This is a genomic window from Brevundimonas sp. (assembly GCF_051858995.1).
GTDB lineage: Bacteria > Pseudomonadota > Alphaproteobacteria > Caulobacterales > Caulobacteraceae > Brevundimonas.
The window spans coordinates 166437-221082 of the sequence record NZ_JBHYGN010000011.1 but is presented as its reverse complement, the minus strand read 5'-3'; the positions used below and the strand labels follow the sequence as shown (position 1 = coordinate 221082).

At 69.6% G+C, this 54646-nt stretch carries 58 protein-coding genes and 1 pseudogene (2 of these 59 only partly in view); 15 read left to right on the top strand and 44 right to left on the bottom strand.

The genetic code is table 11. From position 1 onward, the window contains the following. The 5 genes from ACTIEF_RS13400 to ACTIEF_RS13380 form a co-directional block, all read left to right on the top strand. Window positions 1-161: the 3' end of a vWA domain-containing protein gene (locus tag ACTIEF_RS13400; protein WP_439472639.1), read on the top strand. Its footprint begins 1726 nt before the window's first position; only the last 161 of its 1887 coding nucleotides appear in the window; its start codon lies off the left edge, out of view; the stop codon is at window positions 159-161. Window positions 162-217: 56 nt separating this feature from the next. After that, window positions 218-1408, top strand: coding sequence for a winged helix-turn-helix domain-containing protein (locus ACTIEF_RS13395; protein ID WP_439472638.1), 1191 nt, complete (start codon window positions 218-220; stop codon window positions 1406-1408). Between the two features lie 226 nt (window positions 1409-1634). Continuing rightward, window positions 1635-2198 (top strand): TetR/AcrR family transcriptional regulator, encoded by a 564-nt coding sequence (locus ACTIEF_RS13390; RefSeq protein WP_439472637.1) that lies wholly within the window; start codon window positions 1635-1637, stop codon window positions 2196-2198. Continuing rightward, window positions 2195-3889 (top strand): MFS transporter, encoded by a 1695-nt coding sequence (locus ACTIEF_RS13385; RefSeq protein ID WP_439472636.1) that lies wholly within the window; start codon window positions 2195-2197, stop codon window positions 3887-3889. Before ACTIEF_RS13390 ends, ACTIEF_RS13385 begins: the two co-directional genes overlap by 4 nt. 27 nt (window positions 3890-3916) lie before the next feature. Continuing rightward, window positions 3917-5077 carry an HlyD family secretion protein gene (locus tag ACTIEF_RS13380; protein ID WP_439472635.1) on the top strand — a complete coding sequence of 387 codons (1161 nt, stop codon included), beginning with the start codon at window positions 3917-3919 and terminating at the stop codon, window positions 5075-5077. A gap of 24 nt (window positions 5078-5101) precedes the next feature. Here the strand turns inward: ACTIEF_RS13380 and amaB are convergent, their stop codons facing one another. Beyond that, window positions 5102-6595: an L-piperidine-6-carboxylate dehydrogenase gene (amaB, locus tag ACTIEF_RS13375; RefSeq protein ID WP_439472634.1), complete on the bottom strand. Its 1494-nt coding sequence runs from the start codon at window positions 6593-6595 to the stop codon at window positions 5102-5104. 112 nt (window positions 6596-6707) lie between these two features. Here amaB and ACTIEF_RS13370 point away from each other — a divergent pair, with 112 nt between their 5' ends. The 3 genes from ACTIEF_RS13370 (at window position 6708) to ACTIEF_RS13360 (ending at window position 9781) form a co-directional block, all read left to right on the top strand. Further along, window positions 6708-7118 carry a CBS domain-containing protein gene (locus tag ACTIEF_RS13370; protein WP_439472633.1) on the top strand — a complete coding sequence of 137 codons (411 nt, stop codon included), beginning with the start codon at window positions 6708-6710 and terminating at the stop codon, window positions 7116-7118. A 96-nt stretch (window positions 7119-7214) separates the two neighbouring features. Further along, a complete protein-coding gene (locus ACTIEF_RS13365; RefSeq protein ID WP_439472632.1) occupies window positions 7215-7787 on the top strand; it encodes a hypothetical protein in 573 nt (190 codons plus the stop codon). A 224-nt stretch (window positions 7788-8011) separates the two neighbouring features. Further along, window positions 8012-9781: a PAS domain-containing sensor histidine kinase gene (locus ACTIEF_RS13360; RefSeq protein ID WP_439472631.1), complete on the top strand. Its 1770-nt coding sequence runs from the start codon at window positions 8012-8014 to the stop codon at window positions 9779-9781. Window position 9782: 1 nt separating this feature from the next. On the opposite strand, the gene ACTIEF_RS13355 is transcribed toward ACTIEF_RS13360, so the two are convergent. From ACTIEF_RS13355 to ACTIEF_RS13275, 17 genes are all read right to left on the bottom strand, one after another. Further along, the gene (locus ACTIEF_RS13355) at window positions 9783-10280 is read right to left on the bottom strand and encodes a periplasmic heavy metal sensor (protein ID WP_439472630.1); all 498 of its coding nucleotides are present in this window, start codon (window positions 10278-10280) and stop codon (window positions 9783-9785) included. Further along, window positions 10277-10714, bottom strand: coding sequence for a hypothetical protein (locus ACTIEF_RS13350; protein WP_439472629.1), 438 nt, complete (start codon window positions 10712-10714; stop codon window positions 10277-10279). Before ACTIEF_RS13350 ends, ACTIEF_RS13355 begins: the two co-directional genes overlap by 4 nt. Beyond that, on the bottom strand, window positions 10711-11274 hold the full coding sequence (locus ACTIEF_RS13345; protein ID WP_439472628.1) for an RNA polymerase sigma factor: 564 nt from the start codon (window positions 11272-11274) through the stop codon (window positions 10711-10713). Before ACTIEF_RS13345 ends, ACTIEF_RS13350 begins: the two co-directional genes overlap by 4 nt. A 65-nt stretch (window positions 11275-11339) precedes the next feature. Continuing rightward, the gene (locus ACTIEF_RS13340) at window positions 11340-11909 is read right to left on the bottom strand and encodes an EF-hand domain-containing protein (protein ID WP_439472627.1); all 570 of its coding nucleotides are present in this window, start codon (window positions 11907-11909) and stop codon (window positions 11340-11342) included. Between the two features lie 63 nt (window positions 11910-11972). Beyond that, a complete protein-coding gene (locus ACTIEF_RS13335; RefSeq protein ID WP_439472626.1) occupies window positions 11973-14846 on the bottom strand; it encodes a bifunctional [glutamine synthetase] adenylyltransferase/[glutamine synthetase]-adenylyl-L-tyrosine phosphorylase in 2874 nt (957 codons plus the stop codon). Further along, the gene (locus ACTIEF_RS13330) at window positions 14843-15274 is read right to left on the bottom strand and encodes an acetyltransferase (RefSeq protein WP_439472625.1); all 432 of its coding nucleotides are present in this window, start codon (window positions 15272-15274) and stop codon (window positions 14843-14845) included. The genes ACTIEF_RS13335 and ACTIEF_RS13330 overlap by 4 nt, the downstream gene beginning before the upstream one ends. Then, entirely contained in the window at window positions 15271-16707 is a 1437-nt protein-coding gene (locus tag ACTIEF_RS13325; RefSeq protein ID WP_439472624.1) for a sensor histidine kinase, read from the bottom strand. The genes ACTIEF_RS13330 and ACTIEF_RS13325 overlap by 4 nt, the downstream gene beginning before the upstream one ends. Before the next feature lie 136 nt (window positions 16708-16843). Beyond that, window positions 16844-17515, bottom strand: a complete 672-nt coding sequence (locus tag ACTIEF_RS13320; protein WP_439472623.1) for a response regulator transcription factor — start codon at window positions 17513-17515, stop codon at window positions 16844-16846. Window positions 17516-17584: 69 nt separating this feature from the next. Beyond that, window positions 17585-19138 carry a Do family serine endopeptidase gene (locus tag ACTIEF_RS13315; protein WP_439472622.1) on the bottom strand — a complete coding sequence of 518 codons (1554 nt, stop codon included), beginning with the start codon at window positions 19136-19138 and terminating at the stop codon, window positions 17585-17587. Between the two features lie 112 nt (window positions 19139-19250). After that, on the bottom strand, window positions 19251-19742 hold the full coding sequence (locus ACTIEF_RS13310) for a cytochrome c-type biogenesis protein (RefSeq protein WP_439472621.1): 492 nt from the start codon (window positions 19740-19742) through the stop codon (window positions 19251-19253). Beyond that, window positions 19739-21721: a heme lyase CcmF/NrfE family subunit gene (locus ACTIEF_RS13305; protein WP_439472620.1), complete on the bottom strand. Its 1983-nt coding sequence runs from the start codon at window positions 21719-21721 to the stop codon at window positions 19739-19741. The genes ACTIEF_RS13310 and ACTIEF_RS13305 overlap by 4 nt, the downstream gene beginning before the upstream one ends. Continuing rightward, window positions 21718-22188, bottom strand: coding sequence for a cytochrome c maturation protein CcmE (ccmE, locus tag ACTIEF_RS13300; protein ID WP_439472619.1), 471 nt, complete (start codon window positions 22186-22188; stop codon window positions 21718-21720). Before ccmE ends, ACTIEF_RS13305 begins: the two co-directional genes overlap by 4 nt. Then, the gene (gene ccmI / locus ACTIEF_RS13295; protein ID WP_439472618.1) at window positions 22185-22988 is read right to left on the bottom strand and encodes a c-type cytochrome biogenesis protein CcmI; all 804 of its coding nucleotides are present in this window, start codon (window positions 22986-22988) and stop codon (window positions 22185-22187) included. Before ccmI ends, ccmE begins: the two co-directional genes overlap by 4 nt. Before the next feature lie 37 nt (window positions 22989-23025). Next, window positions 23026-24387 (bottom strand): hypothetical protein, encoded by a 1362-nt coding sequence (locus ACTIEF_RS13290; protein WP_439472617.1) that lies wholly within the window; start codon window positions 24385-24387, stop codon window positions 23026-23028. A gap of 85 nt (window positions 24388-24472) precedes the next feature. Further along, complete coding sequence (locus ACTIEF_RS13285; protein ID WP_439472616.1) at window positions 24473-25909, bottom strand: sensor histidine kinase; 1437 nt, start codon at window positions 25907-25909, stop codon at window positions 24473-24475. Further along, window positions 25906-26586, bottom strand: coding sequence for a response regulator transcription factor (locus ACTIEF_RS13280; RefSeq protein ID WP_439472615.1), 681 nt, complete (start codon window positions 26584-26586; stop codon window positions 25906-25908). The genes ACTIEF_RS13285 and ACTIEF_RS13280 overlap by 4 nt, the downstream gene beginning before the upstream one ends. A gap of 12 nt (window positions 26587-26598) precedes the next feature. Next, complete coding sequence (locus ACTIEF_RS13275; protein ID WP_439472614.1) at window positions 26599-26871, bottom strand: hypothetical protein; 273 nt, start codon at window positions 26869-26871, stop codon at window positions 26599-26601. Between the two features lie 313 nt (window positions 26872-27184). Between ACTIEF_RS13275 and ACTIEF_RS13270 the strand changes: the two genes are divergently transcribed. Further along, window positions 27185-27559 (top strand): hypothetical protein, encoded by a 375-nt coding sequence (locus ACTIEF_RS13270; RefSeq protein ID WP_439472613.1) that lies wholly within the window; start codon window positions 27185-27187, stop codon window positions 27557-27559. Window positions 27560-27629: 70 nt separating this feature from the next. Here the strand turns inward: ACTIEF_RS13270 and ACTIEF_RS13265 are convergent, their stop codons facing one another. The 8 genes from ACTIEF_RS13265 to ACTIEF_RS13230 form a co-directional block, all read right to left on the bottom strand. Next, entirely contained in the window at window positions 27630-28439 is an 810-nt protein-coding gene (locus ACTIEF_RS13265; RefSeq protein ID WP_439472612.1) for a PhzF family phenazine biosynthesis protein, read from the bottom strand. Beyond that, window positions 28436-28753 (bottom strand): nucleotidyltransferase family protein, encoded by a 318-nt coding sequence (locus ACTIEF_RS13260; protein ID WP_439472611.1) that lies wholly within the window; start codon window positions 28751-28753, stop codon window positions 28436-28438. The genes ACTIEF_RS13265 and ACTIEF_RS13260 overlap by 4 nt, the downstream gene beginning before the upstream one ends. Window positions 28754-29179: 426 nt before the next feature. Further along, entirely contained in the window at window positions 29180-29752 is a 573-nt protein-coding gene (locus ACTIEF_RS13255) for a nucleotidyltransferase family protein (protein WP_439472610.1), read from the bottom strand. After that, window positions 29749-30546, bottom strand: coding sequence for a bifunctional hydroxymethylpyrimidine kinase/phosphomethylpyrimidine kinase (gene thiD, locus ACTIEF_RS13250; protein WP_439472609.1), 798 nt, complete (start codon window positions 30544-30546; stop codon window positions 29749-29751). Before thiD ends, ACTIEF_RS13255 begins: the two co-directional genes overlap by 4 nt. A 46-nt stretch (window positions 30547-30592) precedes the next feature. Next, window positions 30593-31411: a dihydropteroate synthase gene (gene folP, locus ACTIEF_RS13245; RefSeq protein WP_439472608.1), complete on the bottom strand. Its 819-nt coding sequence runs from the start codon at window positions 31409-31411 to the stop codon at window positions 30593-30595. Next, window positions 31411-31713, bottom strand: coding sequence for a winged helix-turn-helix domain-containing protein (locus ACTIEF_RS13240; protein ID WP_439472607.1), 303 nt, complete (start codon window positions 31711-31713; stop codon window positions 31411-31413). Before ACTIEF_RS13240 ends, folP begins: the two co-directional genes overlap by 1 nt. 2 nt (window positions 31714-31715) lie before the next feature. After that, a complete protein-coding gene (locus ACTIEF_RS13235; protein WP_439472606.1) occupies window positions 31716-32366 on the bottom strand; it encodes a hypothetical protein in 651 nt (216 codons plus the stop codon). A 60-nt stretch (window positions 32367-32426) separates the two neighbouring features. Continuing rightward, window positions 32427-33638 carry an acyltransferase family protein gene (locus ACTIEF_RS13230; RefSeq protein WP_439472605.1) on the bottom strand — a complete coding sequence of 404 codons (1212 nt, stop codon included), beginning with the start codon at window positions 33636-33638 and terminating at the stop codon, window positions 32427-32429. Window positions 33639-34121: 483 nt separating this feature from the next. Between ACTIEF_RS13230 and ACTIEF_RS13225 the strand changes: the two genes are divergently transcribed. Beyond that, window positions 34122-34538 carry a GreA/GreB family elongation factor gene (locus tag ACTIEF_RS13225; RefSeq protein ID WP_439472604.1) on the top strand — a complete coding sequence of 139 codons (417 nt, stop codon included), beginning with the start codon at window positions 34122-34124 and terminating at the stop codon, window positions 34536-34538. 59 nt (window positions 34539-34597) lie between these two features. Here the strand turns inward: ACTIEF_RS13225 and ftsH are convergent, their stop codons facing one another. From ftsH to ACTIEF_RS13165, 12 genes are all read right to left on the bottom strand, one after another. After that, window positions 34598-36526, bottom strand: a complete 1929-nt coding sequence (ftsH, locus tag ACTIEF_RS13220; RefSeq protein WP_439472603.1) for an ATP-dependent zinc metalloprotease FtsH — start codon at window positions 36524-36526, stop codon at window positions 34598-34600. Beyond that, window positions 36523-37848, bottom strand: a complete 1326-nt coding sequence (gene tilS / locus ACTIEF_RS13215) for a tRNA lysidine(34) synthetase TilS (protein WP_439472678.1) — start codon at window positions 37846-37848, stop codon at window positions 36523-36525. The genes ftsH and tilS overlap by 4 nt, the downstream gene beginning before the upstream one ends. Continuing rightward, window positions 37845-38750, bottom strand: coding sequence for a tetratricopeptide repeat protein (locus ACTIEF_RS13210; RefSeq protein ID WP_439472602.1), 906 nt, complete (start codon window positions 38748-38750; stop codon window positions 37845-37847). Before ACTIEF_RS13210 ends, tilS begins: the two co-directional genes overlap by 4 nt. 39 nt (window positions 38751-38789) lie before the next feature. Next, complete coding sequence (locus ACTIEF_RS13205) at window positions 38790-39869, bottom strand: DUF3667 domain-containing protein (RefSeq protein ID WP_439472601.1); 1080 nt, start codon at window positions 39867-39869, stop codon at window positions 38790-38792. 107 nt (window positions 39870-39976) lie between these two features. Beyond that, entirely contained in the window at window positions 39977-40525 is a 549-nt protein-coding gene (gene pal / locus ACTIEF_RS13200) for a peptidoglycan-associated lipoprotein Pal (RefSeq protein ID WP_439472677.1), read from the bottom strand. A gap of 132 nt (window positions 40526-40657) precedes the next feature. Then, on the bottom strand, window positions 40658-42028 hold the full coding sequence (gene tolB / locus ACTIEF_RS13195) for a Tol-Pal system beta propeller repeat protein TolB (RefSeq protein WP_439472600.1): 1371 nt from the start codon (window positions 42026-42028) through the stop codon (window positions 40658-40660). A 98-nt stretch (window positions 42029-42126) separates the two neighbouring features. Beyond that, window positions 42127-42498, bottom strand: a complete 372-nt coding sequence (locus tag ACTIEF_RS13190) for a hypothetical protein (protein WP_439472599.1) — start codon at window positions 42496-42498, stop codon at window positions 42127-42129. A gap of 9 nt (window positions 42499-42507) precedes the next feature. Beyond that, the gene (locus ACTIEF_RS13185; protein WP_439472598.1) at window positions 42508-43308 is read right to left on the bottom strand and encodes a hypothetical protein; all 801 of its coding nucleotides are present in this window, start codon (window positions 43306-43308) and stop codon (window positions 42508-42510) included. A 4-nt stretch (window positions 43309-43312) separates the two neighbouring features. Beyond that, window positions 43313-43768 carry a protein TolR gene (gene tolR / locus ACTIEF_RS13180; RefSeq protein ID WP_439472597.1) on the bottom strand — a complete coding sequence of 152 codons (456 nt, stop codon included), beginning with the start codon at window positions 43766-43768 and terminating at the stop codon, window positions 43313-43315. Window positions 43769-43771: 3 nt separating this feature from the next. Further along, entirely contained in the window at window positions 43772-44494 is a 723-nt protein-coding gene (tolQ, locus tag ACTIEF_RS13175; protein WP_439472596.1) for a protein TolQ, read from the bottom strand. Window positions 44495-44621: 127 nt separating this feature from the next. After that, complete coding sequence (gene ybgC / locus ACTIEF_RS13170; protein WP_439472595.1) at window positions 44622-45095, bottom strand: tol-pal system-associated acyl-CoA thioesterase; 474 nt, start codon at window positions 45093-45095, stop codon at window positions 44622-44624. Continuing rightward, window positions 45092-45460 carry a hypothetical protein gene (locus ACTIEF_RS13165; RefSeq protein ID WP_439472594.1) on the bottom strand — a complete coding sequence of 123 codons (369 nt, stop codon included), beginning with the start codon at window positions 45458-45460 and terminating at the stop codon, window positions 45092-45094. The genes ybgC and ACTIEF_RS13165 overlap by 4 nt, the downstream gene beginning before the upstream one ends. Window positions 45461-45539: 79 nt before the next feature. On the opposite strand from ACTIEF_RS13165, the gene ACTIEF_RS13160 reads away from it, so the two are divergent. Next, window positions 45540-45902, top strand: coding sequence for a hypothetical protein (locus ACTIEF_RS13160; RefSeq protein ID WP_439472593.1), 363 nt, complete (start codon window positions 45540-45542; stop codon window positions 45900-45902). Between the two features lie 3 nt (window positions 45903-45905). On the opposite strand, the gene ruvB is transcribed toward ACTIEF_RS13160, so the two are convergent. The 3 genes and pseudogenes from ruvB to ruvC all read right to left on the bottom strand — a co-directional run. Further along, window positions 45906-46940 (bottom strand): Holliday junction branch migration DNA helicase RuvB, encoded by a 1035-nt coding sequence (ruvB, locus tag ACTIEF_RS13155; RefSeq protein WP_439472592.1) that lies wholly within the window; start codon window positions 46938-46940, stop codon window positions 45906-45908. A 145-nt stretch (window positions 46941-47085) separates the two neighbouring features. Continuing rightward, on the bottom strand, window positions 47086-47709 hold the full coding sequence (ruvA, locus tag ACTIEF_RS13150; RefSeq protein WP_439472591.1) for a Holliday junction branch migration protein RuvA: 624 nt from the start codon (window positions 47707-47709) through the stop codon (window positions 47086-47088). Between the two features lie 137 nt (window positions 47710-47846). Beyond that, a pseudogene (gene ruvC, locus ACTIEF_RS13145) lies at window positions 47847-48335 on the bottom strand (crossover junction endodeoxyribonuclease RuvC); the annotation flags it as partial. Between the two features lie 94 nt (window positions 48336-48429). Between ruvC and ACTIEF_RS13140 the strand changes: the two are divergent. Both ACTIEF_RS13140 and ACTIEF_RS13135 read left to right on the top strand, forming a co-directional pair. Beyond that, window positions 48430-48843 carry a MarR family winged helix-turn-helix transcriptional regulator gene (locus tag ACTIEF_RS13140; RefSeq protein WP_439472590.1) on the top strand — a complete coding sequence of 138 codons (414 nt, stop codon included), beginning with the start codon at window positions 48430-48432 and terminating at the stop codon, window positions 48841-48843. Continuing rightward, window positions 48836-50062 (top strand): MFS transporter, encoded by a 1227-nt coding sequence (locus tag ACTIEF_RS13135; protein ID WP_439472589.1) that lies wholly within the window; start codon window positions 48836-48838, stop codon window positions 50060-50062. The genes ACTIEF_RS13140 and ACTIEF_RS13135 overlap by 8 nt, the downstream gene beginning before the upstream one ends. A 117-nt stretch (window positions 50063-50179) precedes the next feature. Here the strand turns inward: ACTIEF_RS13135 and ACTIEF_RS13130 are convergent, their stop codons facing one another. The 3 genes from ACTIEF_RS13130 to ACTIEF_RS13120 all read right to left on the bottom strand — a co-directional run bounded on the left by ACTIEF_RS13130 (window position 50180) and on the right by ACTIEF_RS13120 (window position 52491). Further along, window positions 50180-50866, bottom strand: a complete 687-nt coding sequence (locus tag ACTIEF_RS13130) for an MgtC/SapB family protein (protein WP_439472588.1) — start codon at window positions 50864-50866, stop codon at window positions 50180-50182. Between the two features lie 71 nt (window positions 50867-50937). Beyond that, the gene (locus ACTIEF_RS13125; protein ID WP_439472587.1) at window positions 50938-51636 is read right to left on the bottom strand and encodes an MgtC/SapB family protein; all 699 of its coding nucleotides are present in this window, start codon (window positions 51634-51636) and stop codon (window positions 50938-50940) included. A gap of 36 nt (window positions 51637-51672) precedes the next feature. Further along, entirely contained in the window at window positions 51673-52491 is an 819-nt protein-coding gene (locus ACTIEF_RS13120) for a hypothetical protein (RefSeq protein ID WP_439472586.1), read from the bottom strand. Window positions 52492-52846: 355 nt separating this feature from the next. Between ACTIEF_RS13120 and ACTIEF_RS13115 the strand changes: the two genes are divergently transcribed. Both ACTIEF_RS13115 and ACTIEF_RS13110 read left to right on the top strand, forming a co-directional pair. Next, window positions 52847-54268: a M20/M25/M40 family metallo-hydrolase gene (locus ACTIEF_RS13115; RefSeq protein WP_439472676.1), complete on the top strand. Its 1422-nt coding sequence runs from the start codon at window positions 52847-52849 to the stop codon at window positions 54266-54268. A 222-nt stretch (window positions 54269-54490) separates the two neighbouring features. After that, on the top strand, window positions 54491-54646 hold the 5' portion of the coding sequence (locus ACTIEF_RS13110) for a hypothetical protein (RefSeq protein WP_439472585.1). Its footprint extends 720 nt past the window's final position; the window shows 156 of its 876 coding nt (coding positions 1-156); the start codon lies at window positions 54491-54493; its stop codon lies beyond the right edge, outside the window.

Genomic DNA, 54646 nt, shown 5'->3' with positions numbered 1-54646 from the left:
AGCGCCTGCGCGGCGATCCCTGGATGCCCGCCGACTACGGCTGGGACGAGATCGTCGAACAGGCCCAGGGCGCGCGCGGCGAGGACGTCTACGGCGAACGGGCGGAGTTCGTGCAGATGGTCCGGGCGGCGGCCACGGTCCGGGTTCGGACGACGCCGTAGCCGTTTCCCGCCACCACTGACATGGCGCGGCGGGAGAGTTGGTCTAGGCTGCCCTCGTGACCGAAACGATCAGCCTCAGGACCGCCCGCCGCATCGCCCTCGCCGCGCAGGGGTTCGGCCGTCTCCGCCCCGCCGCGCCCGACCGCAAACACCTCCGCGACCTCGTGCGGAAGCTCGGCGTGGTGCAGATCGACAGCGTCAATGTGGTGACGCGCACCCACTACCTGCCGGGCTTCTCGCGCCTGGGCCACTATCCGCGCGAGGCGCTGGAGGCCGAGGCCTGGGGGCCGAAACGCAGCCTGTTCGAATACTGGGGCCACGAGGCGTCGCTGATGCCGATGGAGCTTCAGCCCCTGTTCCGCTGGCGCATGCAACGAGCGCAGGAGGGCGCCATGTGGACCGGCATCGCCCGCTTCGGTCGCGAGAAGCGCGACTACATTGATGGCGTTCTGGCCGAGATCGAACGGCGCGGCCCCGTCACCGGCGGCGACTTTGCTGAGGGGCCACGCGGCCAACCCGGCTGGTGGTCATGGTCCGACGGCAAGCGCGCGCTGGAATGGCTGTTCTGGGCCGGAATGATCACGACCAAGACCCGCAACGGCTTCGAGCGGGTCTATGACCTGACCGAGCGCGCCCTGCCCGCCCGCATCATCGACCTGCCGACGCCGGACGAGGCGGACGCCCAGCGCGAACTGGTCCGCATCGCCGCCCGGGCTCTGGGCGTGGCGACCGAGGCTGACCTGCGCGACTGGTTCCGCATGCCGGTGGCCGAGACGAAGGCCCGGATCGCCGAACTGGTCGAAGCGGGCGAACTCACCCCGGTGCAGGTGAAGGGCTGGCGGCAGATGGCCTATCTGGCGCCCGGCGCGCGGACGCCGCGCAAGGTGACGGGACCGGCCCTGCTGTCGCCCTTTGACAACCTGATCTGGGCGCGCGAACGGACCGAGCGGCTGTTCGACGTCCGGATCCGGCTGGAGATCTACACCCCCGAGCACAAGCGCACCCACGGCTACTACGTCCTGCCTTTCCTCGAGGATGAGGCGATCACGGCGCGGGTCGATCTGAAGTCGGATCGCAAGGCCGGAACCCTGTTGGTGCAGGCAGCGTGGCGCGAGCCGGACGCCACGCCGGACACCGCCGCGCGACTGGCGGCCGAGCTGAAATTGATGGCGGGATGGCTGGGGCTTGAGCGCGTGAAGGTCGTCGGCAAGGGCGATCTGGCGCAGGCGCTGGAGGCAGCGATCTAACCTCTCCCTCACTGCTATCGTCATCCCCGGGGGCGCGAAGCGAACCCCGGGACCCAGCGGCGCGCGTGAGCGCGAAGGTGTCGAGAGAGCCGGTGTTTCGGCTTCGATCTTCAGTGTTTCGCCGCCGTCGCGGCGCCGCTGGGTCCCGGCGTTCGCAGGGATGACGATAGCGATTTGAGGCATACCTCTTGATTAAGTGGACACCAGTGTCCACTTAGCCGCAACCATGGAACGCCCTCTCCGAAAAGACGCCGCTGATCGACGCGCCGCGCTGCTGGACGCCGCCCGCGCGGTGTTCGCCGAGGAGGGCATCGACGCGCCGCTGGATCGCATCGCCGAACGGGCGGGCGTGGGGCGGGCGACCCTCTACCGGAACTTCCCCGGCCGGACCGAGATCGCGCTGGCCGTGCTGCTGGATGACGTGGCCGAACTGGGCGAGGTCTTCGCCGAACCGACGGCGCCCGACGCCTTCCTGAAGTTCCTGATCGACCTGTCGGCCCGGCTGGTGCGCAACACGGCGCTGGGCGGGGTGGTGCGGGCTTCGCCCTCGCCGGACATCCTGACCCCGCTGCGTCAGGCCATGGTCAAGGCGGCCATGCCGTCGCTGAAGGTTTCACAGGACGCGGGGGTCGTCAGGGCCGATCTGAAAGCCTCCGACATCCGGGTTCTGGCCGCCATGCTGGGCGGCGGCATCCATAACGCCAAACCCGCCGAGCGGAACGCCATCGCGCGTCGAACGCTGGAGCTTGTGCTGGACGCGGTGAGGGCCGCGGCAGGAGACGGGGCATGAGCCGCCGGAACTTCAGTCTTCCGTGGGCGGAGTACGTCCAGACGCTGAAGCCGCACGAGCGGCCGATGTTCCCCGGCTCGCCCGCCACGCCGGATCACACCCTGCCCTACCGCTTGGCCTATTTCGCCGTCGGCATGCTGGTGACCGCCACCGGCGGGATCGGCGCGGCCATGGTCACCGCCAACACCCAGCAGCTGGCCGGGGCGCTGGGCGTCTCCCTGACCGAGGCGGCGTGGCTGCCGGTCGTCTTCGTCATGACCAACGCCTGCATGAACCTGCTGCTGGTCAAGTTCCGCATGCAATACGGCCTGCGCCTGTTCGCCCAGATCTTCCTGATCGCCTACGCCCTGATCGGCGCGGGCGCCCTGTTCTTCGAGGACTATCAGTCGACCCTGATCGTGCGGGCCTTCGCCGGCATGGCCTCGGCGGCCCTGACCACGCTCGGCGTCCTCTACACCATCCAGGCCTTCCCGGCGGCGCACCGGCTGAAGGGGCTGGTGCTGGCCATCGGCGCCTCCAGCCTTGCGATCCCGGCGGTCCGCATCTTCTCCAACCATCTGGTCGACCTGTCCGAATGGCGCGGCTTCCACGTCTTCGAACTGGGCCTGTCCCTGCTGTCGCTGGCCGCCGTCTTCGCGCTGAAGGCGCCGCCGTCCGAGCGCTTCAAGGCCTTCAGCCCGATGGACTTCGTCACCTTCGCCCTGTTCGCCCCGGGGATCGCCCTGCTGTGCGCCGTGCTCGGTCTGGGCCGGATCGTCTGGTGGACCGAGGCGGCGTGGATCGGCTGGGCGCTGATCGGCTCCATCGTTCTCCTGACCGCCGCCCTGGTGATCGAGTACAATCGCGAGACCCCGCTGATAAACCTGAAATGGATGGCGGGCCCGGACATCATCCGGCTGGCGCTGATCATCGTCGGCATCCGCGTCGTGCTGTCGGAGCAGACCTACGGCGCGGTCGGCCTGATGACCCAGATGGGTCTCGGCCCGGACCAGATGCACGGTCTGTTCTGGCTCATCCTGATCGCGACTGTCGCCGGATCGGTGACCAGCGCCCTGACCATGAACCCGGCCAAGCTCTACAAGCCCATCGCCATCGCCCTGGCCCTGATCGCGGTGGGCGCATACCTCGACTCCCATTCCACCGTCCTGACCCGACCCGGCCAGCTGTATTTCAGTCAGGCCCTGCTGGCCTTCGCCGCCGCCTTCTTCATCGGCCCGGCGATGATGAGCGGCGTGGTGCAGGTGCTGCAGAAGGGCGCCCAGAATTTCGTCAGCTTCATCGTCATCTTCGGCATCGGCCAGAACGTCGGCGGCCTGCTCGGCTCAGCGGTGGTCGGCACGATCCAGACGGTGCGCGAGAAATTCCACTCCAACCAGCTGTCGCAGCAGATCAACCTCGGCGATCCCGACGTGGTCCAGCGCCTGCAACAGCTTTCCGGCGCCTATGCCCGCGTCATCGGCGATCCCGCCCTGCGCACCGCCGAGGGGCAGGTCCTGCTCCAGCAGCAGATCAGCCAGCAGGCCCATGTGCTGGCCTACAACGACGTCTTCCTCCTGATCGCCGTCTTCGCCGCCATCGGCTGCGTCTGGGTGACCTTCCACCACTTCCGCCCGCGCATCGCCGCCCGCCGCGCCGCGCGACAGGCCGCCAATGCCGAGGCGACCGCCGCCGCGGCCGCCGCCATCGACTGACCCCCTTCACGATCCGACCAACACCCCATGACCGACACCACCGCCCCCGCTTCCCCCGCCCCTCAACCCGCGCCCCAGCCCGCGCCGCCGCCTCCGGCCGCCGTCCCGGCGGAGCCGCCGCGGAAGCGCGTGCTGATCAGCGTCCTGCTGGTCGCCGTCGCCATCGTCGGCGTGCTGCTGGTGCTCTGGGCCTGGCGGTTGCCGCCCTTCACCTCGGGCGTCCAGCACACGGACAACGCCTATGTGCGCGGACAGGTGACGGTGATCGCGCCGCAGGTGAACGGCTATGTCACCTCGGTCGAGGTGCAGGACTTCCAGACCGTGAAGCAGGGGCAGTTGCTGGCCACGGTGGATGACCGCATCTATCGCCAGCGGCTGGAGCAGGCGCAGGCGCAACTGCATGCCGCCGAGGCCGCCCTGGCCAACTCGACCCAGAGCCAGAATTCGGCACGCGGCTCGGTGGCGCAGAGCGCCGCCAGCATCGCCGCCGCCCGCGCCAACGTCGCCAAGGCGCAGGCTGACCACAACCGCGCCCGCACCCTGTTCGAGGGTGGCTGGGTGGCGCAGGCGCAGGTGGACGTGACCCGCACCGCGCTGGAGGCCGCCCAGGCCCAACTGGCCGCCGCCCGCGCCGCCACCGGCATCGCCGAGACTGGCGTGACCTCGGCCATCGTCAGCAAGGGCTCGCTGGAGGCCGCCGTCGAGAGCGCCCGCGCCGCCGTGCATCTGGCCGAGATCGACCTGTCCAACACCCGCATCGTCGCCCCGCGTGACGGCCGTCTGGGTGAGATCACCGTGCGGCAGGGCCAGCAGGTCGCCGTCGGCACCCAGCTGATGGCGCTGGTCCCCGACCGCATCTGGGTGACGGCGAACTACAAGGAGAACCAGCTGCGCGACATCCGCGTCGGCCAGCCGGTCGAGCTGTCGGTCGATGCCCTGGGCGGTCGCACCCTGACCGGCAGGGTCGAGCAGATCGCCCCGGCGACGGGCTCTGAGTTCAGCGTCATCCGTCCGGACAACGCCACCGGCAACTTCACCAAGGTGGCCCAGCGGGTGCCGGTGCGCATCGCGCTGGATCCAGGACAGGAGGGGCTGGATCGCCTCCGCCCCGGCCTGTCGGTGGTGGCGCGGGTGGATACGCGTGGGAGGAATCAGGGCGTGGGGCTTAGGAGTGCGACTACGCCCTAACTCCTAAGCCCTAATTCCTGCTCCTTAGACGTCGAACTTCACCCCCTGCGCCAGCGGCAGGGCGGAGGAGAAATTCACCGTCTGGGTCTGGCGGCGCATATAGGCCTTCCACGCATCAGAGCCGGACTCACGACCGCCGCCGGTGTCCTTCTCGCCGCCGAAGGCCCCGCCGATCTCGGCGCCGGACGGGCCGATGTTGACGTTGGCGATGCCGCAGTCCGAGCCCCACGCCGAGAGGAATTGCTCGGCTTCGCGCACGCTGTCGGTGAAGACGCAGGACGACAGCCCCTGCGGCACGGCGTTCTGCAGTTCGACCGCCTGATCGAAGTCCGACCAGGTCAGGACATAGAGGATCGGGGCGAAGGTTTCGTGTTCGACCACCGCCGTCTGGGCGGGCATGCGGACGATGGCGGGTTTGACGTAGCCGCCCTCCGCCTCGACCCGACCGCCGCCGGTGATGATCTCGCCGCCCTGCTGCACGGCCTGTTCCAGCGCGGCCTCGAAGGCCTCGACGGCGGGCGTGTCGATCAGCGGGCCGACCAGCGTCCCCGCCTCGCGCGGATCGCCGATGGGCAGGGTCTCATAGGCGGCCTTCAGCCGGGTGATCAGGGTGTCGGCCACGCCCTCATGCACCAGCAGGCGGCGCAGGGTGGTGCAGCGCTGGCCCGCCGTGCCGACCGCCGAGAAGGCGACCGCGCGCACGGCCATGTCCAGATCGGCGCTGGGCGTCACGACCATGGCGTTGTTGCCGCCCAGTTCCAGCAGCGATCGGCCCAGGCGCGCCGCGACCGTCTGCGCCACAGCCTTGCCCATGCGGGTCGAGCCGGTGGCCGAGACCAGCGGGATGCGGGCGTCGGCGGCCAGGGTCTCGCCCGCCTCGCGCCCGCCGATGACCAGTTGCGACAGGCCTTCCGGCGCATCGCCAAATCGGGCTAGCGCCCGCTCGAACACCGCCTGCGTGCCCAGCGCCGTCAGCGGCGTCTTCTCCGACGGCTTCCAGATCACCGGATCGCCGCAGACCAGCGCCAGACAGGCGTTCCATGCCCACACCGCCACCGGGAAGTTGAAGGCCGAAATCACCAGCACCGGCCCTAGCGGCTGGTACGTCTCGCGCATGTGGTGCCCGGGCCGTTCGCTGGCCAGGGTCAGGCCGTACAGCTGACGCGACAGGCCGACGGCGAAGTCGCAGATGTCGATCATCTCCTGTACCTCGCCGAGGCCTTCGGAAACGATCTTGCCGGCTTCCAGCGTGACCAGCCGGGCGAGGTCTTCCTTGGAGGCGCGCAGTTCCTCGCCGAACAGGCGGACCAGTTCGCCGCGACGCGGTGCCGGCACGCGCTTCCAGGCGTGGAAGGCCTCGACCGAGCGGGCGACGACAGCGTCCAGATCGGGCGTCTCTGCCACCGACCCGGCGCTCGATCCGTCGATCGGCGAACGGGTGGGCAGATGGCCGTTCCAGACCGCGCCGTGGACGCCCAGTCGTTCAAGAATGGCCTTTGCCTCGTTCGCCGCCGTCATCATCGCTCTCCGTGATCCGGTGCGGCTGTAGCCCGCCGACGCGCCCGGCGGAAGCGGAACCGCCGCGCCGAACGAGGGTTCTGTGGGGCGTCCCATTCAAGGAGAGACCCCGATGAAGGTACGCGATCTGATGAGCAAGGATGTGCAGGTGGCCCGTCCCGGCGATACCCTGCAGGAGGTCGCGCGGCGGATGCAGGCGGGCGGCTTCGGCTTCATGCCCGTGGCCGACGGCGACACCCTGATCGGCGCCATCACCGACCGCGACATCGTCGTGCGCGCGGTGGCCGGCGGCGCCGCCACCACCTCGCCGGTGGTCGAGTTCATCACCCGTGATCCCTACACCGCCCGCGCCGATGACGACCTGAAGACCGTGCTGGACGCCATGGGCAGCCGCCAGATCCGCCGCCTGCCGGTGCTGGACAAGGACAACCGTCTGGTCGGCGTCGTCTCGCTGGGCGACCTGTCCACGCGGGTGAAGGAAAAGTACGCGGGCGAAGCGCTGGAGGACATCTCGCGCAACTGAGGGGAAAGCGGGCGTTAACGCCCGCTTCACCCTTTCGCCAAACGCGCTGTTCATCCGCCGGTCGCATGCTGCGCTGTCGCAGTACGGGAGCGGATAATGGCGCGCGCGCAATTCCAGAAGGGCCAGAAGGTCTGGGTCGAGTGCGTCGGCGCTTGGGCCCAGATCGAGAAGGTTCAGCCCGTATGGGCCAAGGGCTTCGAGGAGCCGGTGCGTGTCACCTATGACGTCGGGCTGGGACGCGAGTTCCTGGGTCACGAACTGCTGCTGCCGGTCGAGGATCCTGTCGCCGATCTCGGCCAGAACTGGCGGCTGATGCGCGCCCGGAACAAGTGGCAGGCAGCGGAGGACACGCCGCATCACCCCTTCCCCGGCACCTATCCCGTCGTCGTCACCGACAAGGCGGACTGGGGCGGCTGGCGCGTGCCGGGCGCCGAATATGACCGCGACCCCGAGCAGATCGAGTTCCAGGCCCGGCTGATCGCCGCCGCGCCCAGGCTGATGGCGCTGGCGACCCAACTGCTGGCCTCGGTGGACGAAGCCCCCGACGATGCGCCGCCCGAGATGCGCGCCCTCGCCCGCGAGGCCCGGACCGTGCTGAAGACCATCACCGACGTCCTGGCCGCGCCCACCGTCGAGACCGCCGCGCCATCCACGATTCGAGCCGCCTGAGGCCCACGCGAATCGGCGTTCGGCGCCGGAGTGCGACTCTCGCGACTCACTCGGTTCAAGAATGTTGAGTGAGGGTTAACCCTGCTCGACACGAATCCGCGACGCAGCCTAGATTCGGGGCTCGTTGTCGAATCGTCCGGGAGAGCGCCTTGCGGGGTGAGGAACGCCGCATATCACCACAGGGACGGCGCGCCTCCGACCGCGAGCGCGGCGCCCCTGCGTGGTTGCGCATCTCCATCCTTGCGCTGGCGCTGGCGATCACCGCCCATGTGCTGCTGGTCGCGCGCGATGTCGCGACGCCCCAGAACGCCTCGTCCGGCTTCTCGCTGGGCGACCTGTGGGTCTTGGGGCCGCCGATCGCCATCGGCCTGTTCACCCTCGTCCTCGTCATCATCATGCAGCGGCGCCAGATGGGCATCAGCCGTGAGTGGGCGGCGTCCGAGCGGCGCTTCCGCGGCGCGGTCGAGGCGGCCCAGTGCGGCGTCTGGGACTGGGACGTCGATGCCGGTCAGGTGATGATCTCCGACTATATGGCCAGCCTGCTGGGGCTGGAGCGCAGCGGCTCCCTGCCCGACAGCGTGATCATGGAGCGCATCCATCCCAGCTATCGCGACGCGGTCCAGCACGCCCTGCGTCAGGCCCAGACCTACGGCGCCTTCGAGGTCAGCTTCCCGGTGCCGGACGAGAACGGCCGCGCCCGCTGGATCGACGCCCGGGGCCAGGCGCGCGGCGAGCGCGGTCAGGACGGCTTCACCTCCATTCTCGGCATCGCGCTGGACACGACCGAGGCCCGCCGCGCCAAGTCCCAGGCCCAGGCCGCCGAAGGTCGCCTGCGTGACGGCATCGAAAGCGTGTCGGACGCCTTTGTCCTGTTCGACAAGAACGGACGGATGATCCTGTCCAATCAGGCCTTCCAGGACGCCTTCGGCTTCGAGGAGGGCGTGGTGCGCAAGGGCGCCTACAAGCAGGACCTGAACCGCATCGCCGCCCTGGCCATCAAGTCGGACCAGCCCGCCGCGGGCGGCCGCGCCGGCGCGCGCGAGGTCGAGCTGGTCGATGGCCGCTGGCTCCAACTGGTCGAGCGCTTCACCTCGGACGGCGGCTCGGTGGTCACGGCCGCCGACATCACCGCCATCAAGCAGAAGGAAGCCGAGCGCCAGCGCGCGGTCGAGCGTCTGCACATGACCATCGCCGAGCTGGAGGACCGCGAGGAGAAGCTGTCCCTGCTGGCGCGCAAATACGAGGTCGCCATGACCCGGGCCGAGGCCGCCAACCAGGCCAAGTCCGAGTTCCTGGCCAATATGAGCCACGAGCTGCGAACCCCGCTGAACGCCATCAATGGCTTCTCCGAGATCATGGCTGGCGAGCTGTTCGGTCCACTGGGGCACGACAAGTACAAGGGCTATGCGGGCGATATCCTGAAGTCCGGCCAGCACCTGCTGAGCCTGATCAACGACATCCTCGACATGGCCAAGATCGAGGCTGGCAAGTTGACGCTGCACTATGAGCAGGTATCGCTGAAGGAGGTGGTCGAGGACGCCACCCGCCTGATGCGCGGCAAGATCCAGGAGGCCGGGCTGACGCTGCGGGTCGAGGCGCCGGAACTGCCGGACATCGAGGCCGACCATCGCGGCCTGAAGCAGGTGGTCCTGAACCTGATCTCCAACGCGGTGAAGTTCACGCCCGAGGGCGGCGACATCGTCGTGGCCCTGAGCCAACTCGACGCCGGGCGGGTTCAGGTGGCGGTGACCGACACCGGCATCGGCATCGCGCCGGAAGACCTGGCCCGTCTGGCCCGCCCGTTCGAACAGGTCGAGGGCCAGCACTCCAAGACGACGCAAGGCACCGGCCTGGGCCTCGCCCTGACCAAGTCGCTGATCGAACTGCATGGCGGCGAACTGCTGATGCAGAGCCAGCCCGGCGAGGGCACCACGGTCAGCTTCGACCTGCCGATCCGCCGTCCGGGCAGCGCCCAGCAGGCCAAGGCGGCCTGACCTAGTCGGCCTTCTTCTCAGGCTCGTCCGACCGATCCCGGACCACGATGCGGCCCCGGCGGGTCAGGATTTCGGACAGGGCCTGACGATCCGCCGGCTCAAGGGTGCCCAGCAGTTGGACGGCATCGGCCTCCAGACGCGCGCGACCGCGGATTTCGGCCGCGCGGGATTCCTCCAGCAGGGTGCGGGCGCGGACCGGGTCGAAGTCCGGTTGGTCCGCCAGATCGATGGCGGCGCGACGCTTCTGGCGCGCCTCCTCGAAGTCCGGCTTGGCGGCCAGGGCCGAGGCCTTCAGGGTTTCACGCACCCGCTGCCGGACCTGGGGGTCCAGCTTGCGGGCCACAGCCATCAGCGAGCTTTCCCGGGCCGGACGCTGCTGGGCCTCGATGCGGTCCTCGACCTTGGCCCGGGCGACCAGCACCGTCGCCCCCGCCGCGATCGCGAACAGGTTCAGCGCCACCGAGGCGGCGAGCGCGATCTTGAGGACCTTGGGGCTCAACGGAGCACCTCCGTATCGTCAGCGCCCTGCAGCGAGGCCTGATAGAGGATCGCATCGGCCTGGGCGTCGGCGGTCAGGTGGGAGGTCATGATCACCCCGGCGGCGACGCCCGCGCAGGCGGCGGCAGCCCAGCCGGCGCCCAGCGCCAGAGCCAGACGATCCAGCCACCGGCGGCCATGCTTGCGGGCCTTCAGCCCGGCTTCGGCGGCGGAGGCGATGACCCGGTCGCGCAGGACCATGGACACCTGCGGCGTCGGCGCGGCGTGCAGCAGGGCGTCGAGGGCGTCGGCCTCGGCCAGAGCCGCATGCGCAACCTCGGGCTCAGCCGCCATAAAGGCCTGAGCCACCGCCCGCTCGCTCTCGGGCCACCGCCGCGCGTCGGCGCCGTAGGCCGCGATCAGGGCGTTGAACCGTTCCGGGGTCATCACACTCATGCTCCTTCAGCGTCCGGCCGCATGTCGGCCAGAGCCAGTCTCAACGCCCGCCGTCCGCGTGACAGCAGGCTTTCCAACGCCTCGACGCTGACCTCCATCAGGGCCGCGGCCTCGATGTTGGTCAACTCCTGATAGTGACACAGGACAATGGCCTCTCTCTGACGATCCGGTAAACGCGTCAGGGCCGTCTCGACCCGCGCGCCCACATCGGCCGCCAGCAGACCGCGATCCGGCGCGGCGCCCTCGTCCGGCCGATCCGGCGGGGAGTCCGTGGCGATCTCGCGTCGACGCCGCAGCCGATCGTAGCAGAGGTTCAGCGCCACGCGGTGCAGCCAGGTGTCGAACCGCGCCTTGCCCGGCGTCCAGCGCGGCGCCTGACGCCAGGCGCGCAGCATGGCCTCCTGAGCCACATCCTCGGCCTCGACCGGATCGCCCAGCATGCGACGCGCAAGCGCCAGCATCCGCGGCAGCTTGCGCGCGACCATGGCCTGGATCGCCGCGGGATCGCCCTGACCCACGCGGCGCACCAGATCCTCGTCGGGGTCGGCGATCAGCGCCAATCGGCCCTCGTTCGAACGTCATCGAGAGGGTCTTTCGGCGCAGAACCGTCGTCCCCGACACCTCCTTACTCCGAAGCAGGCGTCTGACGCGACGCCTGACGTGCGGCGCGACGTTCCTCGCGCATCTGCTGGCGTCCGGCGCGGACCTCGGCGGCGGTGACATAGCCATCGCGGTCGGTGTCCAGACGGGCGAAGGCCTGTTCGGATTTGGCTTGGGCCTCGGCGATGACGACGGAGCCGCGCGCGACCGCAGGACGGGCCATCCGGGCCCGGTGACCACGGCGATCCTCGCGGGCGCGGGCGGGACGCGGAGCGGTGAACTCCTCGCGACTGATCGCGCCGTCTCCGTTCGTATCGAGGCGGGTGAAGCGGGTCTCGGCCCGCTGGGCGCGATGGGCCACGGCGCGGGCGCGAAGCTCTTCGCGGGTGACGGTTCCGTCGCCATTGGCGTCGGCGGCGGTCAGGCGGGCGACCCGGCGCGCGACGAACTCGGCCTGACTGATGCGACCGTCGCCGTCGGTGTCGGCGCGCTGGGCGTGAGCGGCCGCGCGGGCCGGTTGCTGGGCGGTCGCGGCGCCGGCGAAGGTCGCCAGCGCGACGGCGGCGACGCCGCCGATCAGAAGGGTCCTGCTCATTCGATGATCTCCATGGCCTTTACGGCCCTGTCGTCCCTGTCAGGAGATCAAACGGCGAAACCCTCAATCTCCGTCGCGGACGGGCGGAAGGGCCTTTTCAAAGGCTGCGCGGGCCGCCGTGCGAACCTCGGCCAGACGGGCGGTCAGGGCCTCGAAATCGGGTGAGCCCGCAGCCTCGGCGAGACGACGGCGGAAGCCTTCGGGCTCCTGCGACGGGTCGCCCGGATCATCGAAGGCGGCGGCCAGAACCTGCCCCAGCGCCTGCTGCAGACGCCACGCCTCGGCCAGTTCCGGATCGTGGATCAAGGCCTCCAGAGTGGAGACCGTCAGCGGCTCGCCGATGGCGGCGGCATGCAGTTGGCCGACCTGGGCGACGAACTCGGCGTCCACCTGGCCGCCCGGCGCCAGCTTCAGGTCCCAGGCGCCCTTGCCGGGCCGCTCGCGGGCCATCAGGTCACGCATCCGGCGGGCGTCGGCGGCGACATTCACGCCCGGACGCGGCCGCCGCAGGATGGCTTCCAGCGCCGTCGTGACGGTCTCGCCGAAGGCGGCGTCATCGGCCCACACTACCCGGGCGCGGGTCAGGGCCATGAACTCCCAGGTGTCGGCCTCGGCGGCGTAATAGTCCTCAAGGGCGGACAGGCGCAGGGACACCGGCCCCTTGGCCGCGCCGGGGCGCAGCCGCATGTCCACCTCATACAGCCCGCCCTCCGCCGTATGGGCCGACAGGGCGGCGATCAGGCGCTGGGTGAAGCGCGAGTAGAAGACCCCCGCCGCCCAGCCCTTGCCCGAGGACACCGCCTCGGCCGGCGCCTCATAGAGGGTTATCAGGTCGAGGTCGGAACTGACCCGCATCTCGCGCGACCCGGCCTTGCCCAGCGCGACCACGGCGACGCGCCCGCCGGACAGCTCACCGCCCTGACGCGCGGCCTCGGCCAGAGCCACGGGCGCCAGCGCCGCCATCACGGCGTCGGCCAGGGTGGTCAGGGCGCGCCCGGCGGCTTCGGGTCCTGCCCGGCCCGTCAGGATCTGCAGGCCGACGCGGAACATCTGGTCCCGGTGGATGCGGCGGACGGCGTTCATCGCGCCTTCGAAATCCGGCGCGGCTTCGGCGTCAGCCACCATCTGCTCGGCGATGCCGGAATCCTCTTCCAGATCGCGGGCGAAGCGGGCGTCCAGCATGCTGTCCAGCGCCGCCGGATAGCGACCGAGCGTGCGGGCCAGCCGGGGGGCGAAGGCCATGACCCCGACCACCAGCTCGAACAGCTTGGGCTGGGCCAGGAACAGGGCCTGCACCTGCACCCCCGCGCTCAGGCCCGAGAAGAAGACGGCGAAGCGGCGGAAGGCGTCGTCCGCCGCCTGTGTATCGGCCAGCGCCGTCAGCAGACGCGGCGCCAGACGGGTGAACAACTCGCGCCCGCGCTCGGTCCGCGTGGCAGGGATGCGCCCGTGGTGCCAGCTGCGGATGGTGTCGGCCACCGTCGCGGGCTCGGAAAAGCCCATGCGCGCCAGCGTCTCCAGCGTCTCCGGATCGTTCTCGACCCCGGTGAAGACCAGCGAACCATAGGGGGAGGACAGCTCCTCTCCCCCCTCGAACAGTTCGCCGTAACGGCCGTTGACCCCGACCAGCAGGATCTCGACCCCGGCGTCGAAGGCGGCCAGATCCGCCTGCCCCGCCAGCGCCCCGACGGCCGCCCGGCGTTCCGGATCGGTCGGCAGGCTGTGGGTCTGTTCGTCGTCCAGCATCTGGACGCGATGCTCCAGCCCGCGCAGTTCGATGTAGGCGGCGGTCAGTTCGGCGCAGACCTCGGCGTCCACGTGCCCGGCGTCACGCAGGGCGGCGAGGGCGTCGACCGTGCGCGGGATGCGCAGCCTGGGGTCCCGTCCGCCGAGGATCAGTTGCTGGGTCTGGGCGAAGAACTCGATCTCACGGATGCCGCCCCGGCCCAGCTTCAGGTTCGCGCCCGCAGCCTCAAGGCCCTCGCCGGTCTTGTGGACGTGAATCTGTCGCTTGATCGACTGGATGTCGAGAATGGCCGGATAGTCGAGGCTGCGCCGCCAGATGAAGGGCGTCAGGGCCTTGAGGAAGGCCTTGCCCTCGCGGATGTCGCCCAGCATGGCGCGCGCCTTGATGAAGGCCGCCCGCTCCCAATTCTGGCCGACGCCCTCGTAATAGGTCAGGGCGAAGGGCGTCGAGACGACCGGCGGGGTCGAGGACGGGTCGGGCCGCAGGCGCAGGTCGACACGGAAGACATAGCCATCGCCCGTCCGCTCCTGCATCAGGGTCGAGAAGGCATGCGCCAGCCGGTCCAGGAACCGCTGCGGCTCGACACCCTCGGCCAGGGCGTCGGTCAGCACCTCGGGCGACCAGAACAGGCTGATGTCGATGTCGGACGAATAGTTGAGCTCGTCCGCCCCATGCTTGCCCATGGCCAGACCGAACAGGCCGGGCACCGGGCCGCGTTTGCTGTCGGGCGGCGAGATCAGCTTGCCCCGCTCGCGTTGGTCGTGGGCGACGGCGGTCAGGGCGGCGCGGGCCGAGGCGTCGGCGAAGCGGCTGAGCGCGCCGGTCACCTGATCCAGATCCCAGACCCCGCCCAGATCGGCCAGGGCCGTCAGCAGGTGCAGCTCGCCCTTCAGCCGCCGCAGGGGCGCGCGGACGTCGTCAGCCCCGCCGGTCAGGGCGACGGTGCGGGCCAGCACATCGGCCAGTCGGGCGTCCGGCCCCTGCTCCAGCAGCTCGCGCAGCATCAACGGCCAGCGGCGGGCCAGTCCGAACAGATAGGGCGAGGCGGCGAAGACCGGCTCCAGCACCGGCCAGGCGGCGTCGAAGGCCTCGGTCCAGCCGCCCTCGGCGGCGGCTTCCGAAAGCCGCTCATGGGCGCGCGCGGCGGCGGCGGCGTCCAGCACGGGCCCGCAGGCGCGTAGCCCGGTCATCGCGCCAGCCGCAGGTGAAGCAGGGGATATGGACGCCCCTGATCGTCCGTCTCGGACCGCCCGATCCGCTCAAAGCCGAGCCGCTCATAGAAGCCGACGGCGCGCGGGTTCTGCTCGTTCACATCGACGGTCAGGACCGGGGCCAGCGACCGGGCGTGGTCCATCAGGGCGCGTCCTATGCCGCCACCGTGGATCGCTGGATCGACGAACAGGGCGTCCACATGGGCGCCGGTCATGGCCAGGAAGCCGACCGGCTGGTCCGCCTCATCGACCTTCACGAACGAGACCATGGCGGGCAGATGCTCGGCCACCAGGGCGTCGATGGCGATCAGGTCCTCGGGCGACAGGAAGTCGTGGGTCGCCCGCACCGCATCGCGCCAGATCTGCAGATTGCGCGGGGCGTCGGCGGGGGTCGGAAGCCGGATCATCCTTCGGCCGCCGGCAGGACCAGCGCCACCCGCAGGCCGGGACCGAAGCCGCCATAGGCGCCGGGGCCTTCGTCCAGAACGATCCGGCCGCCGTGGGCCTCCATCACCGCCCCCACCAGCGACAGGCCGAGGCCCGAGCCGGGCTCGGTGCGGCTGTTGTCCAGCCGAACGAAGCGCTGGATGACCCGTTCGCGGTCTTCCTCCGGCACGCCGGGGCCGGTGTCGGTGACCGAGAACTCGATCTCCCCCGACGAGCGACGCCGGGCGCGCAGCATCACGGCGCCGCCGATGGGCGTGTATTTGATGGCGTTGTCGATGATGTTGGCCAGGGCCTGGGCGAGGAAGGGCTGGTTGGCGTTGACCGTCAGCCCCCGCTCGATCTCGGCGGAGAACTCCAGCCCCTTGTCCTCGCTGGCGGGCTCATAGAGCTCGGCCATGTCGGCGGCCAGGTCGGCGGCGTCGAACAGGGCGGGGTCCGGGATGCGGCCCGACCCTGCGGCGGCCTGCAGGCGGGCGATGGCCAGCACGGTGTTGAAGGTCTTCAGCAGGTCGTCGGCCTCGGACAGGGCCAGCTCCAGCGCCTCTGTGCCGTCGATCTTGCCCGCCTCGGCGTCGATCAGGGCGACCTCCAGTTTGGCCCGCATGCGGGTCAGGGGCGAGCGCAGGTCGTGGGCGATGGCGTCACCGGCATGGCGGATCGAGGCCATGGAGCCTTCCAGCCGGTCCAGCATGGTGTTCAACCCCTGCCCCAGCTCATCCAGTTCGTCGCCGGAGTTGCGGATCGGGGCGCGGGCCTTCAGGTCGCCCTCCTGCACCGCCATGACGACGCTGTTCAGCCGTCCCATGGCGCGCTCGAGGTTGCGGCTGACCAGCAGGCCGCCGACCAGGCCCAGCAGCAGGACGATGCCCATGGCCGCCCACAGCGCCTGCGTCAGGCGGCTCAGATAGGCCTCGGTGTCGCCCATGGACTCGCCGACGAACAGGATCTCGCCGCCCGACAGACGCGCCTGCACGCCCAGCGACTGGGGCCGGGTGACCCGCCCGCTCTCGTCGTTGTCGGTATAGGTGAAGGTGTCCCACGCCGGGGTGCGCCCGCCGTCGCCCGTGCCCTGAGGAACGATGTCGATGGGGCTCTCGGTCAGATTGCCGGTGATCAGCCCGCCCTGCGCATCCATCAGCATATAGAGGTACGGCCCGCCCCGGATGGTCCGGTCCACCAGCGCCGCGTTCAGGGCGTCGGCCCCGCGCTCGCGGTAGACGCTGGTCAGGATCGTGAACTCGGTCGTCACGTCCGCCTGGGTCTTGGCCCGCGCCTCGTTGGCCGAGGCGATATAGACATAGGCCAGCACCGCGCTCGCCGCCGCTGCGAACAGTGCGACGAACAGCAGCGTCAGCCGGAAGGGCGTGCGACGAAGGAGCGAGGGGAGACGCATGGCGATCTAGTGATGAGTGGCGAGTGGCGAGTGGCGAGCAAGGTCATGGGCGGGCCGCACTCCACCACCGCGCAGACCTGCTGGTCCCGCAACACCCATTCTCTCGCCACTCGTCACTCGCAGCTCGCCACTGACGTCAGGCCTCCAGCCGATATCCCGCGCCACGGACCGTCTGCAGCATCGCCTTGTCGAAACCCTTGTCGATCTTGGCGCGCAGGCGGCTGATGTGGACGTCGATGACGTTGGTCTGGGGGTCGAAGTGATATTCCCAGACCTTCTCCAGCAGCATCGTCCTCGTCACCGACTGGCCGGCGTGGCGCATCAGAAACTCGAGCAGTTGAAACTCGCGGGGCTGCAGGTCGATCTCCTGCCCCGCGCGGTGCACGGTGCGGGCGATCAGGTTCATCTCCAGGTCGCCGACCTTCAGCACCGTGGCGACCGAGCCGGTCTCGCGGCGGCGTGACAGGGCCTCGACGCGGGCGATCAGTTCGGAGAAGGCATAGGGCTTGACCAGATAGTCGTCCGCGCCGGCCTTCAGGCCCGTGACGCGGTCCTCGACCTCGCCCAGCGCCGACAGGAACAGGACCGGGGTCTGGTCGCCGTCCTTGCGCAGGGTCTCGACCATGCCGATGCCGTCCAGACGCGGCATCATCCGGTCCACGACATAGACGTCATAGCCGCCCTTCTGGGCCTCCAGCAGACCGAAGGCGCCGTCGACGGCGTGGGTCACCTCATGACCGGCCTCGGTCAGCCCCCGGACCATCGCGGTCGCGGCCTCGGCGTCGTCCTCGACCACCAGAATGCGCATGGAATCAGCCCCCAGATGCAAAATCGCCGCCGATGTTAGCGCATCGGCGGCGATGAAGTCAGTTAAGCCTTATTCAGACTTCGGAAGCTCCAGCAACACAGGAACGTTGCCCTGCGGCGTCCACACCAGAAGGAAGACCCCAGTCCCGGCGGCCTGGGCCGCGGCCACCGCCGCCTGGAAATCGGCCACCGAGGTCACGGCTCTCTGGCCCGCGCGCATGATCACGAAGCCCGGCTGGTAGATGCGGTTGTCGCCCCGCCCTTGCTGGGTGATCACCACGCCATTGACGCTGGCGGGGATTTCGAAGCGTTCGCGCAGGGCCGGGCTGATCGGCGCGACGGTCAGGCCGCCCACTGCAGTGCCCGCAGCGGCGGCGCCGGCGTTCGGCTCCGCCCCCGGAACCGCCGTCCCATCAGCGTTGAGCTCGGCAGCCGGAGGACGCGTGCCGGAACGAATTGTCACGGTCTGGCGACGACCATCCCGCTGGATGTCCAGCCGAAGATTCTCACCGGGACGCGCTTGACCGACCCGGCGTGTCAGGTCGTTGGAATCGGTCACTTTCTGACCGTTCAGCGTCAGAACCACATCGCCCTCTTTCAGGCCGCCGCGTTCGGCAGGCCCACCCGGGGTCACGCTGACGATATAGGCGCCATCGCGGCTCTGAAGCCCCAACTGTTCAACCCAAGCCCGGTCGATCGGACCGATCTGGACACCGAGGTAGCCGCGCTCGATCGTCTCACCCCGCATCAGCCGGTCCGTGATCGGCTTGGCGACCGAGGCCGGGATGGCGAAGCCGATGCCGACCGAGCCGCCCGACGGCGACAGGATGGCCGAGTTCACGCCGATAACGCGCCCGTAGATGTCGAAGGTCGGCCCGCCCGAGTTGCCCCGGTTGATGGCGGCGTCGATCTGGATGTAGTCGGTATAGGGCGTCTGACTATCGAGCTGGTTGCGGCCCTGCGCCGAGACGATGCCCGCCGTGGCGGTGCCGCCCAGACCGAAGGGGTTGCCCACGGCGATGACCCAGTCGCCCACGCGGGGCTGGGCCGTTTCCTCGAAGCTGACGAACGGGAAGTCCGAGCCGTCGACCTTGATCACGGCCAGATCGGTCGACTCGTCGCGGCCGACCACGCGGGCGCTCATCTCGCGACCGTCAGCCAGTTTGACGCTGATCTCCACCGCGTCGGCGACGACGTGGTTGTTGGTGACGATGAAGCCGTCGGCCGAGACGAAGAAGCCCGAACCGGCGCCCAGGGCGGTGCGGCCTTCGCCATCCTCGCCCTCACCGTCGCCGCCTTCGCCCTGCCCGTTCGGCACCGGCACGGCGCCGAGGCCCGGGATCTGGATGAAGCCCTGACGCGGGGTCGCGACACGGGTCTTCACATCGATCTGAACCACGGCGGGGGCGACCTGCTGGAAGATGTCGGCGAAGCTGAGCGGCGCGCCCTGCGGCGGGGCGAAGTTCAGGCCGGCGGCGCCCGCGCTGGGCACCAGTCGGCCCGAGGCTCCGGCGACCGGATCGGCGTGGGCCGCGGGCCAGTCGATCACCCCGCCCGCGGTCGCGGCGGCGGCGAAGGCCAGGCCGGCGACGGCCCCGAGCATGAATTCCTTGCGCTTCATCATAGGCGGTCGTCGATCCTCTCACCGGGCGACGAACGCGCCCGTTACGGCGATGAATATAGAGCGTTTGCGAGTCACACCAACGCTCATGCCCTGATGTGGCTCCTGCCCCGCGTCAGTCGTCGGACCGCTTTGCGTCAGGATCGCGGCGAAGCTCCTGTCCCGCGAGAATATCGGCCAGCCGGGCCTCCTCCTCAGGCGAAAGCGGCGCGACCTCGGTCTTGCGACGACGCGCGAAGGCGATGAAAGCCGCGCCCACCGCCAGCAGGGCGGCGAACGGGCCGAACCACAACAACCAGGTCCCGATCCGCACCGGCGGCTTGAACAGGACGAAGTCGCCGTAGCGACGCACCAGATCCTCGCGGATGGCCTTGTCGGTCTTCCCGGCGGCGATCTGCTCGCGCACCAGACCGCGCATGTCCGAGGCGATGCCCGCCGGACTGTCGGCGATGGCTTCGTGCTGGCAGACCACGCAGCGGATGTCGTCGAACAGGCGCTGGGCGCGGGCTTCCTGCGCCGCGTCCGGCAAGGGACGGTCCGGCGCGGGCGGCGGCTCGGCGGCGATCAGGCCCAGCGCGGCCACGGCGATCAGCAGGACCCGCTTCATGCCGCCGCCTTCCGCGCGCCGACGGCCACCCGCAGGCGACGATCAAACAGGGACAACACTCCGCCCAGCGCCATGATCAGCGGCCCGAGGAAGATCAGCCGCGCCCACGGGTTCCACCAGACGCGGACGTTCCACGCCGGAGCGCCGTCGGTCGCCTGGGCCCGCTCGCCGACCACCACATAGACGTCGTCCAGCCCGCGGAAATCGAGCCCGACCTCGGTCGTGGTCTGACCGCCCGCCGGGAAGAAGCGGCGCTCGGCGGTGACCTCTTTCGTGCGGCCGCCGGGCGAGGCGACGCTGAGGCGGCCCTGCTCGGCCAGATAGTTGGGGCCTTCGACAATCTTCACCTCATTGAGGGTGACGGTCCATTTGCCCGCCTGCACCGACTGGCCGATGGCCAGCGGACGCGCGGCCTCGATGCGATAGCCGGTCTCGACCACCGCCCCGAGCACGAAGACGCCGAGCCCCGCGTGGGCCAGCGTCATGCCCCAGGCGCCCAGCGGCAGCCCCTTGGCCCGGCGCAGGGTCTCGGCCAGAGGCGCGCGGAACAGCTTGATGCGCTCCGCCGTCTCGGCCAGCGCCCCGAGGATCAGCCAGGCGCCCAGACCGATGCCCGCCGCCGACAACGCCTTGCGCGGCTCGAACACGGCGAAGGCCAACAGCGCCATGACCACCGTCAGGGCGGCGGCGATGGCCAGCCTCTGCGTCACGCCCTTCAGATCGCCGCGCTTCCACGCCAGCAAAGGCCCGGCGGGCAGGATCAGCAGAGCCACGGTCATCAGCGGCACGAACGTCAGGGCGAAATAGGGCGGACCGACCGAGATGGTCGCACCCGACGCCGCCTCAAGGATCAGCGGATAGAGGGTGCCCAGCAGCACCGTCGCGGCGGCGGCGGTGAGGAACAGGTTGTTGATCACCAGCGCGCCTTCACGGCTGACCGGAGCGAACATGCCACCGCCCTTCAGCTGCGGCGCGCGCCAGGCGAACAGGGCGAAGGCCAGACCGGCGGTCCCGCCGAGAATGGCCAGCAACATCATCCCCCGCTCGGGATCGACGGCGAAGGCGTGGACGCTGGTCAGCACGCCCGAGCGCACGAGGAAGGCGCCCAGCATGGAGAAGGTGAAGGCCAGCAGGGCCAGGAAGGTCGTCCAGCCCGCCAGCGCCCCGCGCCGCTCGGTCACCACCGCGCTGTGCAGCAGGGCCGCGCCCGCCAGCCATGGCATGAACGACGCATTCTCCACGGGATCCCAGAACCACCAGCCGCCCCAGCCCAGCTCATAGTAGGCCCAGAAGCTGCCCAGCAGGATGCCGACGGTCAGGAAGGCCCAGCTGGCCAGCGCCCACGGACGGACCCAGCGACCCCAGGCAGGCCAGAAGCTGGCGTTGGCCCGGCCCTCGATCAGGGCGGCGACGGCCAGCGAGAAGCAGACCGAGAAACCGACATAGCCGCAGTAGAGCAGCGGCGGGTGGAAGGCCAAGGCCGGGTCCTGCAGCAGCGGATTGAGCGATTCCCCTTGGAAGGGGGCCGGGTTCAGGCGCGTGAACGGGTTGGAGGTGAAGACGGTGAAGCTGAGGAACAGTGCGCCCAGCAGCCCTTGGGTGGCGACCGCGCTGGTCTTCAAACCGAACGGCAGGTTCTGCGCCCGCGCCAACGCCGCGCCGAAACCGGTCAGGACCAGACACCACAGCAGCAGCGAGCCCTCGTGGCTACCCCAGGCGGCGGCCACCTTGTAGAGCATGGGCTTGTCGGTGTGGCTGTTGGCCGCGACGTTGGCGACCGAGAAGTCCGACACCACGAAGGCGAAGATCAGGGCCGCGAAGGCCACGGCGATCAGACCCGCCGAGGCGATGGCCGCGCCGTTGGCGGCGCCCGCCAGCACCGGGCTGCGACGCAGGCGACCGGCGGCGGCGATGACCGCCTGCAGGGCCGACAGGGCCAGGGCGAGGATGAGGGCGAAGGCCCCGGTTTCGACGATCACGCGGCGGGACCTTCCGTCTCGGGACGCCACTCGCCCTTGGCCTTCAGGCTCTCCTGAACCTCGCGCGGCATGTAGTTCTCGTCGTGCTTGGCCAGCACCTGCGTCGCGCGGAACGTGCGGTCCGCCTGGAAGGCGCCCTGGGCCACGATCCCCTGCCCCTCGCGGAACAGATCGGGCAGGTCGCCGCGATAGACCACACGGGTCGAGGCCAGATTGTCGGTGACGACGAAGGCGACCTCGCCGTCGTTCGAGCGCTTGACGCTGCCCATCTCGACCAGCCCGCCGAGGCGGATCACCCGCCCCTCCGGCGCCTTCTCGAGGGTGGCCTCGGACGGCGAGAAGAAAAAGGTCACGCTGTCGCGCATGGCGTAGAGCGACAGCCCTACGGCCAGCGCCAGGATGGGGGCCACGGCGGCGACGATCCACAGGCGACGGCGCGCCTTGGGCGATTTCGGCAGCCAGCTCATGCGGGACCTCCCGGCGGCAGGCGGCGTTCCAGATCGGTCCGGCGCGGATCAGCGGGATCGAGCGCGGCGATCAGCGGCAGCCACATCTCGCGCACCGTGGCGGCGTCGCCTCGCGCCAGCGCGGCCTCGCCGAGGAAGTAGCGAGCGCCCAGTTGGCTCTGATCGCGCTTCAGCGCTTCATGGAAGGCGGCCTCGGCGTCGCCGCCGACTTCGCCGCCGTTGGCGCGCACCAGGCTTTCGCCCAGCCGCGCCCAGCTCTGGGCGTCCTCGGGGTTCAGGGCCAGCGCCCGGCGGAAGGCCGAGGCGGCGCCGATGGGATCGCCCGCGTCGAACCGGGCCGCGCCCAGCATGGTCAGGGCCTCGCGATTGTCCGGCTGCTCGCGCACCACCCGGGCGACGACGGCGGCCAGTTGAGGGCCCTCCAGCATCTCGGGCTGGGTCGCCCATTCATCGACGCGGCGCTCATAGGCCTGATCCGGCAGGCCCGAGGTGCCGACGGCCATGTACAGGCCCAGGGCGGCGGCGACCGTCACGCCGACCCCGGCCAGGGTCCAGACCCGGTCCTTGGCGCCCACCCGCAGCGGGGCGGCGGTGCGCTCGCCCGACAGGATGCGGCGGCCGGCCTCGGCGCGGGCGGCGGTCCAGCTCGCCTCGTCCATCAGGCCCCGGGCCTTCAGGCGATCCAGCTCGGCCAGTTCGGCCACCGCGGCGGCGGTCTCGACCGCCTCGCCCGCGTCCGCGCCACGGCGGGCTCCGGCCAGCACCAGCAGCCCCGCGAGGGCGGCCAGGAGGGCTGTCATGATCCAGAAGAATGTCATCGCCGCGCGATGTAGCGGATCAGGCCGCCCGCGACGAGGCCCCGGCGGACACAGGCGCGCCCCCGGCGACTGCGGCGCGGCGACGCACAGTCCGGGCGGCGTCCTTGGCCTCGATCAGTTCGAGGTAGCGGGCGGCGACCGAAACCAGCTTCAGCGCATGCTCCTCGTCCGACGCCTCGCCATCATTGACCATGGTCAGGACCTGATCGGCGTAGTCGCTGAGGCGGTCGGTCAGGGCGTCGACCAGGGTCTTGCGCGCGGCCTCCGAGCCGAAGACGGCGGCGGCGCCCCGGGTCGCGCCGACCAGCCGCAGCAGGGCCAGGGCGGCGTCAGCGGCCGGACCTCGCGCGGCGGCGTCCAGCATGGGCGCCATGCGGCTCATCCGGCCCGAGGTCTGCACCCGGGTCAGCGGCAGGGCCTTGTCCACGGCCTTGTCGGCGGTGCGCAGCAGGCCCGCCAGCCAGCCGGCCACCTTGACCCGGCTGTCGCGCACCCGGCGTCCCCACTCCGATTCCGGGTCCAGGGTCAGGGTGACGTCCAGCTCGGCCAGCACGCTGGCGCACCAGTCGAGATCCGCGATGACGGCGTCGACGCCGCCGGGCGTTCCGTCCGGGCGATAGGCGGCCAGCCGCTCGGAGCGCGTATCCACCCCCGCCAGCAGCCGCTCGACGAAGCCCGCCAGCTCAGAAGCGCTGAGGAAGCCCCGGCGGCCCGCGACGCCCGAGGTCCGGGTGATGATCCGCAGCACCAGCACCGCGTCGTCCAGCCGAGCGAACAGCATCTCCAGCAGGCGGCTGGCGCCGTCCTCGTGGATGTCGGAGCAGTCCTTCACCAGCAGGCGCAGCTCGGCCAGCTGGTCGCCGTCGGGGCGCTTCAGCCACACCTCGATGGACGGCAGGGCCCGGCGGGCGAGGTGGGACAGGTCCAGGCACCAGGCCAGGTCGATCAGCCCCTGCGCGCGGCGCTCGGGAGCCAGATCCTCGGGCCAGACGAGGGCGGGCCGGTCGCGCACGGCGGCGGCGGCGGACAGGCAGTAGCGGTTGGCCACGGCGACAGCGTCGGGGCCGTCCTTGTCGAGGCGGGGCAGCAGGTCCAGCTCGCGCTCGACGGCCAGCCGCCACAGGCGGGGCAGGACCGAAGCCGGGAAGGTCATGGCGGCGATGCCGTCGGTCCGGGGCTGGAACATGCGCGCGACCGGGGCCAGCACATAGGCGCGGCGGGCGCGGTCGCGGACCTCCTCGGCCAGCATCAGACGCAGCTCGGCGGCGCGGCCGCCCGGCAGGCCGGCGACGGCGGCCGAGACGGACTTGAGCACGGGCTCGGGGCAACGCCCTATCAGGGCGGCCAGCGCGACGCGATGGGCGGCGGTCAGCCCGGACATGAGGCACCTCGGGGTCGGGCGACATCCCGACCAGGGGCGGAAAGTGCACCGTCGAGGTTAACAGGCGATAACCGCCTGTTCGCACTCAGATTTCGGCGGTCGGGAGCTCCAGCAGGACCTTCAGCCCGCCCATGTCGCTGTCGGCCAGGGTGATCTTGCCGCCATAGGCGCGGGTCAGCTCGACCACGATGGACAGGCCCAGGCCCGAGCCGGGGGTGGTCTCGTCCATCCGCATGCCGCGCTGCAGAGCCGCCTCGCGCTGGTCCTCGGGCAGGCCGGGACCGTCGTCCTCGACCACCACCACCATCTGGCCCAGACCGGTCGCGCCGGCCGAGATGCGCACCCGGCGCTTCGACCATTTGCAGGCGTTCTCCATCAGGTTTCCGAGGATCTCCTGCAGGTCCTGCCGCTCGCCGCGGAAGCCGAGGTCATCGGGGGCGCGCCAGTCGATCTCGACAGTCTTCCACTCGAACACCCGCTCGAGCATGACGGCCATCTCGTCCAGCACCTCGGCGATGGGGGTGCGCTCGCCCAGCAACTGGGCGCGGGCGGCGGCGCGGGCGCGGCGCAGGTGGTGATCGACCTGGGCCTTCATCACCTCGGTCTGCTTGCGGACCATGTCCGGCAGCGGCCCCTGCTGCGTCCCCGCCTCGGCCAGCATGACCGACAGCGGCGTCTTCAGGGCGTGGGCCAGGTTGCCGACGTGGGTGCGCTGGCGCTCCACCGTCTCCTGATTGTGGTCCAGCAGGCGGTTCACCTGCTCGGCCAGGGGCTGGATCTCGACCGGATAGCTGTGAACGATCCGCGCCGCCTTGCCCTTGCGGACGTCGGAAATCTCGTTGCGCAGGCCGAACAGGGGCCGCAGGCCGATCTGCACCTGCAGGAAGACCGCGACCACCAGACCCAGGCCGAGGATCAGCAGGGCGGTCCAGGTGAAGGTGGCGAACTGGCGGGTGTCGGTGTCGATGTCCGAGCGATTGATCCCGGCCATCAGCACCAGCGGCGCCTCTCGCCCCGGCATGGACTTCAGGCTGGCGGCGACGCGCAGCGGGCGGCCGATGGGGTCGATGTCGTTGTAGCTGATCGTCTCGCCGAAGGCCGACTCGAGGCGGTGCGCCAGTCCCGGCGGCACCTCCAGGTCCTCGCCGACCAGCGAGGGCGAGCGGGCCAGAACCTGAACGCCGCCCTGCCCGTCCAGCTCGCCGATCGCCCAGTATTTGCCGGACAGGGGGCGGAGGGTGCGGGAGTCCTTGATCTCGGCCACGGTCACCCCCTCGGGGGTCACCGTCGTGGCCAGAACCACGTCGTCGATGGTGTCGCCCAGCACGAAGCCGAGGCGGCGCAGGGCGCTTTCCTGATACTGGCTGGTCAGGGCCCAGCCCGCGAGCAGCAGGGCGACGATGATCCAGGCCGACGCCAGCCAGATCAGGCGGCGCGTCAGGCTGTGGCCCGGACGGCCGATCCAGCGGCCCCAGCTTCTGGGCGCCGCAGCGGTCTCCTCGCCCCCCGCCGTGTCGGTCACCCTTCGGTCGACTCCCCGGGCAGCGGCGTCAGGCGATAGCCCAGGCCGCGCACGGTCTCGATCCGGTCGGAGCCGATCTTCTTGCGCAGACGACCAACGAAGACCTCGATGGTGTTGGAGTCGCGGTCGAAGTCCTGATCGTACAGGTGCTCGACCAGCTCGGTGCGGCTGATGACCCGACCCTGATGCATCATCATGTAGTGCAGCAGGCGGTATTCCAGCGAGGTCAGGCGCAGGGGCTCGCCATTCACGCTGGCTCGGGCCGCGCGCGGGTCGAGACGCAGGCCGCCGCAGGACAGGGTGGCCGAGGCGATGCCCGCCGAGCGACGCAGCAGGGCGCGCAGACGGGCCAGCAGCTCCTCGGTGTGGAAGGGCTTGGTCAGATAGTCGTCGGCCCCGGCGTCGAAGCCCGACACCTTGTCCGACCAGGCGCCGCGCGCGGTCAGGATCAGGACCGGCGTGGTCTTGCCCTCGCGCCGCCAGCGCTCAAGCACCGAGACGCCGTCGATCTTGGGCAGGCCCAGATCGAGGATGATGACGTCATAGGGCTCGGTGTCGCCGAGGAAGTGGGCTTCCTCGCCGTCGGCGGCGTGATCGACGGCGTAGTCCGCGTCGCTCAGGGCCATCTTCAGCTGACGCGACAGATCGACGTCGTCTTCAACCAGCAGCACTCGCATTGTCGTGGGATCCTAGCGGCTGGCGTCGACGGTGACGTTAAAGACACGTCCGTCGCGCTCGAAGGCGAAAACGTAGCTGTTGCCCTGCATGCCGCGATAACCGACGAAACGGGCGCCGCCGGCGCGCGACTGGGCGATGCGCTGGGCCTCGGCCGAGCTCATCTGCGGACGCTCGGGGCGCGACTGACGCTCCTCGCGATCCGGCCCACGGCGGTCGCCACGCTCCTGCGCGGCGGCCGAAAGCGGCGCGACGGCGAGAAGGGCGGCGGCAAGAATGACGGACATCCGGTTCATGTTGACGGGTATAGTCTCGCGGCTCTGAACGACGGCTGAACGAATAGTCTAGACACATTTCAGCGGTGTTGGACCGTTAGCGACCGGGATCGGCGCCGTTTTTTTGGACCGCGACCGGAAGACCTCACGCCGGCCCCACACGCGCGCGGATCATTCTCCCTCCCGGCGGAGCGGCCCGGAGCGTGACGGCGATTTCATGCAGATGAACGTTAACTGACTTTCGCTGTTCAGATCGGGCTCAGGCCGGGGCTGCTTTTATCCACGTCAACGCAGCCAGTTCGGTTGCGCCAGCAGGAGAGACCCGATGTTCAAGAAAGCCATCATCCCCGCCCTCGTCCTGGCTGCGGCTTCGGTCGCGGTCCCGGCCGCCGCCTCGGCCCAGTCGCGTCACCACGACAACGGCCCGCGCTACGAGCAAAACTATCGCGGCTGGCAGCCCATCGCCCAGCGCAAGCACAATCTGGATCGCCGCATCGACGTCGGCGCCCGCAACGGCCAGCTGAGCCGCCGCGAAGCCACCCGCCTTCGCACCGAGCTGAACGCGCTGGTCCGCCTGGAGTACAGCTACCAACGTGGCGGCCTGTCGGCCCGCGAACGCGCTGATCTGGACCGCCGCTACGACAACCTGTCGCGTCAGGTCCGTGAGGAACGCCGCGACCGCGACAACCGTCGCTACTAACGGCTGACCTCAGCTCCCTCCCCGAGAGGTCAGTGGGGCGCGATCCGCAAGGGTCGCGCCCCTTTTTGGGTCAGACCCGCAACACGCTCTCGATCACCGTCACGGCCTGGCCGCGCAGCAGGACGCGGTCGCCGGTCAGAACGGTGGCGATGTCGCCGCCGCGGCCGGGGAAGACCTGGCGAAAGCGGACGTCCGGGCGGCAAAGCTTGTCCGCATACAGAGGCGCGAGGATGCAGTGGGCCGAGCCGGTGGCCGGGTCCTCATCCACACCGCAGCCGGGAGCAAAGAAGCGATCCACCACATCGACGTCGTCGGACGGATCGGCGGGTGCGCAGACGATGACCTGCCCCACCTCCCCGGCCTGCCCCTGCAACGACGCTAACCTGCGAATGTCCGGCGTCACGGCATGAACGGCGGCGGCGTCCGCCAGAACGGCGACCAGATAGCGACCAGCCCAGACCTCCAGCGGCTCGACGGCCAGCGCCTCGGCCAGACCCGCGACCGGGCCGGTGCGGCGTGGCGGATCGGCGGGGAAGTCCATCTCATAGCCCTGCTCCACCGCCCGTACGATCAGCGGGCCGGAACGGGTGTCGAAGGTCACGGCGGGCACATCCAGTCCGGTCTCCGCCAGCAGGACTTGGGCCGAGGCCAGCGTCGCGTGACCGCACAGATCGACCTCCATCCCCGGCGTGAACCAGCGCAGGCCGAAGCGAGCGGGATCATCGGTGCGCAGCAGGAAGGCCGTTTCGGCCTGATTGTTCTCCTTGGCCAGCGCCTGCATCCACGATCCATCGGGCCATTGGTCGAAGGGCTCGACCACGCAGGCGGGGTTGCCCTTGAAGGGGGCGGCGGAGAAGGCGTCGACGGTCCACTGTTTCATTGCACGCCCTCGACCTTCAGCTCCGGCCACCGCTCGCGCGCGCTGGCCACCACCTTGTCCCAGCCCTTGGCCAGCGGGCGGTTGGGGTTGGGGCGCAGGGTCATGTCGAACATGTCCTGGAGCCCGAAAGGAGCCGCGACGCTGACACCGTCATCGTCCTCCAGCCGGACGCCGACCGAGAAGGCCGGGGCGACGAAGCGGCTGAGCGCCGTGTCGGTGTCCGGCAGGGCCTCATAGGGTTCGCCGAAACGCTCGGGGAACCAGATGTGGACGCAACTCTGTTCGTATATTCGGACCTTGGTCAGGTCACACATATCCAAGCGTCCCGAGAGCGGAGGATCGGCGGTTCACCTGCTTTGAACTCCCACCACTCACTTAAACACGCAGAACGGGACACCCGACATAGAAGGATAGTGTCCTCTACCGAAAACCACATTTCAGGTTCAGGGGACTGAGGGACGGGAAAATTCGGGTTCTGATCAGCGATGCTTCGATAGGCCGGAGCATTGTCTGGCGCCGCAGCCCTTACCCAAGAGCGCGCATCGTCGTCGGCCCCGCAAAAGCCTCGCGGAGAATCGACTGTGAGACTCGTATGAGAGGGAGGGCCAGCGCATCCCCCGACCAGCCAAATGCCGCTGACCAGAAGCAGCACTCCGGTTCGAAATAGCGATCTCGACATTGGTCTTTGCCTTTGGATCAGCGACTGGCGCATCCTCCCACGGCCACGCCAAATTCTGAAATCAGGCGGTTAGGACAATTAGTTCCGGCCAACGCGCCTTCGCCTTCTCGATCACTCGATTCCAATCCTTCGCGAGCGGTCGATTGGGGTTTGGCCGGATCGTCAGGTTGAACACATCCTCAAGCCCGAACGGCGCAACAACCGAGATTTCATCGTCCTCTTCGAGCCTAACCCCCACCGCAAATGCGGGCGCGACGAAGCGTTCGAGGGCCTCGTCCGTATGAGCCAAAGGCGGGTAAACCTCACCGAATTTTTCGGAAAACCATTCTGCCACGCGCGCCTGATTGCGGACCTCGACAATGTCCCGGAAGGGCGGCTCGAAGGCGGCGGCGACCTGCTTGATCACCACGTCCTCGACGTCCCAGCTGGTGTCCGGATCGAAATAGCCGAGATCGTAGTCCTTGATCCCATAGCTCGCCGGGCGGCCGGTGAGGTCGTTCCAGACCGCCTGATAGACGGCGCCGGAGAAGACCCGCCAGTCGTTCAGACCGAGACCGCGCACCGTGGTCAGGACGTGCATCAGGTCGGGGGTGGCGCGGACGATGTCGCCGAGCCGGGCTTCAAGGTCGTTCATCGGCGAAGCCTCCAGCCGTGGTCCAGCGGGCCGTGGCCGCCGCCGAGGCCGGGGGCGCGGCGGATGGCTTCGGCGACATAGGCCCACGCTTCGGTGACGGCGATCTCGAGCGACAGGCCCTTGGCCAGACCGGCGGCGCACGCACTGGCCAGGGTGCAGCCGGTGCCGTGGGTGTGGCGGGTGTCGACGCGCTCGCCCTCCAGCAGGGTCTCGCCGTCGGCGGTGACGAGCACATCGATGACCCGGTCGCCGGTGGCGACGTGGCCGCCCTTCATCAGCACCGCCCTGGCGCCTATGCCGAGCAGGAACTCGCCCGCCCGGCGCTGGCCGTCGAGGTCGGCGACGGTGAGGCCGGTCAGGGCCTCGGCCTCGGGGGCGTTGGGGGTCAGCAGGCTGGCGCGCGGGATCATCAGGGACCGCACCGCCTGCACCGCCTCGTCGGGCAGGAGGGGATGGCCGCCCTTGGCGATCATGACGGGATCGACGACGGTGGCGGCGTCGGAAGTGTCGAGGATGGCGGCGACGCGCTCGACCACATCGGTGGAGCCCAGCATGCCGGTCTTGATGGCGTCGGCGCCGATGTCGTCCAGCACGGCGCGGGCCTGGGCCTCGATCAGGTCGAGCGGCAGGGGATGGACGCCGTGGACGCCGAGGGTGTTCTGAACCGTGATGGCGGTGATGGCGGTGGCCGCGAAGCCGCCCATGGCGGTGACGGCCTTGATGTCCGCCTGTATGCCCGCGCCGCCGCCCGAGTCCGAGCCGGCGATGATCAGGACGCGTCCGAGAGAGGTCATGGTCTGCAGATGGCGGAAAGTTCGGCGGGCGGCAAGGCGGTGAGCGTCAGCGCGCGGCCGCGGTCACCGCCGCCTGAACCGACAGCGCCTGAACCGTCTCGCGGACGTCGTGGACGCGGATGATGGCGGCGCCGCGTCGGGCCGCTTCCAGGGCCAGGGCCAGCGAGCCGCCGAGGCGGTCGGAGGAGTCGGTGGCGGTCGGGTCGATGGCGGCGATGGTGCGCTTGCGACTGGCGCCATACAGGACCGGCAGGCCGGTCGCGCCGAGGCGTTCGAGGTTGGCGGTCAGGGCCATGTTGTGGGCCAGGGTCTTGCCGAAGCCGATGCCGGGATCCAGCCACAGCCGCTCGGCCGGGATGCCCGCGGCCATCACCTCGCCCGCGCGGACAGCCAGCCAGTCGACGACCTCGCTGACCACGTCGTCATAGTGGGGGGCGTCCTGCATGGTGCGCGGCTCGCCCTTCATGTGCATCAGGATCACGCCGCAGCCGAGGTCGACGGCGGTCGGCAGGCTGGCGGGCGAGAAGCCGAGCGCGGCGACGTCGTTCCAGATGTCGGCCCCCGCCCCGACGGCTACGGCGGCGACCTCGGGTTTCATGGTGTCGATACTGATCGGCCCGGCCCAGCCCGAGGCGCGAAGGCCGGCGATGACCGGGGCGGTGCGGGCGATCTCATCCTCGACGCTGACCGGCGCGGCGCCCGGGCGGGTGCTTTCGCCGCCGATGTCGAGGATGTCGGCGCCGTCCGCCGCCAGCTTGAGGCCGTGGGCGATCGCGGCCTCGACGCTGTCGTGACGTCCGCCGTCAGAGAAGCTGTCCGGGGTGGTGTTGACGATGCCCATGACGCGCGGGCGAAAGACGGCCATCAGCCCTTGCCCCCGATCAGGTTGCCGAGTGCGAACAGATAGTCCCGAAAGGCCTTGCGGCCCGGTTCGGTGATGGAGACGCGGGTCAGGGGCTTGTTGTTCACGAAGCTCTTGTCGATGGCGACGTAGCCCGCCTCCTCCAGCTTCTTGAGGTGGACGGAGAGGTTGCCCTGGGTCGCCTCCAGCACGGTCTTCAGCTCGGTGAAATGGGCGGTTTCCACGTCGGCCAGATAGACCATGATCCCCAGCCGCATGCGGCCGTGGATGACGTCGTCGATCCGTCCGAGATCGGCCAGTCCCATGCTCAGTCCGCCTTCAGCTCGGCGGCCTTGGCGTCGCGGTACAGGATCCAGCCCGGCAGGGCGAACAGCAGGAACAGGGCGACGGTGCAGACGCCGAGATAGGCCAGCGGCTGGCGCACCAGCAGACCCAGCGCCACCGCCGTGACCCAGCCGCCGAGCGCGACGGCCAGCATCCAGCCCTTCTTCCTGAGGATCCAGGCGACGTACCAGGCGGCGGCCTGAAGGGCGAAGACGATGGCGGAATAGTAGAGCCAGACGGCGAAGTCCTGATCACGCCAGGAGCCGACGGCGAAGACGATGATCACCGCCGTATTGGCCATGCCGGTGGCGCTGAAGGCGGCGCTGGTGACGCGCGAGGCCAGCGGGCCCTTTGCGCCCGCCCCGGTCTTGCGATCCCGCAGGATGGCCCAGGTCAGGATGGACAGGAAGGTCGCGGTGATGGCGACCACGAAGGCCAGGTTGGCCAGGTCGGGCCACCGGATCACTCCGAAGACCTGGCCGAGATGGAACAGGCACTGGAGACCGTAGAGCAGGCCGCCCGCGAGGTAGCAGACGGCGAGCGTCATCGGGACGCGCCCGCCCCCGCTCTCGACGATCGAGCGCATGAAGGCGAGGTCATCCTCGGGCGAATGCAGGCGGGGCTTGGCGGGCATGACGATTCTCTTCGGGCTGCCGACCGGTCCGGGGTGGACCAGTCGGCGGTTGTTCGCAAGTTATTCGGCGGGGATGGCGGCGGGCTGGGCCGGGGCGCGACGCCACGGGATGCGGCGGCCGTTCAGCCACTTGCCCATGAAGCCATGGCGGACGGTCAGCTCGTAGGACAGCAGGCAGACGGCGAAGACGCCCAGCGACACGCCCGCCAGCTTGAGCCACCACGGCCCCGGCCAGCTCTGCACCCAGACTTGGGCCAGCATGACCAGCGGCAGGTGCAGGATGTAGACCCAGTAGGAGGCGTCGGCGAGGTAGCGGCGCACGGGGCTGTGGCCCGAGAGGAAGCGCAGGCACAGGCCCATGGCGGCGAAGGCCGAGCTCCAGACGGCCAGGGCGATGACGGCGGCGGCGACGGCCTTGGCCTGGGTCGGCTCGACCATGGGGGCGATGCTGGGACCGCCCGCCAACTCCCAGCCGGCGACGCCCGCACCGATGGCGACGATCAGGAAGGCCGGCGACCAGCGGGCGATGCGCTCCAGCAGGTCGCGGCGGCGATCCAGCAGGAAGCCGAGACCGAAGGCCGAGCCGAAGCCGACGAGGGCCGCGGTGTGCGGGACCAGACCGGCGTCGGGCGTGGGGACCGCGAAGAAGGCGATCCACCTGGGGTCCAGCCACATGGCCACCGCCAGCGGGGCGGCCAGCAGGACGGGCGTCCACCAGCCGATCAGGGCGCCGGTGACGCGGTCCACCGTCCGGCCCCAGCCGCCCTTACGATCCAGCATGGCGAAGGGCGCGCGCAGGATCAGGACCGCGATGCAGAACAGGGTCAGGACGTAGAGGAACCACAGGTGGGTCAGCGGGATGTTGGTCCAGTCATAGGTCGGCGGCGGCGGAGGCGGGGCGCCGGGGACGACCAGCCCCTGAACATGGGCGTTCCAGACCAGGGCCGTGACGATGCCCGCCATGACCGGGAACCAGAAGGCCAGCAGCGGGCCGGTGATGCGGATGGCGCGGTCTTTCGCGAAGCCGAGCCAGCCTTTGCGGCTGAGCATCATGTGGGCGAACAGGCCCGCGATCAGGAAGAAGGCGGTCATCCGGAACAGGTGGATCGGGAAGAAGACCATGGCGGCGCCGATGGATGTGCTGTCGTCGCCGACGATCCAGATCTGCTGCGGGAAGAAGGACAGGCTGGCGTGCAGGACCACGCCCAGCAGCAGGGCGCCGCCCCTCAGGGCGTCCAGGCCGTGCAGGCGCTTTGGCGATGAATGGGTCATGGACGGGGCTCCCCTCGTTTGAGGAACGACGATCTACAATAGACTTGTTTGAATTGCAAACTTGTTCGTTTGAGAGATTCAGTCGGGAGAAGGTGTTTTGGAAATTGCTTTTGGAAACGGGGCCTTGCCGGAACCCGAGACGGAGGGGGCCGTGTAGACGGTGCGAAAAACACCGTCTCAACCGTCTATGACGTCTATCCCGTCTACGTCCCGAGGGCTCGAACGCAGGGAGATTAGCAGGCGGATGCGTCAGGATTGGACGTATGCCCTCCCCGGTTTGACTTCCCCGCTCGCGAGCCTAGCCTGAGGGGATGTGCGGATTGTCCGAACAGGGCCGGTTGCTGAATCACGCGGGACGCCTCGTCGCAGGCGGCTGACCCGGAAGCGATGACTCGTGTCGCGCTTCCGGGTGACACGACCGTTTTCCCCCGAGAGGCTGACGTCCGCCGAGGCGCGGCGCCCTCCGCACATCAAGAGATTTCCATGACCACCCGCTCCTCCGGCGTCGCGAGCGCGCGCCTGCCCGCCATCCATCTGAGCGCGACCGACCACGCCCTGCTGACCACCCTTGTCGGGGAGGGCGAGGCCGACGGCGTCGCCGGTCTGCTGCAACAGGAACTGGCCCGCGCGAAGGTGCACGGCGACGGCCGCCGCCTGCATTCGGTCGGGCTGAACTGCTGGGTCCATTACACGGACGAGCGCAGCAGCCGGACCCGTCGGGTGAAGATCGTGCCGCCGCTGGAGGCCGACATCGACGCGGGCCTGATCTCGCCCCTATCCCATGTCGGAGCCGGATTGCTGGGCCTGGCGCAGGGCCAGTCGATCCGCTGGCCCGATCCGTCCGGTCGGGAGCGGGTGCTGACCCCGGTGCTGATCGAAGACTGCGAAGCGCTGACCTGAGGGCCAAACAGAAAGGGCCGGGGATCGCTCCCCGGCCCTCCTGTTTCAGTGACGTCCGATCAATGGACCGTCGGCGCCTCGACCTCGACACCGTCCGACACCGGGGTGATCGGCACGGAGACCGAGGGGCCCGAGTTGGGGAAGTTGTTCTCGTCGCGGTTCGGCGCGAGGCCCTTCTCCAGCAGGTCCCGGATCTCGTCGCCCGAGAGGGTTTCGTACTCGAGCAGGGCCTGGGACAGCTTCTCGTGGTCGTCGGCCTTGGTGGTGAGGATCTTGCGAGCCTCGTCCCACCCCTGGGTGACCAGACGTTTGACCTCCTCATCGATGATGCGGGCGGTCTCTTCCGAAATGTTCTGGGTGCGCGACACCGAGTGGCCGAGGAAGACCTCTTCCTGGTTCTCGCCATAGGCGACGGTGCCGAGCTTCTCGGAGAAGCCCCAGCGGGTGACCATGGCGCGGGCCAGCTTGGTGGCCTGCTGGATGTCCGAGCTGGCGCCAGAGGTGATGTGGTCCTTGCCGAAGATCAGCTCTTCGGCGACCCGACCGCCGGCCATGATGGCGATGCGATCAACCATCTGCTGGTAGTTCATCGAGTAGCGGTCGCCTTCCGGCAGCTGCATCACCATGCCCAGCGCGCGGCCGCGCGGGACGATGGTCGCCTTGTGCACCGGGTCGGCCATCTTGACGTTGATGGCGACCAGGGCGTGACCGGCCTCGTGATAGGCGGTCAGCTTCTTCTCTTCCTCACTCATGGCCATCGACTTGCGCTCGGCGCCCATCATGACCTTGTCCTTGGCGTCCTCGAAGTCGCGGTGGGTGACCATGCGACGGTCCTTGCGGGCCGCCATCAGGGCCGCCTCATTGACCAGATTGGCCAGGTCGGCGCCGGAGAAGCCCGGGGTGCCGCGCGCGATGGTCTTGACGTTGACGTCGGCGGCCAGCGGCACGTCCTTCATGTGAACGCGCAGGATCTTCTCGCGACCGCCCACGTCGGGGTTGGGCACCACGACCTGGCGGTCGAAGCGGCCCGGACGCAGCAGGGCCGGGTCCAGAACGTCAGGGCGGTTGGTGGCGGCGATCAGGATGATGCCTTCGTTCGACTCGAAGCCGTCCATCTCGACCAGCAGCTGGTTGAGGGTCTGCTCGCGCTCGTCATTGCCGCCGCCCAGACCGGCGCCGCGGTGACGACCGACGGCGTCGATTTCGTCGATGAAGATGATGCAGGGGGCGTTCTTCTTGGCCTGTTCGAACATGTCGCGGACGCGTGAGGCGCCGACGCCGACGAACATTTCGACGAAGTCCGAGCCGGAGATGGAGAAGAAGGGCACGCCCGCCTCACCCGCGACGGCGCGGGCCAGCAGGGTCTTACCGGTGCCGGGAGGGCCGACCAGCAGGGCGCCCTTGGGGATCTTGCCGCCCAGACGCTGGAACTTGCCCGGATCCTTGAGGAAGTCGACGACCTCCCGCAGCTCTTCCTTGGCCTCGTCCACGCCGGCGACGTCCTCGAAGGTCTTGCGGCCCTTGTGCTCGGTCAGGAGCTTGGCCTTGGACTTGCCGAAGCCCATGGCGCCGCGGGTCCCGCCCTGCATCTGGCGCATGATCAGGATCCACAGGCCGATGATCAGCAGGAACGGCAGCGCCGCCATGAGGATGCCGACCCAGATGGGCTGACGCGTGTTCTTGACCTCGATGGCCGCGCCCTTGGCGTTGATGCTCTCGATCAGGTCGCTGTTGGGCAGGGGGGTGGTGGTGGTGAAGACCTTGTTGTCCTTCAGCGTCGTCTTGACGGTTTCGCCGTGGACCTCGATCGCCTTGATCTGGTCGGCGTCACGCGCGCGCAGAAGGTCGGAATAGCTCATCTCGACCGGACGCGCGGCGGCGGCTTTGCCCCCGTCGGGCGCGACGATCCCACCGCGATTAAAGGCCATATAGGCCGTCGCGGCGCCCAGGATCAGGACGCCGATGATGGCCACAGTGCGCAGATTCATTCTCGTCTCGTTTCCTCGGGACGCGTCGGCGCCCCGTCGTTCGATGATGTCACGCCAGAAAATAGGTGGTTCCGGGGCAACACGCCACGGGCGAGAGCATCCAGATCCAGTTCATGCGTCATTCCGTCCAGCGCCAGCGCCAGTCTCGCTTCGACCAGAGCTTTCGCCTTCACCCCCTCCCCTGCAAGAACTGACGCATCCGGAGCGTTCCGGATCAGCACAGGCCGGGCGTTGCGCGCGGCGGGGGAAAGCGGAGCCAGAACGGCGCGATCCGGGTCTGACAGCCCGGCCAGACGCCCGACGGCGGGGACGACGGACCAGCCGTCCTCCGGCGCGGTGAGGCTCCAGCGACCGTCCCAGACCGTCTCGACGCCAAGAGGCAAAGGAAGGGGTTGAGACGCCAGACGACGGAACTCGCCCGGTTCGCGCGTCACGAAAACGTGCTCGCCGTTTGCGTCGATCCGGGCGCCGCAGAGGGTGGCGGTGAAGGCCTGACCGGAGCGAAGGCGCTCAAGTATGGCCGCCAGCCGCTCGCCGCGCGGGGGTCGCTCGCCGCCGCCCGCGCAGACCAGCGCCGCCGAGAGGGCGCGGGCGGTGACCTGACGGGACAGGCGAATGACATCGTCCTGAACGCCGAGAACGCCCGTGACCGGGCCGTCCGGCGCCGGGGCGAGGACCGAGGCCGTGGCAGCCAGGCTGCGCCGGGCGCGGGCGCGGGCGAAGCGGGGGTCGTCGTTGGCCGGATCCTCGATCCAGTCGGCGTTCCGGTCACGGAGATAGGCCCTGAGGTCGGCGCGGCGGGCGTCCAGCAGGGGGCGCAGCAGCATGAGGCCTCTGCCCTCCGGCCAGACCGGAGACGGGCTCCAGTCGCGCAGGCGACCGAGGGTCGAGCCCTGGGCCCGCATCAGTTCGCTCTCGGCGATGTCGTCGGCGGTGTGGGCCAGCAGGATGACGCGGGCTCCCGCCTTGCGGGCGGCGTCAGCGAGCAGGCGGTGGCGGGCCAGACGAGCCGCGGCGGGCAGGCCCGTGGCGGGCCTGTCGCCCCGCCAGACCAGACCTCGCCAGTCGGCGCCCAGAGCGCGAGCGGCGGCCTCGGCGCGGATGGACCAGCCGGCGCTGTCGGGGTTGAGGGCGTGATCGACGGTCAGGGCCAGCACCGGCCGCCCCTGGGCGTCGGCCCAGTCGACGGCGAGATGCAGCAGGGCGACAGAGTCGCCGCCCCCGGAGAGGGCGACGACCAGAGGACGCGGGCTGTCGGTCTCCAGCCGGGCGGTCAGGCGGGCTTGCGCCCGGACGACCCAGTCGGGATCAGGCTGGCTCAGCCCGGCCGCCGGGCGGGCGGGCGAGTCGTCGCCGGGGCGCGGGCGGGGGTGCAGGCGAAGCGCGTGCCCATGTCCGTGGCGCGGGTGCGCTGGGCCGCCGTGGCGGTGGCGGCGTAGCGGTTGGTGAACTCGACCAGGGCGCCGCAGGCGTCGGTCTTACGGTCCTGCTCGTTCAGGGCGTTGGCGAGTTCGAGCGTGGTGGCGGCGGCCCACGGCGTAGTCGGCCAGCCGCGCAGGGCCGAGGCGTACGAGCGATAGGCGCCCTCGAAATCATTGTCCGAGACGCGCAGATCGCCGATGCGGGCGAAGGCTTCGCGGGCCTGCGGCGAGTCGGGCCAGGCCAGGGTCACGGTCTGCAGGGCGCGGTCGCCGCGCGCCGGATCGCTGGCGGCCAGACGGACGGCGGCGGCCAGATCGCGGGCCGCGTCGCCGGTCGGCGAGGTGCTGGGGATGGGCGCGTTCAGCTCGGCCTCGCGGGCCGCGGCCTCCTCCATGGCGCGCACCCGGCCCTCGGCGTCACGGACACGGGCCGTCAGGGCGGTGTTGTCGCGCTTGGCCTCGTCCAGGGCGAAGGTCAGCCGCTCGATATCGCCGTTGACGCGCGTGGTGGTCGCCTCGATGTCCTGCAGACGGCCCGCCATCAGATCGACGCGGCCCTGCAGGGTGACGAACTCGGGATCCGGCTCGACCAGAACCGGCTGACCGGCGGCGTTGCGCTGGGTTACGGCCCGCTCGAGGCGGCGGACGTTGCGATCCAGCTGATCCAGCCGCCGCTTGTCCCACTGGACGGCCTCCATCGGCGCGGTCTGGGCGACGACCGTGGTCGTGCCGGCGATCATCACGACACCGAGGGCGGTGACGGCGGCTTTGCGGGTGCGCAGGGCGGACGGCAGCTTCAGCATGAGGTCAGTTTCACCGGATTTGGGGCGGTCGCAAGGCGGTCAGACGCCAACCGCCAGATAGATGATCGCCGTGATGAACAGGCCGACAATGATCAGGCAGAAGTTCTGGAGGAAGACGAACCGCCAGATGGTCGAGAACCAGCCGAGTTCATAGCCGCCCTTGAGCTGGGCGAACTGGTGGATGGGCGTGCCGACCATGACGGCGAACCAGGCGAAGACGCCGAGCGCCGGATGGATGAAGCCCAGCCCCATGGCGACGAGGCCCGCCATGACCACGAAGGTCAGGGAGTAGAGCACGAAGACGCCGTGGTCATAGAGGGTCGTCTTGCGCCGCCACAGGAACAGCAGGGCCATGAAGGGGATCGACAACGGCACCAGCAGGAAGGCGAATTTGTAGAAGGTCTGCTGGATTTTATAGACCGCCAGATCGGGGTTCATCAGCTTCTTGGCGACCTTCTTGACGCCCGGGCTGACGGTCGGATCAGAGTAGACATCATTGGCGATCTCGCTGACCGCCCCCTGCCAGCTGTCCGACTGTTCTTCATCGGCATGCCCCTCGCCGGCCTCGCCGGTCTTTCCGGCCACGCCGGCGATGATGCCGTCGGCGACATCGAGGGCCGCCTTGTCCGCGGCGGTCGTGGCCTGGGCGCGGGCCGCGGCGATCTCCTGCCGTCCCTTCTCGAACTCGGCGGCGCCCTCTTCACCCGCGACCGTGCTGACCGGGTGGTAGGAGGACTCCGGCATGTGCACGAAGCTGAGCGCGAAGAAGGTGACGAAGACCGTGAACAGGAAGATGGCCAGCGGCGAGACGTACCGGGTCCGTTTGCCGTGGATCCACTCGCGCGTCAGCTTGCCCGGGTTGAAGGCCAGCAGCGGCAGGGTGCGCCAGATGCGGGCGTCAAAGTGCATGACGCCGTGCAGCACCTCCTCGCCGAGGTGCAGCAGGGTGCGGTGGACGTGGGTCGGCTGGCCGCAGTTGGAGCAGAAATTGCCCGAGGTCTCGGACCCGCAGTCGGCGCAGATGCCGGTGTGGTCCTCGCCCGCATGGCCCGTCGGCTTCTCGATCGCCGCGCCGACCAGTCCCGCGGTCACGACGCCGCCCGCACCTTCGATATCCATAGCCAGCATCCCCCCGGACCGCACTCAGGCGGATCACAGACCCGCCATACAAAAAGAAAGGGCGTCGGTGAACCGACGCCCTCTCCCTATACAACTGTTGTCGCGATTTACCGCGTGGCGCCCGAGACGATGGCGGTGTGGGCGTTGCGGTTGCGAGCCCAGGCCTCTTCGGTCGAACCGGCGGCGATCGGACGTTCCTTGCCGAAGCTGATGGTGTCGATGCGGCCGGCGTTGACGCCGCGCTCGATCAGATAGGTGCGGATCGACTCGGCGCGGCGGGCGCCCAGGGCGAGGTTGTATTCGCGGGTGCCGCGTTCGTCGGCGTTGCCCTCGATGCGGACGGTGACCGACGGATAGCGCTGGAGCCAGGCGACCTGGGCGTCGAGGCGCGGACGAGCTTCCGAACGGACCGTGTAGCTGTCCAGGTCGAAGTAGACGCGGTCGCCGACGTTGACGACGAAGTCCTGCTCCGAGCCCGGAGCCGGAGCGCCGAGGTTGCCGCCGGTCACCGGACCGGGGTTCGACGGATATTGCGGGTTCGACGGCGGCGTGACCTCGCCGGCGCCGGTCTCGACCGGGCGGCGCGGGGTGCAGGCGGCGATGGCGGTCACGGCGACGCCAACGGCGGCCAGACGAACGAAGGTCGAAGGTTTCATCATGGAAATCGGTCTCCTGGGTCGCCGGGGCCGCGCCCCGTTCAGCTTTGCTTTAAAAGGTCGGTACTGTCGCGCCAGTCAATTCACCAGTCACGATAACGCGGTAGTGAGCCGAAAGGCTCCGCTTGTGATCTAGGAGGGACAGGCGTCCGGGCCGGAGGCGCCGAGACGGCTGGGCTGCTGATCCAGCAGGGGCGACCACGCCGGGTCGGTGCCGCGGCCGCCGTAACCGGCCTGATTGACCACCCGGCCCGACAGATCGACGGTCCACAGACGGGTGTCGCCGCCCGGGCTCTGGCGCGCGAACATGATGTAGCGGCCGTTGGGCGCCCAGGTGGGGCCTTCCTCGAAGAAGCTGGACGACAGGATGCGCTCGCCCGAGCCGTCGGTGGCCATGACGCCGGTCGAGAAGCGACCGCCCGCCTGTTTGGTGAAGGCGATCAGGTCCCCGCGCGGGCTCCAGGTCGGGGCCGTGTAGAGGCCGCCGCCGCGCGAGATCGGGCGCTGGCCCGTGCCGTCGGCGCGCATGGTGTAGAGGCGGGCCGATCCCGAGCGGTCCGAGGTGAAGACGATCTGGCTGTTGTCCGGGCTGAACGACGGCGAGGTGTCGATGCCCGGATCGGTGGTCAGGCGACGCACCTGACGGCTGGACAGGTCCATCACATAGACGTCGGTATTGCCGCCCCGAATGATCGAGAAGGCCATCTTGGTCCCGTCGTTCGAGAAGCGCGGCGCCAGCACCTGACCATCGAACTCGCCCAGGCTCTCACGGCGCCCGGTCTGCAGGTTGTAGAGATAGATCCGGCTGTAGTCCTTGCCGAGCGCCACATAGGTGATCTCGTTCGGATCGCTGAGCGAGAAGCGGGGCGACATGATCACCTCGTCGCCCGGAGTCAGATAGATCGGGTTGTAGCCGTCCTGATCCGAGATCGCGAGGCGCGACAGGCGATTGAGCTGGGTGCCGCTCTCGGACACGAACAGCACGCGGCTGTCGAAGAAGCCGCTCTCGCCGGTCATGCGCTGATAGACCAGGTCGGCGATCTTGTGACCGATCCGGCGCCACTGCTCGGGCGTGGCGGTGAACTGGTAGGCGACCAGCTGGCACTGGCGATAGGGGTCGTAGAGGCGGAAGCCGAAGTCGTTGCGGCCGTCCGCGCGCGGGGTGACCGAGCCGTAGAGCACCGCCTGGGCGCCGATCGAGGTCCACTGCGGGAAGTTGGGGGCGTTGGCCAGGGTTAGACCAGTCTCGACGAAGGAGGCCGGATCCAGCGGCTCGAAATAGCCCGAACGGCGCAGGTCGGCGCGGATCACGCCTGAAAGGTCACCCCCGTTCTGACCGCCGAAGTCGGCGACGGCGATCTGCATCGGGCGCAGGACGCCCTGATTGATCTCGACCTCGACGGGCGCCTGCGACTGAGGCTGCCCGGCGGGCGTCTGGGCCGAGGCCGAGGTCGCCGTCATGGCGACGATGGCGACGCTGGCCAGAAGTCGGTTCAATCGCATCAGGAGCTCCCGCAAGTTCAAGACGTGTGCCGGTTCTTGTCACCGAACCGGTCAGTTATGGCCAGCATGGCCGTGATTGGGGCGACTTTCAGGCCCCGTCAGGGTTCGTCAGCCGCGTCGCAAGCGGCGTCCGACATGAAGGTTGGCCGATATCGGCCTCCGGCATAGCCCGGAGGAACCTCAAACGGCGCGGCCATGATCAAGGCCCGCCGCGCGGACTCAGCCGCCGCCCGCCACGCTGGATCGTCCTGCGAATTGACCGGCGTCGGGCCCGCAACGATCCGGCCGGTGCGATCCAGGGCGACGTCGAACTGCACCCGGTGGCGCCGAACCTCCGGCTGATCGCAGGCCAATGACCGATGCGGCTCAACCTCCCGAGCGAATTGCGGCATCACAGGGCCTCGGGTGACCTCGGCCACGGGAGCCGCGTCCTGTCCGAAGATCTGCAATGCGAGAATGACCTCCAGCATGCCCCTTCCCTACCGGTTCCGGCAGGCCTCCTCGGTGTTGAAGGTCGGACGGTAGGCGCCGCCGGTGAAGTTGGACGGCACGTCGAAGGGGGCGGTCTGGCGCAGGGCGCGTACGGCGGCGTCGGCGGCGGCGCGCCAGACCGGATCCGAGCGCGGCGAGATCAGGGTCGGCCCCGACACGATCCGCCCGTCACGCGACAGGGTCACGTCCATCTGGATGCGCAGGTTGCGGGCCTCCGGCACGTCGCACGGCAGGATCCAGTTCGGGATGATCTGCTGGAACATCGCCGTGACCTGCGGTCCCGAGGTCTGGGACGCCGTGCCCGAGGCCCCGCCGCCGGTGGGCGCGCGCTGGCCGCGATTGGGGCTGGGACGCGTCGGACCGGCGAGGTCATCGAGGTTCAGGCCCGGCTGCGGGCGCGGGGCCTGCTGACGCGGAGGCTGGGGCTGTTGCGGGCGTGGCGGCTGCGGCGTGGGACGCGGCGGCTGGGGCGTCGGGCGCGGGGTCGGACGCGGCGGCGTGGGCCGGGGCGTCGGCGCGGGCGGCGGAGGCGTGGGCTCGGGCGGCGTCGGCTCGGCCACGGTCTCGACCGGCGCGGTCGCGGCGTCCTCGGTGACCAGTTCCTCGCTCGGATTGTCGACCGGACCGCCCAGCACGATGTTTTCGGAGACGATCTGCACCGGCACGGCGTTGTCGACCGGCAGGCGCGGGGGCGCGGGCGGCGCGAACAGCACCATCCACAGCAGGGCGCCGCCGATGAGGGCGTGCACCACAAGGGCGCCGACCAGACCTGTTACGGGCCGATCCACGCGGTCAGCCCTCCCCGGTCGGGGCGGTTTCGGTGATCAGGTTCAGCTTGGTGAAGCCTTCCGATGACAGCCGAGCCATGACGCGGGCCACGGCCTGATACGGCGCACGGCCGTCGGCGCGGATGAAGATCGGCTTCTCACGCGCATCGGCGCCGCCTTCCTGGGCCACGCGCAGGACCAGCTGGTCCCAGCGCACTTCGCCGTCGCCGACGAAGATCTCGCCATTCTCCTTGATGGAGACGGTGACGGGCTGGCTTTCGGTATCGACCGAACTGGCCTCCGTCTTCGGCAGCTCGACCTCGACGCCGGTCGTCAGCAGGGGCGCCGAGATCATGAAGATGATCAGCAGCACCAGCATGACGTCGACCAGGGGGGTGACGTTGATCTCGCTCAGGGGACGCTTGCGCGCCCGGCGACGACCGCGGACGTGTCCGCCGCCGCCTGTTCCGCTCATGGCCATGGCTCAGGCCTCCCGGCGCGGGTCGGACGAGGCCGGCGCGCCCAGACGGCGGGCCACGGCGGCCTGCAGGTCGTCGGCGAAGCTCTCCAGACGGCCGGTGAACTTGCCCGCGTCGATCGAGAATTTGTTATAGGCGATATAGGCCGGGATGGCGGCGAACAGACCGATGGCGGTGGCGAACAGGGCTTCCGAAATGGCCGGGGCCACGGTCGTCAGATTGGTGTTGCCCGCCGAGGCGATGGCGCCGAAGGCGTTCATGATCCCCCAGACCGTGCCGAACAGGCCGATGAAGGGCGAGGAGGTGGCGACCACCGACAGCACGCCCAGACCATTCTCGACCCGCTGGCTCTCACGGGCGATCAGGCTGTCCAGCGCGCGGTCGATGCGGGAGACCAGCAGGTTGCCCTGCCCCTCGGTCAGCGGCCCGCGGGTGCGCGCCTCGCGCCAGTCGCTGAGCGCGATGACCAGCATGCGCGGCAAGGGGTGCGAGGGGGTGGGACCGGCCTGGGCGGCGATCTCTTCCAGCGACCGGCCCGAGCCGACCGCGTCCTCGAAGGCGTTGGCCTGACCGTTCAGCGAGGCGAAGCTGAAGGCCTTGCTGATGATCACCGCCCACGACCAGACCGAGGCCACGATCAGGCCCACCATGATGGCCTTCACGACAAAATCGGCCCGCATGAACAGTTCAACGGGATTCAGCATCGAGGGGTCGGCGGCGATAGTCATTCAAACGTCCTTCCGTGTCCGTCCTGTGCAGCGGACGGGCGTGGCGGTTGTGTGGCGAGTCAGGTGTCGTCAGACGGTTAAGCGACCTTCTAGCGACACGGTCACGCTTGTGCACATGACAGGTTCGCTATCGCACCGGGGTTCGCCTGACAGGCTGTTCGGCGGCCAGCCAGGGGCTGACTTTCTCCTGCAGGGCCTTGGTCGGGCGACGCGGGCGACCGTCCATGTGGATGCAGACCACCTCGACCTCGGCCCTGCAGAGGGCGTCCTCGCCCCGTGCGATCTCCTGCGCGATCAGCAGGCGCGGTCCCTTCACCGCCTGATACCAGGTGCGGACGACCAGTTCGTCATCGATGCGGGCGGGCTTGAGGAAGGTCAGGTTCATCTTGGAGACGACGAAGGCCGACGGGTGCTCGCCGTCCAGCAGCTCGGCATGGCCGATGCCCATCAGGCGCAGACAGTCCGACCGCCCGCGCTCGAAATAGCGGACATAGTTGGCGTGATAGACCAGACCGGTGAAGTCGGTGTCCTCGTAATAGACGCGGACCGGCAGGCGATGCTCGCGCCCCTCGAAGCGGCCGACGGTGGGGCGGTCGGTCATCGGACGAGGTCCCCGTGACGTTTAAGGAAGCCGGGGCAGAGGTCGCCCTGGAGCTGGTCGAACTCCTGCTTCAGCGGATCGGTTTCCAGCATCAGGCGGTTGGGGCGCGAGACGAAGGCGACCACCTCCTCGCCGTTGCGGATGTAGCCGCAGACCGCGCGACGGCGGCCGGTCTCGGTATAGGTGACGCGGGCGTGGCGACCGACCAGCCGATGCACCTGGGCCTGGGCGCGCTCTTCAGGCGTGGGCTCAGACGGACCAAAGGCGTTGCGGCTGACCAGCCAGAGCAGCAGGACGCCGAGCAGGATCACCGCCCCGCCCAGAACGGTGATCAAACGGTCGACGCGGATTGTGCGTTTCGCCATGCGGCCTCCTTGATCGAACCATGCAGAGATTTGCGGCGTGACGGAAGCAAGCTAGGCTGCCCGTTCGGGGGAAAACCCAATGCTCCTCATCGGTCTTGTGTTTGTCGCGGTGCTGGGGATCGGCATCGCGGCGCTTCTATATCCATGGCGCAAGCCGGTCTGGCGTCCGTACCTGGACATCATCGTGCTGCTGCTAGCGCCGCTCGTCGTCATCGCGACCCTGCAGGCGGTTTTCGCCCTCCCGCCAGGTTCATGCGTCGAGCGCCCGATCAACAACGCCCCGCTAATCCTCGCCATCATCGAGGCGGGGCTAGGGATCGTCACCGCCATCATTTTCCCGCGGGCGCGATGGTTTGCGATCGTTCTGGCGACAGGCCTGTTTCCGATCACACTGGGCTGGGCCTTCATCGCAACGATGTCGCTGGCCGGGTGCTGGATCTAGATCCTACTTCCCCCCGAACAGGTCGCCCGCTTGCGGGATCTTGGGCGGTTCGGACAGGCCGAGATGGCTGTAGGCGCGGGCGCAGGCCATGCGGCCGCGCGGCGTGCGCTGGATGAAGCCCTGCTGGAGCAGATAGGGCTCGATCACATCCTCCACCGCATCGCGCGCCTCGGCGATGGCGGCGGCGAGGGTGTCCATGCCGACGGGGCCGCCGCCGTAGTTCTCGATAAGGGCTTTGAGGAAGCGGCGGTCGTTGGAATCCAGACCGACCTCGTCGATCTCGAGCCGGGCCAAGGCGCGGGCGGCGACCAGTTTGTCGATGGCGGGCGCGCCCTCGGCGTCGGCGAAGTCGCGCACCCGGCGCAGCAGGCGACCGGCGATGCGGGGGGTGCCACGCGAGCGCGAGGCGACCTCGAAGGCGCCGTCCTCGGTGATGGCCGCGCCCATCTTGCGCGCCGTGCCGATGACCACGCGGGTCAGCTCCTGCGGGGTGTAGAACTCCAGCCGCAGCGGAATGCCGAAGCGGTCGCGCAGCGGCGTGGCCAGCAGGCCCGCGCGGGTGGTGGCACCGACCAGGGTGAAGGGCGCCAGATCGATGCGGACCGAGCGCGCCGACGGCCCCTCGCCGATGATCAGGTCGAGGACGTGGTCCTCCATCGCCGGATAGAGGATCTCCTCCACCTGCGGGCTGAGGCGGTGGATCTCGTCGATGAACAGCACATCGCGCGGTTCGAGATTGGTCAGGATGGCCGCCAGATCGCCGGGCTTGGCGAGAATGGGGCCGGACGTGGCGCGGAAGCCGACGCCGAGCTCGCGCGAGACGATCTGGGCGAGGGTCGTCTTGCCGAGACCAGGAGGGCCGAACAGCAGGACGTGGTCCAGCGCCTCGGCCCGATTGCGGGCGGCGTTGATGAAGACCTGCAGATTGCCCTTGGCCTGCTCCTGCCCGACGAACTCGGACAGGGTCTGGGGACGCAGGGCGCGATCGTAGGCCTCGCCGGGGGCGGCTTCGGGGGAGATGATGCGGTCGTCGGTCATCGGGCGGCCAGTGGCGAGTAGCGAGTGCCGAGTGGCGAGTGGGCGTGGAGCGAACGGAAAGCTCCGCTCATAACGAGGCGCAGGCAGGCGCCCGCGACATCACCGCAGCTTTCTCGCCACTCGCCACTCGCCACTCGCCACTCCCTCACCGCCCCAGCTCCTGCAGGGCCGCGCGGATCACCGCCGACAGGTCAGCCTCTTCGCCCAGACGGATGAGCGCCTGATCAACGGCGCGGCGGGCGCTGGTCTCGGCGACGCCGAGGCCGAGCAGGGCCGAGACGGCCTCGCCCGTGAGGCTGGGGACCGGGGCGGCGACGGCGGCCTCGACATGGACGCCGGGCGCGGTCGGGGTGAAGGACGCCTCGCCCAGCGCCTTGCCCTTGAGTTCGGTGACGATGCGCAGGGCCAGCTTGGGGCCGACGCCGTTGGCGCGGGCGACCGCTGCCTTGTCCTCGCGCGCGACGGCGGAGGCCAGTTCGCCGGGCGGCAGGACGTCGAGCACGCCCAGCGCGGCCTTGGGGCCGACGCCCTGGATGGCCAGCATGGTGGTGAAGGCCCGGCGCTCGTCGCGGGTCAGGAAGCCGTAGAGGCGCGGACCGGCGTCCTCGCTCCACTGGGAATGAATGTGCAGGGTCGCCTCGTCGCCGGGCGCCGGGAGACGGCCGAGCGTGCGCGCGCCACAGGCCACGACATAGCCGACGCCCATGCAGTCCAGCAGGCAGTGATCCTGTTCGACCTCGGCCAGAACGCCGCGCAGACGTCCGATCATGCGGTCCTCCCCCGCTGGGGGAGGTGGCGCGACGCGCTCGCGCGTCGTGACGGAGGGGCGTCAGACGCGGGACGGAGCGCTCGGAACGACCCCTCCACCGCTACGCGGTCCCCCTCCCCCGTGCGGGGAGGAATAAGCAGGGCCCGCTTGCGCAGCTGGGCGTGGGTGATGGCGACCGCCAGGGCGTCGGCGGCGTCGGCCTTGGCGTCGCCGCAGGTCGGCAGCAGGCGCTTCACCATGAAGGCGATCTGGCTCTTGTCGGCGTGGCCGGCGCCGACCACCGCCTTCTTGATCAGATTGGGCGAATATTCCGCGACCGGCAGGCCGCACTTCGCCGGAGCCAGCATGACGGCGGCGCGGGCGTGGCCGAGCTTCAGCGTCGAGGACGGGTTCACGTTGACGAAGACCTCCTCGACCGCCGCCTCCTCGCAGCCGTAGTCGCCGCAAATGGCGGTGACGGCGTCCAGCAGGTGCAGCAGGCGCTCGGCGAAGGGGGCGTTCTCGGGCGGGGCGACCACGCCGTGGGCGATCCAGCGCAGGCGTGAGCCCTCGGCCGAAATCACGCCCCATCCGGTGCGTCTGAGGCCGGGGTCCAGCCCGATGATCCGAGTCGCTTCGTTCGCCATCCGTTCCCTTTTGCCCGAGAGATGCCTAACGGACAATGACCGGACGCCCGCCAAATGGATTGCATATGCAATGTTGCTGTGTTTTGCATATGCAATGGAAGACACCGCCCCCTGCATCTGCGGTCGCCTGCGACGCACCTCCCGCGCCCTGACTCGGCTGTATGACGAGGCGCTGGCGCCGGTGGGGATCACCGTGACCCAGTTCTCGGTGCTGCGGACCCTGTCGCGGATGGAGCGGCCGACGCTTGTCGAACTGGCCGAGGCGACCGCGCATGAGAAGAGCGCCCTGTGGCGGACACTGCAGCCGCTGGTGAAGCAGGGCTGGGTCGGGGCGGCGACGGACGAGGGCGCGCGCGGCCAGAAGTTCGCCCTGACGCCCGCAGGCCTCGAGAAAATGAACGACGCCCTGCCCCACTGGCGGACCGCGCAGGCGAAGGTGTCCGAAACCCTGGGCGAGCGCGAAGCCGCCCTGATCGCCCTGCTGAAGGAAGTCGAGATCCATGTCTGAAGCCGTCTCGTCAAAACTGTCGAGCCGGGTCTGGATCATGATCCTGACCGGGGCGGTGATCGTAACCCTGTCGATGGGGGTTCGGCAGTCGTTCGGCCTGTTCCTCGGCCCGCTGGGGCTGGAGCTGCAGGTGGACCGCCAGACCTTCGGCCTGATCGTGGCGGGGCAGAACCTGCTGTTCGGCCTGCTGCAGCCCTTCGTCGGGGCGTGGGCGGACCGGCACGGGGCGGGCAAGGTCGCCGTGGTCGGGGCGGCGGTCTACGCCGTCGGGATGATGGTGGCGGCGACGGCGGCGAACGCCCTGGGGCTGGCCATCGGCTTCGGCGCCCTGGTCGGCCTGGCCATGGCGGGCTGCACCTTCACCGTCATTCTGGGCGCGGTCGGGAAGATCGTCCCTGCGGACAAGCGGACCCTGGCCTTCGGCATCGTCACGGCGGGCGGATCGTTCGGCCAGTTCCTGGTCGTCCCGGCGGCGCAGGGCCTTCTGGATACGCTGGACTGGCGGCTGACGCTGGCGGTGCTGGGCGGACTGATCGTGCTGATCATCCCGCTGGCGCTGGGCGTGGCGGGCAAGCCGCCCGCGTCGATCAGCGAGCAGGACGGCCCGCCCATCAGGCAGGCGCTGAAGGAGGCGTTCAATGACCGGTCGTTCTGGCTGCTGAACGCGGGCTTCTTCGTCTGCGGCTTCCACATCGCCTTCGTCGGCACCCACCTGCCGTCCTACATCCGCGATCAGGGCCTGCCCGCCGAAGTCGGCGCGTGGTCGCTGGCGCTGATCGGCCTGCTCAACATCGCCGGGTCGTGGCTGTGGGGCGCGTGGGGCTCGAAGCATTCGAAGAAGGGACTGCTGGCCCTGCTGTACGCGCTGCGGGCGGCGACCATCGTGGCCTTCCTTCTGGTTCCGATCTCACCGATCAGCGTGCTGGCCTTCGCCGCCACCTTCGGCTTCCTGTGGCTGGGGACCGTGCCGCTGACCAATGGGCTGGTGGCGCAGATCTATGGCCTGCGGCACCTGTCGGCGCTGGGCGGGATCGTCTTCCTGAGCCATCAGGTCGGGGCGTTCCTGGGCGCCTGGCTGGCGGGCGTAGCCTTCGACGCGACCGGCTCCTACCTGCTGATCTGGCTGGTCTCGATCGCGCTGGGCCTGCTGGCGGCGGCGGCGAACCTGCCGATCCGCGAGGCCCCGCTGGTCGGGCGTGAAACGGTCCCGGCGGAATGACCCGCAAGCTGATCATCGGCGCCGGACTGGCCCTGCTGGCGGGGCTGGGCCTGTGGCTATGGAGCCGGAACGGGCTGGCGGTGTTCGTGGACGCCGCCGTCGCCTTCTGCACCTAGGTCACTCATCCCTCGGCATGACCGAGAAGCCAGCCAGCCCCTCCTCTGACCCAAGGCGTTCGACCAGACCGTCGATATCGAGCGGCATGGGGCCTTTCACCTTCAGATGATGCTCGTGCAGCTTGCCGTCCTGCGAGACGACATGGCCGAGGCGGACCGCCTTCATGCCGGAATCGCTGAGCAGGTTGCGGACCCGCGCTTCGCCCGGCGCCGCGTTGCGCCGCCACTTCAGCGTGACGTCCATGACCCCGATGTGGGGCAGCTTCGCATCCGCCAGACGCAGGACGCCCAGCACCGCCAGGGTCGCGCCCGCCGCCAGCAGGGCCAGCGGCAGCATGCCGACGCCGAACAACACGCCGATGGCCGAAGTGACCCACAGGGACGCCGCCGTGGTCAGGCCGTGGACCGAGAAGCCCTCACGGAAGATCACGCCCGCGCAGAGGAAGCCGATGCCGGTCAGCAGGCCATGCGACATGCGGGTGGGATCGACCACGACATTCTGGCCCGGCAGGGCGGTGAAGGCCCAGGTCGCCTGGTGCATGGCCGCCAGCATCAGCACGCAACTGGTCAGGCAGACGAGGATGTGGGTGCGGAACCCCGCAGGGTGGCCGTGGTAGGTGCGCTCGACGCCGATCAGCCCCCCGGCCGTCATGGCCGCCAGAACCGGCCAGACCAGATCCCAATTCATCAAGGAAATTCGCTCCGCAAACTGACGAATCCTGAGCCTAGGCCCGTCTCGCGGTTCCGATCAAGCGAAGGTCAGTCGTCGCGCGGATCGAGCGAATAGCCGATGACGCCGTCGATGCCCCGCAGACGGACGGCGAGGGCCTTGAGCGCGGGCTCGCCTTCGATCTTGAAGCGGAAGCTGCGGCGCAGTGTCTGGCCGCCGTCCAGCAGTTCGAAATGGTCGGCGCGGGAGGACCGATGGATTCCCGCCAGAGCCGCCTCGATCCGGTCCTCGGCTCCGGTCGCGTCGCGCCGCCAGACGATTTGGGCATCGACCACCGACTTCTGCGGCAGACGAAGGCTGACCACCCGCAGGATGATCAGGATGACGACGGTCAGCGTCGTCCCGACCGCGCCCAGACCATAGAGGCCCGCCCCGAACAGCAGGCCGATGGCCGCCGTGGTCCAGAGCGAGGCCGCCGTGGTCAGGCCATGGATCGAGAAGCCCGCGCGGAAGATCACCCCGGCGCAGAGGAAACCGATGCCGGTCAGGACGCCATGGGCCATGCGGGCTGGATCGGCGACGATCTGGGCGCCCTCGATCGGCAGGAAGCGCCAGGCCGCCTGCGACACCGCCAGCTCCATGAGCAGGGCCGAGGCCAGGCAGACGAGGATGTGGGTGCGGAAGCCCGCCGCCCGTCCGCGCCACTCCCGTTCGAAGCCGATGAGCCCGCCCGCGATGACGGCGGCCAGCAGGGGCAGGGTGAAGCCGGGCAGGTCGCTCAGGGTCATGCTCGAGCAACGGCGGCTGAGCGTGGCGGTTCCGGCTCAGCCCTCGGGCGCGGGGACCGGCGGCGGGGTGGTCAGACGGTCCGCCGACGGCAGGGGCGAGGTCGGCACATAGGCGGGCGGCGCGTCAGCCTCGGGCGGCGGGGGCGGGGGCACGACGAGGCGGCGCATGGGCGCGGTGAAGGCGACGCCGAAGCTGATGCGGCTCTCGACGACCTGTCCGTCGATCCTGACCGGTTCGGCCCGCGCCCGATCCAGCGCCGGGCGCACGCGGGCGGCGAGACCCGTGCCCGCGGGCTGTTCGGTGGAGGCGCAGTCCGACAGCAGACCGCTGCGGGTGACCCGGCAGCGGAACTGGACGCTCATTTCCGACACCCCCTCGGGGAAGGCGTCGCCGCGCACCGTGGGCCAGCTGGGCGGGACGGACCAGCGCAGGGGCTGGGCCGGACGGACGGTCGAGGACAAGGGCGTCCGCGCCCGCTGCTCGGCCAGCAGGCGTTCGATCTCGCGGCGCTTCTCGGGCGGCAGGTCTTCGAGGCGAACAGCGCCGCTCGGCAGGGTGGGATTTGCGGGTTCGACCGAGAGCGCGGGCGGCAGGGACTCGCCGCTGCCGATACGGCCGCGGGCCTCCTCAGCCGCCTCACGACGTTCGCGCTCAGCCTCCCGTTCCTGGCGCGCGCGCTCGCTTTCGGCGGCGCGGGCTTCGCGGTAGGGCCCGGCCTTGCCGTACTGGTCGACCAGATGGATCAGCGACACCGTCCCGGCGACCGCTATCACGGCGCCGACGGCGAGCGCGGTGTTCCGCTCGGCCCGGGTCCGAGGCCGCAGTTCGGCGTGGTCGTCGTAGCTGTGCGTCATGCGGTCCCCCCGCGCCTATCCTGGCCGGTCCGAGGGCCTCATGGCAACGCCAGAGACAGACGTCCCGGACCGGATTAGCGTCCTGTGCGCACAGGAGCACGTCATGACCTACTCCGCCGGACCCGCCGTCGCCATGGCCGCCGCCCAGAGGGCCGAGCGGAAACTGATCGAGGCCCTCCGCGCCGCCGAGGCGCTGAGCCCCGACAAGGCCGTGCCGCTGGTTCCGGATCGCTGGTTCGGACGCGCGGCGCTGAAGCGGCTGCTCCGGCGCAAGACGGTGCATGAGGTCGGCGGGCGCTACTGGCTGGACGAGGCCGGCTACGCCGCCATGCGCAAGGCCCACCGCAAGGAGGGGATGATCATCGCCGTCGTCCTGCTGGCCATCTTCGCCGCCATCGTGGCCCTGGCCGTCGCGCGGCAGGCGAAGGCGCAGGAGGCGGGTCCGGACCGGCAGGCCTTTCGCGACCTGTACGAAGAGCTGATCGAGACCAATACGACCCTGTCGGAAGGCAGTTGCACCCTGGCGTCCGAGCGGATGGCGGCGCGGCTGCTGGCGGCCGGCTATCCGGCGTCAGATGTGCGGGTGCTGGTCCCGACGGAGCGGCCGAAGGACGGCAATCTGGCGGCGGTGCTGCGCGGCGCCGACCCGACCGCCGCGCCCCTGTTGCTGCTGGCCCATATCGATGTGGTCGAGGCGAAGCGCGAGGACTGGGAGCGCGACCCGTTCACCCTCGTCGAGGAGAACGGCTATTTCTACGCTCGCGGCGCGCAGGACGATAAGGCGCAGGCGGCGATCTGGGTGGACACCCTGATCCGGCTGAAGGCCGGGGGCTTCACCCCGCGCCGGGACATCAAGATCGCCCTGACCTGCGGCGAGGAGACCTCGGACACCTTCAACGGCGTGTCGTGGCTGCTGGCGCACCACCGTGACGCCCTGCAGGCGGGCTTCGCCCTGAACGAGGGCGCGCGCGGACGGCTGGACGCGCAGGGCCATCGCATCGCCTTGGAGATCCAGGCGGGCGAGAAGATCTATCAGGACTATCGGCTGGAAATCGAAAATCCCGGCGGGCACTCGTCCCGCCCCGTGCCGGACAACGCCATCTATCGCCTGTCCGCCGCCCTGACCCGGCTGGGTGCCCACACCTTCCCGACCGAACCGAACGAGGCCGTGAAGGCCTATTTCGCCGCCCTGGCCACGACCAATCCGACGCACGCCGCCGACATGAGGGCCATCGGCGCGGGCGACCCGCGACAGATGCAGGCGGCGGCGATGCGCCTGTCGGGCGCCGATCCGGCGTGGAACGCGGTGCTGCGCACCACCTGCGTGGCGACCATGGTCGACGCCGGCCATGCGCCCAACGCCCTGCCCCAGAGCGCGGTCGCCAATGTGAACTGCCGCATCCTGCCGGGCCATGATCCTCGAACGATCCAGGCGGAGCTGGAGCGCGTTCTGGCGGACCCCGGCATAGCGGTGACCATCCCCGGCAACATCGACCCGACCTCGCCGCCCCCGCCGCTGAGCCCCGACATCGTCGATCCGATCCGGCGCGTCGCGGGCGAGCTCTGGCCGGGCGTTCCCGTGGTGCCGTCGATGAGCCCCGGCGCCACCGACGGGCGCTTCACCAATGCGGCCGGCATCCCGACCTATGGCGTCACCGGCCTGTTCGCCGACCCGGACGGGGGCGGAGTGCACGGGCTGAATGAGCGCATTCGCGCGCGGTCGCTGTATGAAGGCCGGGACTTCTTGTTCGAACTGGTCAAAATTTACGCCAATTAAGTCCAATTGCCGACACTTGTACGGCAAAGCTGAAATCAACACTTACAGCAACATCAACAAATACATTCAGCGTTGCAGTTTGAATCGGCGGGACGACTGAATTGTTCTGGTTAACGAGATATTACCGTTTTCCTAACTTGATCACGAAGGCGTGATTACTTGCAACCCTCTTGGAACCGACCAGAGGGGCCGCTCCTTTTCGGCTCGGGAAAGGAGAATACCATGGCTCACACAACCTCCAGCGCTAACAAGGTCTTGATTTGCTGCGGCATTGCCGCCGCGCTCATGGCGGCAGGCTGCAACGGCAATCGATCCTATTCTTTCGGCGGCGGAGGCGGCTTCGGCTCCGACGGCGGACAGGGCGCCCCGGGCGCACCC

Excerpts from the sequence above, each read along its gene's own strand:
- ACTIEF_RS13210 (WP_439472602.1), bottom strand. The coding sequence starts at position 38,750 with ATGCTGAAGCTGCCGTCCGCCCTGCGCACCCGCAAAGCCGCCGTCACC.
- ACTIEF_RS13385 (WP_439472636.1), top strand. The coding sequence starts at position 2,195 with ATGAGCCGCCGGAACTTCAGTCTTCCGTGGGCGGAGTACGTCCAGACG.
- ACTIEF_RS13275 (WP_439472614.1), bottom strand. The coding sequence starts at position 26,871 with ATGTCCGTCATTCTTGCCGCCGCCCTTCTCGCCGTCGCGCCGCTTTCG.
- ACTIEF_RS13290 (WP_439472617.1), bottom strand. The coding sequence starts at position 24,387 with ATGTCCGGGCTGACCGCCGCCCATCGCGTCGCGCTGGCCGCCCTGATA.
- ACTIEF_RS13120 (WP_439472586.1), bottom strand. The coding sequence starts at position 52,491 with ATGACGCACAGCTACGACGACCACGCCGAACTGCGGCCTCGGACCCGG.
- ACTIEF_RS13135 (WP_439472589.1), top strand. The coding sequence starts at position 48,836 with ATGTCTGAAGCCGTCTCGTCAAAACTGTCGAGCCGGGTCTGGATCATG.
- ACTIEF_RS13235 (WP_439472606.1), bottom strand. The coding sequence starts at position 32,366 with ATGCCCGCCAAGCCCCGCCTGCATTCGCCCGAGGATGACCTCGCCTTC.
- ACTIEF_RS13225 (WP_439472604.1), top strand. The coding sequence starts at position 34,122 with ATGACCACCCGCTCCTCCGGCGTCGCGAGCGCGCGCCTGCCCGCCATC.
- ACTIEF_RS13115 (WP_439472676.1), top strand. The coding sequence starts at position 52,847 with ATGATCATCGCCGTCGTCCTGCTGGCCATCTTCGCCGCCATCGTGGCC.
- pal (WP_439472677.1), bottom strand. The coding sequence starts at position 40,525 with ATGAAACCTTCGACCTTCGTTCGTCTGGCCGCCGTTGGCGTCGCCGTG.
- amaB (WP_439472634.1), bottom strand. The coding sequence starts at position 6,595 with ATGACGGCGGCGAACGAGGCAAAGGCCATTCTTGAACGACTGGGCGTC.
- ACTIEF_RS13350 (WP_439472629.1), bottom strand. The coding sequence starts at position 10,714 with ATGAGTGTGATGACCCCGGAACGGTTCAACGCCCTGATCGCGGCCTAC.
- tolB (WP_439472600.1), bottom strand. The coding sequence starts at position 42,028 with ATGCGATTGAACCGACTTCTGGCCAGCGTCGCCATCGTCGCCATGACG.
- tolR (WP_439472597.1), bottom strand. The coding sequence starts at position 43,768 with ATGGCCATGAGCGGAACAGGCGGCGGCGGACACGTCCGCGGTCGTCGC.
- ACTIEF_RS13390 (WP_439472637.1), top strand. The coding sequence starts at position 1,635 with ATGGAACGCCCTCTCCGAAAAGACGCCGCTGATCGACGCGCCGCGCTG.
- ACTIEF_RS13125 (WP_439472587.1), bottom strand. The coding sequence starts at position 51,636 with ATGACCCTGAGCGACCTGCCCGGCTTCACCCTGCCCCTGCTGGCCGCC.
- ACTIEF_RS13255 (WP_439472610.1), bottom strand. The coding sequence starts at position 29,752 with ATGAACGACCTTGAAGCCCGGCTCGGCGACATCGTCCGCGCCACCCCC.
- ccmE (WP_439472619.1), bottom strand. The coding sequence starts at position 22,188 with ATGAGCTGGCTGCCGAAATCGCCCAAGGCGCGCCGTCGCCTGTGGATC.
- ACTIEF_RS13140 (WP_439472590.1), top strand. The coding sequence starts at position 48,430 with ATGGAAGACACCGCCCCCTGCATCTGCGGTCGCCTGCGACGCACCTCC.
- ACTIEF_RS13205 (WP_439472601.1), bottom strand. The coding sequence starts at position 39,869 with ATGGATATCGAAGGTGCGGGCGGCGTCGTGACCGCGGGACTGGTCGGC.
- ruvB (WP_439472592.1), bottom strand. The coding sequence starts at position 46,940 with ATGACCGACGACCGCATCATCTCCCCCGAAGCCGCCCCCGGCGAGGCC.
- ACTIEF_RS13365 (WP_439472632.1), top strand. The coding sequence starts at position 7,215 with ATGGCGCGCGCGCAATTCCAGAAGGGCCAGAAGGTCTGGGTCGAGTGC.
- ACTIEF_RS13160 (WP_439472593.1), top strand. The coding sequence starts at position 45,540 with ATGCTCCTCATCGGTCTTGTGTTTGTCGCGGTGCTGGGGATCGGCATC.
- ACTIEF_RS13280 (WP_439472615.1), bottom strand. The coding sequence starts at position 26,586 with ATGCGAGTGCTGCTGGTTGAAGACGACGTCGATCTGTCGCGTCAGCTG.
- ACTIEF_RS13325 (WP_439472624.1), bottom strand. The coding sequence starts at position 16,707 with ATGCGTCTCCCCTCGCTCCTTCGTCGCACGCCCTTCCGGCTGACGCTG.
- ACTIEF_RS13190 (WP_439472599.1), bottom strand. The coding sequence starts at position 42,498 with ATGCTGGAGGTCATTCTCGCATTGCAGATCTTCGGACAGGACGCGGCT.
- ACTIEF_RS13335 (WP_439472626.1), bottom strand. The coding sequence starts at position 14,846 with ATGACCGGGCTACGCGCCTGCGGGCCCGTGCTGGACGCCGCCGCCGCC.
- ACTIEF_RS13165 (WP_439472594.1), bottom strand. The coding sequence starts at position 45,460 with ATGGCGAAACGCACAATCCGCGTCGACCGTTTGATCACCGTTCTGGGC.
- ruvA (WP_439472591.1), bottom strand. The coding sequence starts at position 47,709 with ATGATCGGACGTCTGCGCGGCGTTCTGGCCGAGGTCGAACAGGATCAC.
- folP (WP_439472608.1), bottom strand. The coding sequence starts at position 31,411 with ATGGCCGTCTTTCGCCCGCGCGTCATGGGCATCGTCAACACCACCCCG.
- ACTIEF_RS13230 (WP_439472605.1), bottom strand. The coding sequence starts at position 33,638 with ATGACCCATTCATCGCCAAAGCGCCTGCACGGCCTGGACGCCCTGAGG.
- ACTIEF_RS13380 (WP_439472635.1), top strand. The coding sequence starts at position 3,917 with ATGACCGACACCACCGCCCCCGCTTCCCCCGCCCCTCAACCCGCGCCC.
- ACTIEF_RS13310 (WP_439472621.1), bottom strand. The coding sequence starts at position 19,742 with ATGAAGCGGGTCCTGCTGATCGCCGTGGCCGCGCTGGGCCTGATCGCC.
- ACTIEF_RS13330 (WP_439472625.1), bottom strand. The coding sequence starts at position 15,274 with ATGATCCGGCTTCCGACCCCCGCCGACGCCCCGCGCAATCTGCAGATC.
- ACTIEF_RS13240 (WP_439472607.1), bottom strand. The coding sequence starts at position 31,713 with ATGGGACTGGCCGATCTCGGACGGATCGACGACGTCATCCACGGCCGC.
- ACTIEF_RS13265 (WP_439472612.1), bottom strand. The coding sequence starts at position 28,439 with ATGAAACAGTGGACCGTCGACGCCTTCTCCGCCGCCCCCTTCAAGGGC.
- ACTIEF_RS13270 (WP_439472613.1), top strand. The coding sequence starts at position 27,185 with ATGTTCAAGAAAGCCATCATCCCCGCCCTCGTCCTGGCTGCGGCTTCG.
- ccmI (WP_439472618.1), bottom strand. The coding sequence starts at position 22,988 with ATGACAGCCCTCCTGGCCGCCCTCGCGGGGCTGCTGGTGCTGGCCGGA.
- tolQ (WP_439472596.1), bottom strand. The coding sequence starts at position 44,494 with ATGACTATCGCCGCCGACCCCTCGATGCTGAATCCCGTTGAACTGTTC.
- ACTIEF_RS13260 (WP_439472611.1), bottom strand. The coding sequence starts at position 28,753 with ATGTGTGACCTGACCAAGGTCCGAATATACGAACAGAGTTGCGTCCAC.
- ybgC (WP_439472595.1), bottom strand. The coding sequence starts at position 45,095 with ATGACCGACCGCCCCACCGTCGGCCGCTTCGAGGGGCGCGAGCATCGC.
- ACTIEF_RS13370 (WP_439472633.1), top strand. The coding sequence starts at position 6,708 with ATGAAGGTACGCGATCTGATGAGCAAGGATGTGCAGGTGGCCCGTCCC.
- ACTIEF_RS13320 (WP_439472623.1), bottom strand. The coding sequence starts at position 17,515 with ATGCGCATTCTGGTGGTCGAGGACGACGCCGAGGCCGCGACCGCGATG.
- thiD (WP_439472609.1), bottom strand. The coding sequence starts at position 30,546 with ATGACCTCTCTCGGACGCGTCCTGATCATCGCCGGCTCGGACTCGGGC.
- ftsH (WP_439472603.1), bottom strand. The coding sequence starts at position 36,526 with ATGAATCTGCGCACTGTGGCCATCATCGGCGTCCTGATCCTGGGCGCC.
- ACTIEF_RS13340 (WP_439472627.1), bottom strand. The coding sequence starts at position 11,909 with ATGAGCAGGACCCTTCTGATCGGCGGCGTCGCCGCCGTCGCGCTGGCG.
- ACTIEF_RS13315 (WP_439472622.1), bottom strand. The coding sequence starts at position 19,138 with ATGATGAAGCGCAAGGAATTCATGCTCGGGGCCGTCGCCGGCCTGGCC.
- ACTIEF_RS13130 (WP_439472588.1), bottom strand. The coding sequence starts at position 50,866 with ATGAATTGGGATCTGGTCTGGCCGGTTCTGGCGGCCATGACGGCCGGG.